A 57,671-nucleotide genomic window follows, 5' to 3' on the forward strand; every position below is an offset into this window, starting at 1 on the left:
TGCCCATGGCGTCGAAGACGATCTCGTCCAGCAGGGGCTCGGTACCCCACCAGTCCTCGTTCCTCCTGACCGTGATGCGCTCGGTGACGTCGTCGAACTCCACGTCGCCGAAGGGGCCCGCGGTGACGGGGTAGTCCTTGACGTAGCCCTCCTCGAAGAGCTCCTCGTCCTCCATGTACTCCTTGGGGTACAGCGGGGAGAACAGGGAGGGCCACTCGGCGTAGGGCTCCTCGAACCTCAGGGTGAAGGAGTACTCGTCGTCTCCGGGGACGAACTCGGAGACCTGGTCGTACCCGGCGGTGCCGCCGAGCTCCCACTCGCCCTCGCGCGAGCCGCCGACCGTCTCGACCTGGGCCTCGTAGTCCTCGGAGGTGACGGGCTCGCCGTCGGACCACACCGCGTCGGGGTTCAGCTCGTAGGTGACCTCGAGGCCGTCCTCGCTGACCCCGTGGTCGAGCACGAAGTCGGTGTTGGGGGAGGCCGTGCCCTCGGCGTCGTACCGTGTCGGGCTGGGCAGCACCGCGTCGGCCACACGGCGCACGTTGGCCATGTTGCCCTGGGTGTGCCACATGTTGTGCTGCTCGTCGTAGGTGCTGAGGGCCCACACGAAGGTGCCGCCCCTTTCGAGGTCCTCGCGGGGAGCGGGGTTCAGGTCCTCGGCGGGGAGGGGCGCCGGCTGCGTCTGGGCGTCCTCCCGGCCGCCCCCGCCGCAGGCGCTGGTCAGCACGGCCAGGGCAACGGCGGGGGCGAGACGGCGCGCCTTCCCGGTTCGCATGGGGATCTTCCTCCTGTGGGGATGGTTTCGGCCATCGCGCGGGGCGGTGGCGGCCGTGCCTGCCGGGCCGCCGGGTCAGGAGCCCGCCCGCCGCCGCGCGAAGTGGCAGGCGACCGCGTGGTCGCCGCCCGTGGGCTCGACCCGCGGCTCGGTGCTCACGCACCGCTCCCGGTCGGGCTCGGAGAGGGTCGCGAACTTCTGGCACCTGGTCCGGAACCTGCAGCCCGAGGGGGGATCGGCCGGGCTGGGCGGGTCCCCCTCCAGGACGACGTGCGTGCGCGCGCGTTCCCTCTCCGGGTCGGGGATCGGGACCGCCGACAGCAGCGCACGGGTGTAGGGGTGGGCGGGCCGGGCGTGGACGGAGGCGGTGTCGCCGATCTCCACGATCCGTCCCAGGTACATGACCGCGACCCTGTCGGCGATGTACCGGACCACGGACAGGTCGTGGGACACGAACAGGTAGGACAGTCCGAGGCGCGCCTGGAGTCCCTTCAGCAGGTTGACCACGCCCGCCTGGACGGACACGTCCAGGGCCGACACCGGCTCGTCGAGCACCAGCAGCCCGGGTTCCGGGGCCAGGGCCCGGGCGATGCCGATGCGCTGGCGCTGGCCGCCGGAGAACTCGGCGGGGAACCGGGTGGCGTGCTCGGTGCCGAGGCCGACCAGGCCGAGCAGCCCGTACACCCGGCGGGTGACGTCGGCCGGGGGTGCTCCGTGGGTGCGCAGGGGTTCGGCGATGATGTCGAACACCGTCATGCGCGGGTCGAGCGAGCTCATCGGGTCCTGGAACACGATCTGCACGTCGCGCCGCAGCCGGAACCGGCCGGCCCTGCCCAGGACCGCGGTGTCCCGGCCCATGACGGAGACGCTGCCGCGCTGGGGCCTGCCCAGCTCCATGATCTCCATGAGGGTGGAGGACTTGCCGCAGCCGGACTCGCCGACCAGGGCGAGCGTCTCGCCCTCGCGGATGTCGAAGTCGATGCCGTCGACCGCGTACACGGTCCCCACGCGCCGCTTGAGCACCGCGCCCCTCATCAGGGGGTGGTGCTTGACGAGGTCCGTGACCCGCAGCACCTCCGGACGGTCCTCCCGGCGCACGGCGGAAAGCGAGCGCTCCGGGATGTCCGGCACCGGATAGATGTCCTGTGCGGTCCACCCCTGCTCGGCGATCTCACCGGAGCGGATGCACGCCGCCCGCTGCGTGCCGGTGCCGCCGTCGCGCACCCCGGAGGGCGCCGCCCCCGCCCCCCGGGCGCGGATCTCCTCCCGGCGGGGTTGGGAGCCGACCGCCAGGAGTCCGGGCTCGACCATGTCGCACTCGGGCAGCGCGATGGGGCAGCGCGGCGCGAAGGGGCAGCCGGGCGGCGGGGCCGACAGGGACGGCGGCGTGCCCTCGATGGGCACCAGCGCGCCCTGGTGCTCCGGGTCCATGCGGGGCACGGCGCCGAGCAGGCCCATGGTGTAGGGCATGCGGCTGCGATGGTAGACGTCGTCGACGCCGCCGGTCTCCACCGGGCGGCCCGCGTACATGACCAGGACCCGGTCGGCGAACCCGGCCACGACGCCGAGGTCGTGGGTGATCAGCACGATGGCGGCGCCGGTCTCGCGCCGGGCGGTGCGCAGCAGGTCGAGGATCTGCGCCTGGATGGTGACGTCCAGGGCCGTGGTGGGCTCGTCGCAGATGATGACGTCGGGGCGGTTGGCCATCGCCATGGCGATCATGACGCGCTGGCGCATACCGCCGGAGAACTCGTGCGGGAAGGAGCGGTACCGCTGTTCGGCGTTGGGGATGCCGACCAGTTCGAGCAGCTCGACCGCGCGTGCCCGCGCCCCGGCCTTGGGAGCCGTGGGGTCGTGGACCAGGACGGCCTCGGCGAGCTGGTCGCCGACGGTGTACACGGGGGTGAGCCCGGACAGCGGGTCCTGGAAGACCATGGAGATAACCCTGCCGCGCTTGCGCGCCATGGCGCGGTCGTCCAGGCCCAGGATCTCCTCGCCGTGCAGGCGCACCGATCCGGTGATCCTCGTGTGCTCGGGCAGCAGCCCCATGGCGGCCATCGAGGAGACGGACTTGCCCGAACCGGACTCGCCGACGATGCCCAGCACCTCGCCGCGTCCGACGGTGTAGCCGACGCCGCGTACGGCGTGGACGTCGGGGCCGCCGCGGCGCCCGGGAAAGGTGACGGCGAGGTCGGTGACCTCCAGGACTGGGGGGCGGCCGGTGCTGTCGGCGTGCGCGGCCCCGGTGGTCTCGGCGGTGTCGGTGCTCATGGCGGGCCCTCCCCTAGGAGCGGTGTGACGTGGAGTGGGGGTCGAGGGCGTCGCGCAGGCCGTCCCCGACCATGTTCACGGCGAGCACCATCACGATCAGCAGGGCCGTGGGGAGGGCGAACACCCACGGCGCCGTGGTGGCGAACGGGGCGCCGTCGGCGATGACCACGCCGAGGCTGATGTCGGGCGACCGCACGCCCAGGCCGAAGTAGCTGAGCGCGGTCTCGCCGATGACCGCTGTGCTGACCATGATCGTGGCGTCCGCGATGAGCAGCGACGACATGTTCGGCAGGACGTGGCGCAGGATGATCCTGTGCGGGGGGACGCCCATGAAGCGGGCGGCCTGGACGTACTCGCGCTCGCGCAGCGAGACGGTCAGGCCGCGCACCATCTTGGAGGTGACCATCCAGCTGAACGCGGCCAGCAGGACGACCAGGACCAGCCAGCCGCCCCGGCCGGCGAAGTGCTCGGACAGGATCGCCAGGATGACGAAACCGGGCAGTACCAGCGCCAGGTCCGCGATCCACGTCAGGGCGCGGTCGGTCACCCCGCCGAGGTAGCCCGCGAAGGCGCCGACGACGGCGGCGGCCCCGGTGGAGAGGAGCGCGACCAGCAGGCCGATCAGCAGGGATCTCCGCAGGCCCGCGGTCGTCTGGGTGAGGATGTCCTGGCCGGTGCGGTTGGTGCCCATCCAGTGCTCGGGGGAGGGCCCCTCCAGCATGGCCGAGAAGTCGCGCTCGCCCACGCCCCAGCCCGTCAGGAGCGGGCCGGCGAGGGCGAGGGCGGTGAGGAGGAGCAGCAGGGCGAGGCCGACGAGGACGCGCCGGGTCCCCAGCAGTCGGCGTGTGATGTCCCCGGTCCGGCTCGGTGCCCGGGGCACGGCCGGTGCCTGTGCCGGTGCCGTGCTCTCCTCGGTCGTGCTCGTCGTGCTCATGGCCTGCTCTCCAGCGGGACGGCCGCGGCTGCGCGCGGAAGGGGTGGGACATGGCGGCGGAACGCGCCGGAGGCGGCGCGGGGGGCGGGCGCGGTCACACCCGCACCCGGGGGTCGAGCCAGGCGTGGAGGATGTCCGAGAGGAAGGACGCCGCCATGATCGTGACCGCCATGAACCAGGAGACGGCCGCGACCACGTGCACGTCCTGGCGGAAGATGGAGTCGATCAGCCACGCGCCCATGCCGTGCCAGCCGTAGATCTTCTCGGTGAACGTCGCGCCGGACACCAGCGCGCCGAAGGTGAAGGTGAAGTAGGTGGTGGTGGGGATCAGCGCGGTGCGCAGGGCGTGCCTGAACAGCGCCCGGCGTCGGGTGAGCCCCTTGGCCATGGCGGTGCGCACGAAGTCGGCGCCGAGCACGTCCAGCATCATGTTGCGCTGGTAGCGGGCGAAGGAGGCGAACAGCGCGACGGCCAGGACGAGCGTGGGCAGGACCGCGTGGTGGATCCGGTTGCCCAGGAGCTCCCACCACGTCCCGTCGAAGCCCGCCGAGTACTCACCGGAGTAGCGCAGCAGCTGGAGGCCGAGCCCGTCGTTGACGGTGACGGCCAGGACCTGGACGACGATCGCGATGACGACCGTGGGCACCGACAGCACGAGGAACGACACGGCGGTGGCCGCCTTGTCGAAGCGGCCGTACTGGCGCACGGCGGCGTAGGCGCCCACCGCGACACCCAGGGCACTGCCGAGGAGGGTGGCGACCGTGATCAGGCGCAGGGTGACGCCGGCCTTCAACCACATCTGCGAGGCGACGTCGCCGCCCTGGATGGTCCTGCCGAAGTCCCCGGTCACCACGCCGCCGAGCCAGGTGGCGTAGCGCTGGGCCAGGGGCGTCCGGTCGTTGAGGTTCAGCGCGTCCAGCCGGGAGTCGACCGCCTCGGGCGGGGGCGGTGGCTGCATCTGCTCGAAGTAGCCGCGCGGGTCCAGGTTGGTCGCGGCGAGCAGGTAGGCGAAGCTCGTCGCGAGGAGGACCAGCACGAGGTGGTTCAGCAGCCGCCTGGCCAGGAACTTGCCCACAACTACCTCCGATCACAGCCGGGCCGGCGCCCGGCCCCGTTCGCGCGCGGTCGCTTCCGGATGGCGCCTGCGGGCCGTGGTTCGGAGTGCTCCACGGACTGCCGACGGTGGTCGGCGAAGTCGGCTTCGCGACCCAGCGGCCACCGGCGGGGGTGATTCCCGGTGGTACCACAACACCATTGTGCCCGTTTCATGATCGTTGACCGGCAATACCGAGATTCCGAGGGAGCATTGGACACTAGACGGTAACCAGTCCGCCAAGAAAAAACAATGGCACACATTCAACCATCGAACATCAGCCGATTTGTCAAGATTTGTACACATGGCAACGGCGCCGGAGCACGCGACGACCGCAGGCGGCATGACCTGACCGAAGGAGGCCCGCGCACAGAAAAAGCCTTATATCCCTCATGTCAGGGCATGAGACCTCACGGACGCCGCCAGCCGGAAGCGGTCCCGTACTGACGCGGAACTTTTCACACGAAACCCCATTTACCGGCCACGAAATCATTCTTCGGGCGGGTATCGATGGGCCGGTGCGGTGAATCCGCCCCGTGCGGGCCCCTCCTCGCCACGGCGGCGACGGTTCCGCCCGGTACGCCCGTTGTTCCGTGGACGCCGCTCGTCGCGCAGCGGAGCATGTGTCCGCGGAACATGCCCTAGGAGGCGCTCACGACCCCCTGCGGCCTCGCCTCGCCCGTAGGGCGCCCCCACGCCCGCGCGGGCCGGTCCCTCCCCCGCACGACCGGGACCGGGCCGGCCACCGCCGTCGGCCTGATCCGGGGAACCAGCGGCGCCGGGGACCCCGAACCCGCCACCCCCCACCAGGCGCCCAGGGAGCGGGCGGCGTCGCCCGCCATCCCCAGGACGGTCCAGGTCACGGGACCGGTCAGGGCCGCTCCCCTGCCCCGGTGCCAGGAGGCCACGTGCGGCAGGACCAGGGCCGCGCCCGCGACCGCCGCGATCCGGCCCGCGCGGACCGGCGACCGGCCCGAGCGGCCCGAGCGCGTCCCCCGGGACCGGACGGCCGCGCCGCCCACCGCCGCCGCGGCGGCCAGCGGCCACCACGCCGTGCGGGCCGCGTGCGCCCCCGTCCGCACGGTGTGCGCCAGGTCCAGACCGGCCAGCCGTACCGCCTCCGGCAGCGGGGTCCGCGCACCGGCCCTGAGCTCTCCCACCACCGACGCACCGCCCAGCGCACCGGCCAGCAGGGCAGCTCCGGGACGGCCCGAGGCCGCCAGGGCGAGTCCGACCGCGCCGGCAAGGGAGAGTTCGGGACCGACCGCACGACGGCCGTGGCGCCGGGCCAGCGGACCGGCGACCGCGCCCGAGGTGAAGCAGGCACGCAGGTAGCCGCCCAGGCCGGTGGTCGGTGGAGCCCACATCCGGGAACGGGGTTCGTAGCGCACCGACCAGCCGCCACCGGCCAGACGCCACAGCAGGTCGAGCTCGGCGGCGGCGCCCAGACCGGGATCGAGGTCGGAGGCGGCGCGGCGCAGCACCAGGGCGGGCACCGGCCGCAGGGGGTCGGTGTGCTCGTTGGCCGGCCCCGGTCGGCCCTGTTCCGGCGTCCCGTGTCCCCAGGGCAGGACGGGCGCGGGATCGGCACCGCGGTCCGCGCCCGCCCGGCTCTCGGCGACCGCGGCCACGGTCATCCGCATGTGGCCCAGGCAGTGGGAGCGGTCGGCCAGGACGCGGGGCACCACGGCCGCGACGAGGGGATCGCGGAAGTGGCCCAGAGCGGTGTCCAGCCACCCGGCGGCTGGACGCGTGCCCGCCTCGACCAGGGCGACCAGGTCGGCCGAGCACAGGCGCAGCGCCGCCGCGCGGGCTCCGGCTCCCCCCGCCGGCCCCGGAACCACCCGGGCTCCGCGGTCGCGGGCCGCCCGGGCGTCGGGGCCGGTGGCGCCGACCACCACGGGCCGCAGGTTCGGGTGGTGCCGGGCGAGGTGGTCCAGGGTGGCGCCCAGCGCGGTGGGGCCCGCCTGCCCGACGACGGCCACATCGACGGTGTCGGCGGGGCCCGGGGACAGGGGCCGCGGGTGGGCGAGTCCGGCCCGGACCAGGCCGCGGGCGAGCAGGCCCTCGTCCGCTCCCCCGGGCACGGACCCGCTCAGCCAGCGGATCAGGGTGCTGACCTGTTCCGGGGAGAGGCGCACGGCCCGTGGCGGGCATCCGCCCAGGAGGACGTGCCCCTCGTCGGCGAGGCGCACCGCGCGGTCGATCTCGATGCCGGGGCCGGGAGACAGGGGCGAGCGGGAGACCATGCCCACACCCTGTCGCCTGCCGCAGGGCGGCGCAAGGCCGCGGGAGGTACGAAATCCCCAGTGAGTTTACCTAATCGTTATTCAACCTCACAGGCCCCACCAGTTCCCGAACACGGGCGTTATGCGTCCCTGACCGACCGCATAACCAGACCGGGGGCCCTCTTTACCCAGTTCAGAGAGGGTTATCCTGGCCAAGCCAGGTCGACTGGGTTCCCGGGGAGGCACGGAGCGTATGCTAAGCGCCAATACGCCCTTCAGTGTCGTAGGGCACATCCACCACCAGACATGACCGACCGCTTCGGCCCGCTCCCAGGTCCCACCGCCATCCAGGGTGAAGCCCCGCGGCTTCTCCCCATCCCCCTGTCGCCGCTCTCGGACCGCGCACCTCGCGGTACGGGCCGCCTCCCTCCCTGTTCCCGGGGGCTCCGACCTGTGTGGCCGCCGCGCGCCGTGACCCGCTCACACGGGCACGGACGCCTTGCCGAGGGCCCGGCGCCCTCGTTGCCATGCCCGCCGCGAACACACGTCCTCGGGGAGTGAACCCAATGTGTGAGACCGCAGCATCCCGCAGTCGCCCCATCACGTGTCATGCGCACGACCCCACCCCCGGGGACGGACCCCCGCCGCCGGACGCGCTCCGGAACCCGGCCCCCTCGTCCAGTCCGCTCCAACGTCCGGCGAATCCCATGGAAGAGCGACCTCACAGCAAAGACACCGCCTCCGAGCAGGCGCGGCGGCGGTTCCCGGGCCTGCCGAGCCAGATCGCCTACGCGAGGAGGTTCGTCGCCCGCCAGCTGGCCGCGTCGCCGGAGCTGACCACGGCGACACTGCTGACCAGCGAGCTGGCCACGAACGCCATCACGCACAGCGCGTCGGGCATGGCCACCGGCAAGTTCGAGGTGTGCGTCCACCTGGCGCCCGGATGGGCGCGGGTGGAGGTGCGGGACCTGGGCAACGTGGAGGAGGCGCCGCAGCCCCAGCACCGGGGCCCCTACGACACCGACGAGCACGGCCGCGGCCTGGATCTGGTCGAGGCCCTCTCCAGCAAGTGGGGAACCGAGCCGCGCGGCGACGGGATGGGCCGCAGGGTCTGGTTCGAGTTGGTGTGGGACTGCGACGGCGACCCGGTGGCCGCGGACCCGGACTGACCGGCTCCGGGCCTGCACCCGGGACCGCTCCGGTACGCCGCCGCGTCCGGGATGGGCGTTCCCCTCACTCCTCGGCGGCGGCCGAGGGGGTCGCGCCGTCACCGTCGTCGACCGGCGTGTGCAGCCGGTAGCGCTCGTAGAGTTCGCGCGCGTAGTCCTTGGCCTCCTGTGACGGTTCCTCGCCCAGCTCGTCGCGGACCAGGTCGTCAAGGCTCTTGTTCGTTTCGTCCATGTCCCGAAGCCTGCCTGGAGTGCGCGGATAGCACAAATCGACTCTCCGGTAACGGAGAGGTATCAGCGCGGCCGTCGCGGCGGCGGACCCCTCCCCGTACCGGGGGACGGCTCCCACGGCGTCCCCCGGCACGGGTTTCGAAGGCTCTAGCGACGGGAGGAGTCGTCCGTCCCCACTTCCTCGCGCAGCTGCTCCAGGATCCCGGCCAGGAGCCGGGACACGTGCATCTGGGAGTAGCCCAGGCGGTCGGCGATCTCGGACTGGGTGTGGTCGCCGAAGAACCTCAGCATGAGGATCTTGCGCTCCCGCTCGGGCAGGCGCGCCAGGGCGGGCTTGATCGACTCGCGCTCGACCACCCGCTCCAGGGCCTTGTCCTCGCTGCCCAGGTGGTCCTCCAGACGGGCGCCCTCCTGGCCCTCGGAGTCGGAGGAGTCCGGCGCGTCCAGCGACAGGGAGCGGTAGGACTCCGAGACCTGGGCCAGCTCGCTGACCTCGGCCTCGGAGATCCCCATCTCCTCGGCGAGTTCGGCGATGGTGGGAGTGCGTGCGTGGTTCTGCTGGAACTCTCCGGTGATGCGTCGCAGCTTGACCCTGTTCTCCTGGTGCCGCCGGGGAACCCGGATCGCCCACGTGTGGTCGCGGAAGTGGCGCTTGATCTCCCCGGTGACCGTGGGCAGCAGGTAGGAGATGAACGGCTTCCCGCGGTCGGGGTCGTAGCCGTGCACGGCCTTGACGAGCCCGACCATGGCGGTCTGCTTCAGGTCCTCCAGCGGTTCGCCGCGCCCCCCGTAGCGGCGTGCGATCTTGTTGATCAAGGGCTGGTAGAGGATCACGACACGCTCACGCAGCCTGCTCGCCCGAGGGTCCCCCTCACTCAGGTTCCGGAGTTCGGACAGGAGTTCCTCGGCGGAGACGTCCTCGGACGCCCTACGCGGCCTGGGGATCGTGGGCATGTACTCCGTTGTTGTGTTCTGGGACACGTTGGAAGCGGTAGCGGACAAGAGAAAACCCCCCGGTGCTCTGTCCTGATGTGTTCCTGGTGTTACTGCTTGAACAGCAGGTCCCAGCGGCGCGCCCCGCTCTCGGCGGTTGTCGGTAACCCTCCGGTTCGGCGGTGACGACCGTGGTCCGCAGAGTACGTTCCCTCAGAAACGGCTTCAAAAGCCGCAGAGCAAAATTTTGTTGTCGCGCGACAACTATCTGCCCCGCTTACCTACTCTGACCTGCACGGACGCGGTAAAAAAATCCGCGGCCGCCGCACCCGGACCCCTCCCCCGAAGGCCCGTGTGGCGCAACGGCCGCACCCTCCCGCCTGGCGTGTCACATGCCAGCACTACCCCCATACCGCCCGAATCGGCGATAAAACATATCTGTCGCATAATTCACATATCGAACTCTTGTTCGGCTTATATCGGCTGAGTAAAGCTCTGCCGCCCCCACGGAAAGCCCAGCCCGGATCCCGGCGGCACGGCCGCCCCTGCCCACGAAGGGGGCGCCCCGCGCGCTACGCGGGACGCCCCCTCGCCGTCGGTGGACCGCCGGCGTCAGCCGACCGGCTGCTTGACGCGCTCGGTGCCGGGGCCGCCCTCTCCGGCGGCGCCCCTCCCCCGCGCCCGGCGCTCGCGGCGGCGCTCGTCGCGAGCGTGCCTGCGGGCCGCGCGGCGCTGCCTGACCCACTCCACCAGCTGGTAGAGGACCGGGACCAGGATCAGCGTGAGCAGGGTGGAGGTCACCAGGCCGCCGATCACCACGATCGCGACCGGGCCGGAGACGAAGGCCCCGCCGCCCGCCAGGCCGGTGGCCATCGGAACGAGGGCGGCGATGGTGCCCGCGGCCGTCATGAGGATGGGCCGCAGGCGGTGCCGGGCGCCCTCCACGATCGCCTCGCCGAGCGGCATGCCCCTGTTCTGGTTCTGGTTGATCAGGTCCATCAGCACGATGGCGTTGGTGATCACGATGCCGATCAGCATCAGCATGCCGATCAGGGCCGCGGAGCCGACCGGGGTGCCCGTCAGCATGAGCAGGCCCAGCGAGCCGGTCGCGGCGAACGGGATCGAGATCAGCAGCATGAGCGGCTGGACCAGGCTCTTGAACGTCGCCACCATGATCAGGTAGCAGATGACGATCGCGACGAGCATCGCCAGGCCGATCTGGGCGAAGCCCTCGGCCTGGTCCTGGCTCACCCCGCCCAGGCTGGCGGCGGCGCCCTCGGGCAGGTCCATCGTGTCCAGGGACTCGCTGATCCGGGCGCTGACACCGCCCAGGTCGGAGGCGGTCGCGGTGGCCGACACCGTGGTGCTGGTGATCCCGTCGATGCGGGTGAGCTCCGGCGGCCGGCGCACCTCCTCGACCTCGGCCACGTCGGCCAGGTCGAGGGTCTGCCCGCCGGGGGTCACCAGCGGCAGTTCCTCCAGCTCGGCGACCGTCTGCGGAGCCTCCTCCACGCGGATGACCACGTCGCGGCGGATGTCGTCGATGGTGGCGGTGCCCGCGTCGCGGCCGTTGAAGGCGGCCGAGACCGCCTGGCCGACCATGGCCTCGCTCATACCGTGCTCGGCGGCCTCCTCGCCGTCCACGCGCACCTCCAGCGAGGCCTGCGACTCGGTGATGCCGCTGGCCACGTCGTCGGCGCCGTCGATGCCCCTCAGCTCCTCCTCGACCATCCGCGCGGCCTCGGCCAGGGTGTCCTGGTCCTCGGCGGTGACCCGCACCTCGATGTCGGAGCCGCCCATGCCCCCGCTGGAGTCCAGGCGCGGATCGTACTCGGTGTCCAGGTCGGCGAACTCCTCGCGCAGCACGTCGCGGTTGCGCAGCTGGTCGGTCTCCGGGTCGGCGGTGATGGTGTAGTCGATCTGGTCGGATCCGCCGCCCATCATCGGGTTGCCGCCGATGTTGGTCTGGTAGGTCTCGATCCAGGCCATCCCGCCCAGGAGCTCCTCGACCTTGGCGGCCTCGGCGTCGGCGGCCTCCAGGGAGGTGCCGGGCTCCAGCTCCTGCACGACCGTGTAGGTGTTCTGCTCGGCCTCGCCCATCCAGTCGGTCTCGGAGTTGAGGGCCATGGCGATCGTCCCGCCGAAGACGGCGACGGTCGCGGCGAGCGTCACCACCGTGGCGGTCCTGCGCTTGGTGGTGATCCAGCGGATGACCGGCAGGTAGGCGCGCTGCAGCGGGGAGTGCCGCTCGCGCTCGTTCTGCTCGCGTTCGATGTCCTCCTGCGTGGAGTCGCCGACGTCCTTCGGGCGCATGAACCAGTAGCACAGCACCGGGGTGATGGTCAGCGCGACCAGCAGCGAACCGCCCAGGGCGAGCGCACTGGTGACGGCGAACGGCATGAAGATCTCGCCGACCATACCGCCGACGAAGGCCAGCGGCAGGAAGACGGCGATGGTGGCGAAGGAGGACGAGGCCACGGCGACGGCGACCTCGCGCACACCGTCCCTGACCGCACTCATGCGTTCCTTGCCGTAGTCCATGTGCCGCCGGACGTTCTCCAGCACCACGATGGAGTCGTCCACCACGCGGCCGATCGAGATCGTGATGGCCGCCAGGGTCAGCATGTTCAGGGTGAACCCGAAGATCTGCATGCCCACGAAGGCGATGAGGATCGACACCGGGATGGAGACGGCGACGACCAGCGTGGAGCGGATGGACAGCAGGAAGACGAGGATCACGATGACCGAGGCGACCAGGCCGTAGGCGCCCGCCTCGAACATGTCCGTGATGGAGTCGTTGATGAAGGGCGCCTGGTCGAAGACCACGGCGACGTCGGTGTCGGAACCGAGCAGGTCGGCCTGCTCCTCCAGGACGGACTGGACGCCCTCGGAGATGTCGACGGTGTTGCCGTCGGGGGTGGCCATGACCATCAGGGCGATGCTGGGGTCGCCGTCCAGGCGGGTGATGGTGCTGGACTCGTCGGTGACGAGCTCGACGTCGGCGACCTCGGAGATCCGCACGGGCTCGGGCGGGGCGGCCGGAGGCGCTCCGGGCACCGCGGCGGACGCGTCGACGCCCTGGGAGGGCCGGACCCACAGGTCCTCGACCTCCTCCAGGGAGGTGAGCCGTTCACCGGTGGTGACGCTCAGGGTCCGACCGTCCTCGTCGATGGAGCCTCCGGCCATGAGCGTGCCGCTGCCCTCCAGGGCCTGCACGATGTCCTCGGAGGTGATCCCGGCGGAGGCGAGCTCGTCCTCGTCCGGGACGATCTCGACGCTCTGCTCGGGCACTCCGGAGAGGTTGGCCGAACGCACGCCGTCGACGGACTCCAGCTCCGGGACGAGGACGTTCTCGACGGTGGAGGCCATGGCCTGCTCGTCGCCCTCCTCGGAGCTGACGGCCAGGAGCATGGCGGGCATCATGTCCGAGCTCATGGACATGACGGAGGTGTCGACGCCCTCGGGGAGCATGCCCGAGATCTGGTCGACGGCGACCTGAGCCTCGCGGACCAGGGCGTCCTGGTCGCGGCCGTAGTCGAACTCCGCCATGATCTGGGCGGAGCCGGTGCTGGAGGTGGAGGTGACGGTGTCGACGCCCTCCACGCCCTGGAGCGCCTGCTCCAGGGGTTCGGTGACCTGGCCCTCCACCACCTGGGGGGTGGCGCCGGCGTAGTTGCCCATGACCATCACCATCGGAAGCGAGACCTCGGGGAAGAGCTCGCGCTTGGCCGTCACGGCGGCGATGGCTCCGAACGAGAGGACCGCCAGGGTGATGAGCAGGACCAGCGCCCGGTTGCCGAGCGACATGACCGAGAGGCGGCTCACGTGTTCGCCCCTTCCGCTCCTGTGACGGCGGTCCCCGGCTGGGGGAGGCCCGCGGCGCGGGCCCTTGCGGCCGATCTGGACATGAGAGGTTCTCGCTCCTAGTTCACTGCGACCACGGGGGCGTGCCGTGGCGTGCGGGTCGTCCAGCGCTTGTCGGCGCCCGTCCGAGCACACACGTCGTCCGCCGGTTCTGCCGACGGTCGCCGGAACTGCTTCCTGGAACGTGTGGTGGTGGGGATGCCGGTGTTCGTCCGCGGGGTGCGGGACACCCGCGTCGGCCGTGGTGGCCGTGCTTCGCGCATCCGTCGGGCGCTCCACTCACCATACGTCGCGTTATATCTGGAGTTGGGCCGCCCCGGCATGATTCGGGGAACTCTCAGGGGCGCGTCAGCCTTCCGTCAGGGACCTCCCCGACCAAAGTCGGAGCACCCGTCCGGAAGTCGGAGCCCGGAGGCGGCGCGAGGCGACGAAGTGCGCACTCCCCTGCGCCATGGGTGATCACGGCGGCAACAGATGTCACAGCAGAGATTTCCGGTCCGCCGGACAAGGCGATCCGACGCCCTCCGCGGGCTCGTCCGGCCGGTCCACGGGCTCGTGCGGCTGGGCGGTGCCCCACACCACGCGCAGAAGGTCCTCCAGGGCGTGGGTCAGGGACGGGTCCACGAGCTCGTAGCTGACCTGCCTGCCCCGGGCGGAGGTGCGCACCAGGCCGCAGTCACGCAGGCAGGCGAGGTGGTTGGAGACGTTCTGACGGGTGAGGCCCAGTTGCTCGGCGAGGCCGGCGGGGTAGTGGGGACCGTCGAGGAGCGCCAGCAGGAGGCGGCACCGGGTGGGGTCGGCCAGTGCGCGGCCGAGTCGGTGGATGGCGGACAGGCGCTGCTCGGAGGTCAACATGAAAACCATTGTACACAGCTTGCTGTATAGACATTCCAAGCTGTATAAACAGTGATGGCTGAACCATGGGCGCCGCCATCCGCGGCGCCCGCGGACCGGACGGCAGGTCAGGGGGCACCGATGGGTGTGGGACACGGGCACGGGCACGCGGTCACCGCGGGGGCGGCCAACAGCAGACGGCTGGCGGTGGTCCTCGGGATGATGCTCGCCGTCGCCGTGGTCCAGGTGGCCGGCGCCGCGTTCAGCGGCAGCCTGGCCCTGCTCGCCGACGCCGGGCACACCGTCACCGACTCCCTCGGAGTGGCCCTGGCCCTGGCCGCCGTGTGGATCGCCGCGCGGCCCGCCACCAACAGGCGCACCTTCGGCTACCAGCGCGCGGAGATCCTCGCCGCCGCCGTCAACGCGCTGGTGCTGTTCGTCCTGTGCGGGTTCATCGTGGTGGAGGCGGTCGAGCGGCTCCAGAGGCCCGCCGAGGTGTCCGGCCCCGGCATGGTCGTCGTCGCCGCGTTCGGCCTGGCCATGAACGTCGGCGCGCTGTTCGTCCTGCGCTCGGGCGCCCGGTCGAGCCTCAACGTCAAGGGCGCCTACCTGGAGGTCATGGGCGACGCCCTGGCCTCGATCGGCGTCATCGCGGGCGGAGCCGTGGTCTGGGCGACCGGGTGGACGCGGGTGGACACCCTCGTGTCGCTGGGTATCGCCGTGATCATCGTGCCCCGCGCCTGGGCCCTGCTGCGCGAGGCCGTGCACATCCTGTTGGAGGCCACGCCCAGGGACATGGACCTGGGCGAGGTGCGCGACCACCTGCTCGGACACCACGCCGTGCTCGACGTCCACGACCTGCACGCCTGGACCATCACCTCCGGGGTGCCCGTGATGTCGGCGCACGTGGTGGTCGCCGAGGAGTACCTCGGCGACAGCGGCCGGATGCTGGACGAGCTCCACGCGTGCCTGACGGGCCACTTCGACGTCGAGCACTCCACCCTGCAGCTGGAGCCGCCCGGCCACGCCGACCACGAGGGTCCCTGCCACGCCTGACCCGCCGCCCCCGGCCGGGGCGGCCCCTCCGGCCACCCTTACCACCTCCCACCGGGGTTTACGATGCTGGCGGGCCGTCGACGTGCCACGATCGAAGCGTTCTGGCACAATTCCTCGCGGCCATGCAAAAGGAGGAACCGTGGCACCCTTCCCGACCCCTGGCCGGCAATGAGCTCGAAACCGCCCAGAACAGGCATGCGCTCCCTTCTCAGGCCGGTCCGCAGGTCGTCGTTCCTCCCCCGGAGAGCGTCCCTGCTGAAGCGCCGGATGCGCCTGGACTCGGGCTCGACCCGTGAGCCCCGCGGCTGGCGCAAGCCCGCACGGGTCTTCCTCATGGTGTTCGTGGCCGTGGACCTGGTGGGCACGGGCCTGCTGATGACCCCGCTGGCCACGCCCGACGGCGAGGGGCTGACGTTCGTCGAGGCCTTCTTCACCGCGACGACGTCGCTGGCGGTGTGCGGGCTGAGCGTGATCAGCATCGGCGGCGACCTCAACGCCTTCGGCCACGCGATCATCCTGGTCCTCATGCAGGCCGGCGGGATGGGGATCATGACCGTGGCCTCCCTGCTGGGCAGCGCGATGATCCACCGGTTCGGGCTGCGCATGCAGCTCAACGTGCAGGCGGAGACCCGGAGCCTGTGGGTGGGGGACGTGCGCGGCGTGGTCAGCCGGGTGGCGGTGATCTTCGCCGTGCTCCAGGTGTGCACGTTCCTGCTGATCACCCCGAGGATGTGGCTGGGCTACGACATGCCCTTCGGAACGGCCGTCTACTCGGGCTTCTTCCACTCGGTCTCGGCCTTCAACAACGCGGGCCTGTCGCTCTACGACGACAGCATGACCCGCTTCTCCGGCGACGCGCTCATCCTGGTTCCCCTGGCCGTCGCGGTCGTCCTCGGCGGTATCGGCTTCCCGGTCCTGATGGAACTGCGGCGGGCACTGCGCACGCCCCGCCTGTGGAGCCTGCACACCAAGCTCACCGTCACCACCACCATGATCCTCTTCGCGGTCGGGGCGCTGCTGGTGATCGTGATGGAGTGGAACAACCCCGCGACCCTGGGTCGGCTGGACTGGTGGGCCCGGCTCACCGACGGCTTCTTCCACGGTGTGATGCCCCGCAGCGGCGGCCTCAACGTCGTCGACACCGGCCAGATGGAGGACGCCACGCTGCTGATGACCATCATGCTCATGTTCGTCGGCAACGGCAGCGCCGGAACGGCCGGGGGCATCAAGGTCGCCACCCTCGCGGTGATCTTCCTGGTGGTGCTGGCCGAGGTCCGCGCCCAGGACAAGGTGCACGTGTTCGACCGCCAGCTCTCGCCCGAGGTCATCCGGCAGTCGCTGAGCCTGGTGTTCCTGTCCGCGACGGTCGCGGCGTTCACCACCATCCTGCTGGTGCGCACCACCCCCTACGACACGCTGCCCGTGATGTTCGAGGTGGTGTCCGCCGTCGGCGTGGTCGGCCTGTCCACCGGTATCACCGCGGACCTGGCCCCCTGGGTGCAGTGCCTGCTGGCCGTGCTCATGGTGGCCGGGCGGATCGGTCCCATCACTTTCGTGACGGCGCTCGCGTTCCGCGACCGCCTCCGTCGCTACGATCTCGCCAAGGCGCGGCCGATCATCGGCTGAGGCCCCCGGCACAGAAGGAGAGACCCGTGCAGCAGCACAGGAGACCCACCGACAGGCGCGTCCTGGTCATCGGCCTGGGCCGGTTCGGCAGTTCGCTGGCGCTGGAACTGGTCAGCCGGGGATGGGAGGTGCTGGGGGTCGACTCCAGCCCGCGCATGGTGCAGACCTACGCCGACGCCCTCACGCACACGGTGATCGCCGACGCCACCGACGAGGAGGCGCTGCACCAGGTGGGCGCGTCCCAGTTCAACCGGGCGGTGGTGGCCATAGGCACCCACCTGGAGGAGAGCATCCTGGCCACCTCCCAACTGGTGGACATGGGGGTGTCCAACATCTGGGCGAAGGCGACGAGCCGTCGGCACGGGCGGATCCTGGAGCAGGTGGGCGCCCACCACGTGGTGCTGCCCGAGCACGACATGGGCGAGCGCGTGGCGCACCTGCTGTCGGGCCGGATGCTCGACTACGTGGAGCTGGAGGAGGGCTTCTCCCTCGGCAAGACCAAGGCCCCCCGGGCGCTGATCGGCAAGACCCTGCGGGAGACGGGGGTCCGCCAGCAGTACGGGATCACCGTGGTCTCGGTGAAGCGGTTGAATGAGGAGTTCACCTACGCCACCCAGGAGACGGTGCTGAACAAGGGGGACGTGATCGTGGTGGCGGGCAGGACCGACGACGTGGAGCGCTTCTCCGAGTCCACCTGAGCCGGCGCGGCCCCGGGTCCCTCGACCCCCGCCAAACGGACAAATTGACAACCGTTTTCATTTTCCTGAGAATTGACCCATGCGAACTGGGACAACCCTGCGGGCCGCCGCCCTCGGCGCCGCGACACTCATGACGATCACCGCCTGCGGAAGCGGCGGCGAGGGGGCGGACGACTCGGGTGTCTCCCCGGCCGAGGCCGACCTCACCGTGGTCACCGGGGTCTACCCCCTGGAGTGGCTGGCCCGGGAGATCGGCGGTGAGCGGGTGGCGGTCGTCCAGCTCACCGAACCAGGTACCGAGCCCCACGACCTGGAGCTCACCGGCCGCCAGGTAGCCGAGGTCAGCGAGGCCGACATCGCCCTCCACGTGAGCGGCCTCCAGCCCGCCGTGGACGAGGCGGTCGGGCAGGAGGCCTCCGGGAGCGCGCTCGACGTCGCCGACGTCGTGGAGCTGCACCCCGTCGGAGAGGGGGGCCACGAGCACTCCGAGGAGGAGGCGCACGCCGAGGAGGGCCACGACCACGGCGAGTACGACCCCCACTTCTGGCTGGACGTGGACCTGATGGCGCAGACCGCCCAGGCGCTCGGCGACCGCATGGCCGAGGCCCACCCCGAGGGCGCCGACGACTACGCGCAGGGCGTGGCGGACGTGACCGCCGAACTGGAGGCGATCGGCCAGGAGTACGAGGAGGGGCTGTCCTCCTGCGAGCACGACGAGGTCGTCGTCGGGCACACCGCCTTCACCTACCTCACCGAGGACTACGGCCTGGAGCAGATCGGAGTCAGCGGGGTGGACCCCGACACCGAGCCCTCGCCCTCGCAGATCGCCGAGATCACCGACATCGTCCGCGAACACGACATCAGCACCGTCTTCACCGAGCCGCTGATGCCCGCGGCGACCGCGGAGACCATCGCCTCCGAGACGGGCGCGCGGGTGGATGTGCTCGATCCCCTGGAGGGCGTCACCGAGGACTCCCCCGGCGACGACTACCCCTCGATCATGCGCGGCAACCTGGACGCGCTGACCGCCGCGCTGGCCTGCTCCTGACCGACCCCGTCCTCCCCGAGCCCCGCCGGGCCCGCGGCACCCGCCGTGCGCCCGGCGGGGCTCTCGTTCTTCCGTCGGCGAGCCCCGGTCGGGCCCCGGCCGGGCCGCCACCGGTCCGTGGCACGCAGTACCCGGACGCACCCCATCCACCCTTGGGTTACATCGCGCTTACATACCGCCAAACCCTCGGACAAGTGGCGGGGGTCACGCTATGCTTGTGAATATGTCAGTGCCAATGCACGTGCATCTGGCGGTGCATAAGCACGGACACTCCCCTCAAGGAACGAAGGAGCAGCATGACCGCACGCAACGGCATCCCCGCGACCGACCTCACCGGCGCCGCCTGGCAGAAGGCCAAGCGCAGCAATTCCCAGGGAGCATGCGTCGAGATGGCCCGCCTCAACGACGGTTCCATCGCCGTACGCAACTCCCGTTTCCCGTCGGGGCCGGCCCTGGTCTACACCCAGGAGGAGATCGACTGCATGATCCTGGGTGCCAAGGACGGGGACTTCGACAACCTCCTCAGCTAGGGAGGTCCTCCCCAGGCACGTCGGTGCCCTCGGAAAGAGGGAGGGGTTGTCGCCATGCGGTGATCCCTCCTCCGCACGCCGACCCGGTTGCCACGCCCTCGTCCGGGTCGGCCGGAGGCGGAGCGCGTGGGGTCCCCGCCGGGGACCCCACGGTGGGCGCCGGGTGGCGGACCCCCGAGGCGGCCGGTGCCGGAAGGGCCGCGCCGGAAAACCAGAAAGGCCCGCCTCGGCGAGCCTGTCTCGATCTGCGGCTCCTCGTCCCGGGCCCCTCCCGGACGCGGAGCGCGTGCCCTCACTCCTTGTCCAGGTCCTCCAGCATCCCCTTGAGCATGTCCAGTGTCTCGTCGGGCGTGGCCGCCGCGACGCTCAGCCGGGTCATGGCCTTGGTGTAGGCCTCCACCACGGGGCGGCGGTCGATGATCTCGGCGTCGGTGAGCTGCTCCAGGTAGACCATGTCCGCCAGTTCGAACTCCGAGTAGCGCAGGAGCGTGAACGAACCGGCCTCGGCGGCGTGCGCGCCCACCGCGAAGGGGACGATCTGGAGGGTGATGTTGTCGTACTCCTCGCTGAGCTGGATGAGCCACTCCAGCTGACCGCGCATGATCTCGCGCCCCTCCTCGGGGCCGCCGATCGGCCGGCGCACCGCGGCCTCGTCGAGGATGACCCACATGCGCATGTTCTTGTCCGTGCGCAGACGCCGCTGTCTCTTGAGTCTGGCCTCCACGCGCTGCTCGGTGACCTGGTCGGTCTCCACGCCGCCGGAGATGATCGGCCCGCGCGTACTCCTCGGTCTGCAGCAGACCGGGGACGAACTGGGACTCGTAGATACGGATGTGGTCGGCGGCCTCCTCAAAGCCGACATAACGGATGAACCACTTGTGTAGTGACTCCCCGTACTCCTTCCACCATCCGGGCTTGTTGGATTCACGCGCGACTTCGAGGATTTCCTTGATCCTCTTGCGGTCGGTGACCCCGTACATCTTGAGGAGGTCCTCGATATCGCGCAGCTTGAAACCGACCCTGCCGAGTTCCATACGGCTGATCTTGGACGCCGACGCCCGAATCTTGTTCCCGGCGTCCTCACGGCTGATACCACGAGCCTCGCGGAGTTGGCGCAGCTCGTGTCCGATCAGCATGCGGCGCACGGTGGGGCCGCTCCCCTGGCGCAACCGAGCGATATCCACGTTCGCCGCCTCTCCGTCATTCCTCGAACAAGGGTATCCGGGCCGTCGGGACACCTTTGCCATGCGGTCAAGACACTACATGTACACGATAGAGCCCCAGCGCCCGCACGTCCCAGGGCCCTGGTCGAACGATCCTCCAAAGGCTCCGGGAAGGGTCCGCGGCCGCGCCTGGGAGAGTCGGCCGGCCGCCCTGCCGGGAGATCCTTCGGCCGACTCACACGAATTGCGCCCAAACGAACTTGCCGCCGGGCGGTGTGGGAATCACACCCCACTCTTGCGCGAAAGCACTCACCAGGGCAAGCCCCCGGCCGCCCTCCCGGTCGAGATCGGCCGCCCTTCGCTGGGGGAGCTGATCTCCGCCGTCGCGGACCGCGCAGATGAATTCACCGCCGCTGCGCATCAGCGACAGCTGAATACCTCCTTCGCCGCGCCTGGTCAAGGGCAGAGGGCCGCCGTGCCTGACCGCATTGGTGACCAATTCGGAAACGACCACCGCGACATCGCTGGACAAGTACCGCATCTCCCATTCGTGGAGAAGGGCCTCGGAAATCTCACGTGCGGCGCCCACCGCGTGGGGCCGGGGTTCGAAGCTCCACGTGACGGCGTCGTGCCTGTCTCCGCAGACGGGGGTGTTCCAGCGGCGGGAACCGTGCGTCAGGACCTTGAGCCACCAACCACCGGTCGGTTCCGCCACCGCCTCCGCACACTCCATGCCTTCCACTCCTCCCTGACGCACCGCGGCGTGAGCGGCAGTGGCACGCTTTCGAGGATACGCGGTGTCCGCGTACGGGTCCGGCGCGTGCCGCTGCACGGCTCGAATGCACGTGCATCTTGGTCTTGCAGGCAATCGTAGGCCAAGCCCCGACGATGTGCAGGCAAACAGGGAGACCAACTTCGGCCGGTCCGTAAAGCGCGGTGGATACGGGACAATCCCGCCGTCGGACCGCTTCTCCGAACACCCCCCGGCCACCTACCGACCGGTTGGCATGCAGATAGGATTCCCTCGCGCCCACCACGTTAATTCTGGAGGTAACACCATGTCCCCAACGCCCCGTGTGGCCATCGTGACCGGTGCGGCCCGTGGGATCGGTGCCGCCACGGCTGAGCGCCTGGCGCGCGAGGGTCGGGCCGTCGCCGTGCTGGACCTGAGGGAGTCCGACGCCCAGGAGGTCGTGGACCGCATCACCGCCGCGGGCGGCACGGCCCTGGCCGTGGGCTGCGACGTGTCCGACCCCGACCAGGTGACCGCCGCGGTCGACACCGTCGCCGAGCGCCTCGGTCCGCCCGCGATCCTGGTGAACAACGCCGGCGTCCTGCGCGACAACCTGCTGTTCAAGATGTCCGTGGAGGACTGGGACACCGTGATGAACGTGCACCTGCGGGGCACGTTCCTCATGAGCAAGGCCGCCCAGGCCCACATGACCAAGAACGGCTGGGGCCGGATCGTCAACCTGTCCAGCTCCTCGGCGCTGGGCAACCGCGGCCAGGCCAACTACTCCGCGGCCAAGGCCGGGCTCCAGGGGTTCACCAAGACCCTCGCCATCGAGCTGGGCAAGTTCGGCGTGACCTGCAACGCCGTCGCGCCCGGGTTCATCGAGACCGCCATGACCCAGGCGACCGCCGAGCGCATCGGCGTCAAGTACGAGGAGATGAAGGCCTTCAAGGAGGCCGAGATCCCGGTGCGCCGGGTGGGTGTTCCCGAGGACATCGCCAACACGGTCGCCTTCCTCACCGGTGAGGACTCCGGCTTCGTGTCCGGCCAGGTCATCTACGTCGCCGGCGGCCCGCTGGACTAGCGTCGCCCCGCCCCGCCGTGCCCCGTCCGGCTCCCGCCGGGCGGGGCTCTCCGTGTTCCGGGAAGGTCAGCGGCCGGACTCCTCGGCGGGCCGCGGCGCCTCCAGGGCTTCGGTGACCGTGGAAGCCAGCTCCTCCACCAGGGAGACGCCGGCGGCGTAGTCGCTGCTGCCGTCGGTGAGGACCGCGATCAGGTACTCGTGTCCGGATCCGGCCACGTAGCCGACGCTGTTGACGTTCCACAGGCCCGCGTTGCTCTCCCGGGGGGTCCAGCCGTTCTTGAGGCCCACGGTGTCCTCGGGGTCGGCGCCGGCCGAGACGCCCCAGGCCTGCTCGGCGGCGACGGACTCCATCAGCCCGCGCGCGTAGGCGCGGTCCTCCTCCGACAGCGGGCCCCCGTCGCAGTAGAGCGCCCGCAGCAGCCGCACCTGGTCGGCGGCGGTGGTCCTGGTGGCGCCCCACACTCCCCGGGGATCGGGGTCGGTGCCGGTGAAGCCCAGGGTCTCGGCGCCGTGCACGAAGCCGTCGGTGAAGCCGATCCGCGAGTACAGGCCGTTGGTGACCTCGTTGTCGCTGTAGCGGATCATCATGGCGGCCTGGGCCCGCTCGGTCCCGGTGAGGTCGCGCCCCTCCTCCTCCGCGCGCAGGAGCAGCATGGTCAGGATGGTCAGCTTGACCACGCTCGCCGTGGGGAACCGCCGGTGCGCGTCGTGGCTGAAGGTGGTGCCGGTGCGCAGGTCCTGCACGGCGACGCCGAAGTCGGCGTCATGCTCCTCGGCGAGCGCCTCGATCCGGTCGGTGAGCTCCTGGCGCTGGTCCGGGGTGAGGCCCCGCCCGCCGGTGGCGGGACCGGTGCGGGGTGCGAAGGGCACCAGGGGGAGGGCGTCCTCGGAGAGCAGGGCGCGGACCAGGGCCGGATCCGGTCCGGGCGGGACGCTCTCGGCGACCGAGGTGGCGCCGGGCAGGGCGAAGGCCATCAGGACGGTGAGGACGACCGCCGTGGTGAGGGCGGACCAGGTCCTGATCTCGGCGGGGGGACGACGCCGGGGCACGCTGATCACCGGTTCGTTGGAGCGCGGTACTTTCGAGTGGACTGGGGCTCATTATCCACCGAAATGCAGGCGAAGCCGACTATCCGATACTCAATCGGTACCGTTTTCCGTCGTTTCGTTCCCGGGAGCGCGACCCGGCGGACACATCAGGACCGGGTGTCCTCGTCGATCCCCCTGGCCACGAGAGCCTCCCCCGTCGCGTCGGCCATCCGCAGCAGCTGGACGATCACCGGAACCACCAGCAGGTGGGGGCGGCCGGACAGGCCCCGTGCCCGGTAGCCCTCCCGGGCCGCCTGCCAGGCGGCGGCGGCCATCGGGATGGAGCGGATGGTGAGCGCCAGGACGAGGGCGATCCTGTCGGGGTCGGCGCCCACGTGGCGCAGCGGCCGGACCATCCGCTCGAAGAGGTCGAGCATCTCGCGTACGCGGGTGGTGAGGGTGACGAGGTTGGCGAGCAGGACGAGCGCGGCCAGCTGCGCGCACAGGCGCAGGGCCGTCTGCCAGTCGGCGAACAGGACCTGGAACAGGCCGATGGCCAGCAGGAACGGCCACAGCGCCCGCAGCGCGGACCAGGCCCGCCCCAGGGGCAGTCCCACTGCCGGGTAGAGCGCGAGCGCGACGGCCAGGGCGCCGACCGCGACGCGGTGGTCGGCCCAGACGACGAGGCCGACACCGGCCAGCAGCAGCACGAGGAGTTTGGCCCCGGCCGGTGCCCTGTGGAGGGGGCTGTGGCCGGGGACGTACAGGCCGACGGTGTTCACCGCTCGTCCATGAGCTTGGTGTAGTGGGACACGGCGTCCTCGGGCACGCCGTCGAAGACCACGCGCCCGGCGTCCATGACCAGGACCCGGTCGAAGCCGTCGAGCAGGTCCAGGTCGTGTGTGAACAGCACGACCTGCTGTTCGAGCCCTTCGAGGGTGCGGTGCACCATGCGGGTGTTGCGCAGGTCGAGCAGCGTGGTGGGCTCGTCGCAGACCAGTACCTCGGGTTCGGTGACCAGCACCGAGGCCAGGGCGAGGAGCTGCTTCTGCCCGCCGGAGAGCAGGTGCCCGGGGTGGTCGCGGTGACCGTCGAGACCGTAGCGGACCAGGGCGTCCTCGACCCGGCGGTCGGTCTCCTCGCGGCCGAGCTTGAGGGAGCGCAGGCCGATCTCCACGTCCTCGGCGACGGTGGGCATGATGATCTGGTTGGCGGCGTCGGAGAAGACGAAGCCGACCCTGCGCCGGATGTGTCTGGCGTGACGCCGGGTGTCCCACTCCCCCAGCGTCACCCGGCCCTCGTCGGGGACGACGAGGCCGTTGAGGGTGCGGGCGAGCGTGGACTTGCCCGATCCGTTGGCCCCGATCACGCCGACGCGGTGCTCGGCGAGGTCGAGGGTGACGTCGCGCAGCACGGCGCGGTCGTCGTAGGAGTGGGAGACCCCCTCGAGGCGGAGCATCAGGCGGCTCCGCCGTCGTCGCCCACCTCGACGACCGGGCGCCCGGCGGGCGGGATGGGGTAGGCGCGAAAGACCGTGCCGGCGATGAGGGCGGTGGCGACGGCCTTGACGAGGTCGCCCGGCAGGAAGGCCAGCATGGAGTAGGTGGTGGCCAGGACCCCGCTGCCCGCGACGGCGGACATCCAGGGGACGCCGATCGCGTAGACGACGAGGATGCCGCCGACGACGTTGACGCCCAGGCCCGCCCAGAAGCGGTAGCGGCCATGGTTGGCGCGGAGCATGAGGTCGGTGAGCACGCCGATGACCAGGGCGGCGAAGACCCAGCTGACGATGAACCCGGCCGAGGGCCTGGCCAGGACCCCGACACCGCCCATACCGCCCGCGAAGAGCGGAAGCCCGGCCAGGCCGAGGGCGAGGAAGGCGGCGACGGCGAGGGTGCCGCGCTTCCAGCCCAGGAGGCTGGGGGCGAGCATGACGCCGAGGGTCTGGAGGGTGATCGGCACCGGGGAGAACGGCAGCGGGATGGCGACGGTGACGCTGAGCGCGGCGATGAGGCCGGCGAACACGGCGATGAGCGCGAGGTCGCGGGCGGTCAGGCCCTTGTAGCGGACGGCGTTCCTGGTCGTGGGCATGGATGGATTCCCTCAGGGGTGTGGGAGTGGATCACTCCCCATTGTCCGTGATGCCGGTGACCGGAGAAGAGGTCGGGGCGCACAGTTCCGTGCGCCCGGTCGTTGTGGGGTTCGTCCTGAGACACAGGTCACACGCCCGCGGGGCCGCCACGCGGACTCACGCCGCCGTCGACCGCCTTCCCCGGCTCTTCGGACGGTGCGTGGTCCCCGCGATGACGAGTGCGGCGAGCGCGGGGACGTAGAACGCCCCGACCGACAGGATGCCGAGGACGGTCGCGGCGGCAAGAAGGGCGGCGCACACCCGGATCGCGGTGCGCCGGTGCGGCGGCGGGACGACGATCGGAGCCGCGGCGACCAGGGTCATGAGAGCGCCCCACGTGAGCACCTGGGGGATCTGCCCGGTGAGCGCCGTCAGCAGCAGTGTCGCGGCGACGGCGGCCACCGGAGCCGCGAAGAGCACGATGTCCTCTCTCGGGGTCGGGTGGAGACGTACCGGCGCAAACCCTAGTACGGCGGAGCCCCGAACCCCGGGGATGCGGCGGAACGCTCTCCTCCCGGGGCCGCCACGGGCCGGCCCCGTCCTTCCCATGCGGCACGGGACGTGTCACGTCCTCGGAGCCCGTCTCGTCCATGGAGCGCACCCGACCGCCGTCCCCACGAAGAAGGGGCCCTCCGTGTTCGCCGCCCACACCGTGGTCGTCCTGCTCGCCTCGGCCGTCAGCGGCCTGGCCGCCACCGCCAACCTCGCCGGCCACCACCATCCCAGGAACGAGGCGGACAGGCTGGGCGTGCCCCGGTCCTGGATACGCCCGCTGGGCGTCCTGTTGGCGGCGGGATCGCTGGGGCTGCTGGCCGGGTTCACCGTGCCGGTGCTGGGCACGCTCGCCGCCGGCGGCCTCGTGCTGTACTTCCTCGGTGCGCTCTGGGCCCACCTGCGGGTCCGTGACCACCGGTTGGGCCCCTGGGCCGTGTTCTTCTGCCTGTCGGCGGGCGCCCTGGCCGTGAGCCTGGCCCGCCACGGCCCCTGGTGAGTCGGCGGCGTGGTCGGTCCCGCCCGGCGACGGCGTCACCGCCCGTACAGGCAAGGACTCCCGTGCGCCCCCGGCCCTGTGGGCGGTGTGCGACTGCCCGTGTGGAGCGTTCGACGGGCGCGGGAACGAAATAGGCGCAGACGGACCGGACACCGGAGACGGTCACCGGAGGTGGTTCCGGACAGGGAGGACCGGGGGCCGGGCACACCGTGGCACGGAAGCACCGTCCCGGGTGAGCGTCCTCGCGGACCTTCAGGAACGGTCTAGCCTGGTGGACATGCCCGCGACCGTGGCAGACCGACTCCCCGACCAGCTCGTTCTCGACGAACGCGCCGAGAGGATCAGGGACTCACACAGGGCGAGAGTGCGCATCCCGTCCACACCGTCGATCTCGGGTTCACGTACACCCGCGACGGCGTGCGCGAACTCGTGGACGGCGGACGCGACCCCGCTGCGCGCGACGTCATCCCTGGCGAAGAGCGGCCGGACCGGTTCGTGCCTGAGCGCGGGGTCGGACGATCCCCTACCGTTTCCCACTTCGCCCGTGTGGGCGGCGAGGGCGGTGAGGGCCTCGTCCGTCGTGGTACGCGCACCGCCGCGGCCCTGGTGCCAGCCGTCCCACACCTCCCACGCCTGGCTGAGGACGTGGCCGCCGTCCTCCAGGACGATCCTCCTGGACCCGCCCGGCGGCTCGTGGTCGGAAGACCGCAGGCTCATCTGCGCGACCGCGCCGGACGCGCACGTCAACGTCGCGAACAGTCCGGTGGCCCGTCGCGGGTCCCGTGAGGGCTCGTGCGCGGAGAAGCGGGGAACGCAGTGGACGGACTCGACCTCCCCCAGGAGGAAGCGGACGAGGTCCATCTCGTGCGCGCCCATCTCGTGGGCGAGGTAGGACCCGGCGGTGTCGGGGTCGGCGTACCAGTCCGCGGCGTTGTGCCGAGCGTCGTGGAGCGGCGAGCAGACGATGTCGGTGGTCATGGAGACGACGCCGTCCGACCGGTCCAGCAGGGCACGAAGGGCGCGGTTGGCTCCCACACGCCGGTAGTTCTCCGCCACGGACAGCACCCGGTCGTTCGCCGCGGCCGCACCGACCATCGACGCGGCCTGTTCCACGTCGAGTGCCAGGGGTTTCTCCACCAGGACGTGCTTTCCGGCCCGCAACGCCTGGACACAGACGCCGTGGTGTGCCGATGTCGGCAGTACGACGTCGACGGAGTCGAGGCCCCCGTCGGCGAACAGGTCCTCGGCCCGCACGGTGACCGAGGGGCGCGGGAGACCGGCCTGGGTGAACAGGTCGGCGACCCGGTGCGCTCGCGCGCTGTCCCGGTCACAAAGGTGCGTGACGCGCAGACACGGTTCCAGGCGGCCGGTCGCGATGAACGCCCTGGCGTGGCGCTCCCCCATGCTGCCGCACCCGATGATCCCGACCGTGCGCTCGGCCTTGGAACCGTGCTGAGTCCCCTGCTCCCGTTGCCCCACTGTTCGTCGTCCTCCTTCGCGACGGGCGAGCCGGTCTCCCGGCTTCCCTACCCAGGCCCCGGCCAGCAATGGAACCGCATCGGGGCACCCGGCCGCTTCCAGTGCTCCCTGCGACCTGGTCCGTCCGCACTCGCAGATCCGCTCCGGCCGAAAGCCTCTGCCTGGGCCCCAGGCCGATAAGGCTGTGACCGCTTCCTCGCAGGTGAGGGCGCGGTGAGGAGCGCAGCCATCGCCTCGCCGCCGAACGGAACACGGGTAGTCGGTGCCTTCCCCGGATCAGGGTCGGACCGAAGGGTTAGGCTGATCGCACCTCAGGTCCATAGACCCCCGCGAAACACCACACGTATGATCGAAAAGAGCCGTTGACGTGCAAGAAGACCGCGTTCTCGGCCCACACGAGGGCAGGGAGGGAGTGGCATGGCCAACGTGACCGACGTCGCCCGGTACATCCTCGACCGCCTGGGCACCATGAGCGCGATGAAGCTCCAGAAGCTGTGCTACTACTCCTACGGCTACCACCTGGCCTGGGAGGAGCGCCCGCTGTTCCCCGAGCACTTCGAGGCCTGGGCCAACGGCCCGGTCGCCCCTGCCTTGTACGCGTGTCACCGCGGCCTGTTCTCCGTGGCACCGAAAGACATCAAGGGCAACCCCGAGGCCCTGGACCCGGGTGAGCGGGAGTCCGTCGACCTGGTCCTGGGCTCACTCCAGGGCTTCAGCGCGCACCAACTGTCGGCGATGACCCACCGTGAGCCGCCCTGGCTGCGCGCACGCCAGCGGGCTGGTGCCGAGGGGCTCGAACGGAGCATCGAACCTCTGGCGGAGGACGACCTGCACGAGTACTTCGACGCGCTCACGGCGGCCGACAGTGCCCAAGGGTAGGGGCGGGAAGAAGAAGGCTCCCGCGCCTACCCCGCCTCCGGGCAAGAGCCCGCCCAACCCCCACCGGCTCCCCCAGGCCGACAGCTCCCATGAGCGCATGTGCTGGCGTTTCGAACACGTCGACCACGAGGGGCCGTGGGGGTTCTCGGAGGTCGCGGGTGAGGACCTCTGCGACCTGCTGAGGAAACTGCGGGACTTCGAGCGGATGAGCGTCCGCGAACTCTTCCACCAGAGCGGCGGCCTCGCGAAGAGCTACGACCTGGAGGGGCTGCCGAACAAGCAGGCCAAGGAACGCCTGGAGCACCTGCGGCTGGCGGACCAGACCCAGATCTCCCGGCTGAGGATGAACGGGCCCGGCAGGCTGTACGGCTTCGTCGACGGCAACATCTTCCACGTCGTGTTCTGGGACCCCGAACACGCCATCTGGCCGAGCACGAAGAAGCACACCTGAACGGAGCGAACGCCCTTGGCCCCGGTGCGACCAGCGGAAGGGCCTCGGGGCCGAGCCCCGGAGCCGGAGGCGGTGTGCCCGGAAGAGCTGGAGGACACCGCTGACAGCGCTGTGATCGACGCTCGTGCCGACGAGGAGACGATCCCCTTCCGGTCCGAGGACTACGTGTGAGCCGTCAGGCAGTCGCGGCCCCGGCGCGGCGGATGCGGGTGATCGGGACCGGGAGCACGCACACGGGGACGGGCAGGCGCAGCCGGTGGCCGGTGTCGGCGGGGACGCCCGTGTCGGGGTCGATGAGCAGGGAGGCCAGCGAGTCCCCGTTCTGGGCGGCCACGACCAGGTGGTCGGGCTCCTCGCGGTGGCCGCGCACCACGGTGAAGTTGCGCGGCCACGGCCCTCCGGCCGGGGCGCTGGCCACGTGCTCCAGGCGCGCGCCGCCGCCGCGGACGGCGAAGGTGGAGACCGTGTCGGCTCCCCGGTTGGACACGTACACGTGGTCGCCGTTCGTGAGGATCTCGGCGGGGAAGTTGTCGCCCGCGGCCTCCTCGCCGGTGGCGTGGACGGAGCCGAGGTGCTCACCGGTGCCGGTGCCCGGGTCCCAGCGCACGACGTGCACCCGCGAGTCCAGCTCGCCTGCGACGTAGAGGTACTCCCCCGACACCGCCGCGTGGCGGGGACCGGTGCCCGGGGGCAGCGCGACCGTGCCGACCTGCTCGCCGTCGCGGACGACGCGCAGCTCGTCGGTGCCCAGGTCGGCCACGAGCACGTGACGGTCGTCGGGGGCGGCGGCACTGTGCGCGTGCGGCCCCTCCTGGCGGTCGGTGACCGGCCCGCTCCCGGTGTTGGCCAGCTCCACCGCTCCGGCCGTGAACGCGCCGCCCCTCTCCAGTCCGTACACGGTCGCCACGCCGTTGGCGTAGTTGGTGACCACCAGCTCGGAGCCCGTCGCGAGCACGTGGCAGGGCGATCCGCCGCCGGTGGGGGCCTGCGCCAGCTCGGTGAGCCGGGCGCCCCCGTCGATCCGGAAGGCGGTGACGGTGCCCTCGGCTCGCTCGTTGACGGCGTAGACCGTGGCCGGGTCCTCGTGGAAGGCCAGGAAGGAGGGACCCGGGGTGCGAGCGGCCACGCCGCCGTCGGCCATCTCCCCCGTCATGGGGTCGAACCAGACGCGGTGGATACCGGCGCCCTCCCCCGGCGGGTCGGAGTCGGGAGTGTAGGTGCCCACCAGCAGGAGCCGCTTTCCGTCCACCGCTTCGCCCACCAGGAGCCTCGTTTCCCTCGCGCCTGCATCTCGTACCGTCAGTGGTCTAAACCACAGAGCGCATGCTACAGGCGGAGCAACCCCTCAACCGTCGCAGGGCTCCTACTTGTGGCCGGTCGCCCACACCTTGCTGCTCACCGTTTCCCGCCCGCCGCCTCGACGGCCTTCATGACACGCCGGTCCGAGACCGGGTAGGCCGTGCGCAGCTCCAGCCCGGACACGGCCGCGCCACCCGACCGGTTCCCACCCACTGTCACCAACCGTTGCCCGGAATGTTCAACGCGGTTGGTGGTGGGGAGGCCGGGTAGTGGCGCTCGCATGCTGCTAGTGAGGCCGCCGGGCGTTTACCGGGCACAGGAGGACACCTCGTTGCTCCGTGCCGTACTGCGTCAGCGCGGCCAGGTCGCCGGCCGCTCAGTCCTCGACGTCGGTTCGGGCACCGGGGCGCTGGGCATCGAGGCCTTCCGCGCCGGCGCGGCCAGCCTCACCGCGATCGACCTGTCGCGACGCTCAGTACTGGCGAGCTGGCTCAACAGCCGGTTGCACGGGGTCCCGGCGACGGTCCGGCGCGGTGACCTGTTCGCTCCCGTGGCCCCGCACCGCTTCGACCTCGTGCTCGCCAACCCGCCCTACATGCCCGCTCCCGGTCTGCTGCCGCCCCGCCACCGGATGGCGAGGTGCTGGGACGCGGGAACGGACGGGCGGCTCCTGCTGGACCGCATCTGCGCAGGGGTCTCCTCGGTGCTCAACGAAGACGGCGCGCTGCTGCTCGTGCAGTCCGAGCTCGCCGACGAGCAGATCACGTTGGACCAGCTCAAGGAGACCGGCCTGGCTCCTGAGGTCCTCGCACGAGCCCGCGTTCCGTTCGGGCCGGTCCTGCGGGCGCGCGCTCCGGCACTGCGCGCCCGCGGGCTGCTCGGCCCCGACCAGGTGGAGGAGGAACTCGTGGTCATCGAGGCGCACCATGGCTGAGGCCCGTCGCCGGGTCCTCGTCACCGACGAGGGCCCGATCCTCGTCTACGGCCCGATCGACGTGGAGATGCCCGACGGAACGCGCGTGCACAGCGACCGGGCGGTCACCGCGCTGTGTGCGTGCGGCCGCAGCCGGCGCCGCCCGTTCTGCGATACCAGCCACCGCCGCCGCGTACGCGGCGGGGAGGAGAAGGAGCACGACCCATGACCGCGACGATGCCGAGAACACCGACGCTTCCCGCCCCTCGCGGCCCGGTCTCCGAGGCGGTTCTGTCCGCACTGCGCGGAAACCGGCCCGTGCCTCCCGCCGTGGACGGGTCCCCGCCCTACGGCGAGGACCTCCAACTGGCGCTCTACTGCTGCTACGAACTCCACTACCGCGGTTTCCGGGGAGTCGACGCCGACCGCGAATGGGACCCGGTCCTGCTGACGATCCGCGCCGAGTTGGAACGGGCCTTCCTCGGCGCGCTCAGAGACGACGTGCCCGCTGGCGCGGACGTCGAGAGCGAGCTCGGGGAACTCCTCATCGAACACGTCGACGCGTTCGGCGTCTCCCATCACCTACGCCGCCACGGGGAACTGTGGCAGCTGCGCGAGTACGTCGCTCACCGCTCGCTCTACCACCTGAAGGAGGCCGACCCGCAGACCTTCGTCATCCCCCGCCTGGACGGTCCGTCCAAGGCCGCCCTCGTGACGGTGCAGCACGACGAGTACGGCGCGGGAGACCCCGAGCGGGCGCACTCCAAGCTCTTCGCCGACATGATGACCGAGCTCGGCCTCTCCGCGGACTATGGCGCCTATCTCGACTCCGCCCCCGCCGAAATGCTGGCCGAGGTCAACTTCATGTCGCTGTGCGGGCTGCACCGCGGGTTGCGCGCGGCGCTGATCGGGCAGTTCGCCACCGTCGAGCTCACCTCCTCCCCCGGCGCGGACCGGCTGGTCAAAGCCATGCGGAGGCTGGGGTGCGGTCCGGCCGCCGTTCGGTTCTATGCCGAGCACGTCGAGGCCGACGCGGTGCACGAGCAGCTCGTCCGGCGCGAGGTGATCGCACCGCTGCTGAACGCCGAACCCGAACTGGCCTCCGACGTCGTGTTCGGGATCCGCGGCAGCACGTTCCTGGCCGAACGAATGGAGGATCACCTGTTGCGCCATTGGAACCGCGGCGAGTCGAGCTTTCGCGACGGGGTGGACGGGAGGAGACCATGAGACCACCTGGACCAGCGGCGCGGGCCGGCGTCCTGCCGGTCGCCGGCAGGGGCGACGCGGTGCCGGAGGACACGGTCGTGCGCGACTGCCTCCAGCAGACGCCGCCCCGGCTGCCGCCCTGGCTCGGCTACGACGCGGTCGGTTCCGAACTGTTCGAGCAGATCACCGAGCTGCCCACGTACTACCTGACCCGCGTGGAACGCGCCCTGCTGGAGCACCACTCCCCGGAGATAGCCGAGCTGCTCGCCTGCGGGCGGATCGCGGAACTGGGTAGCGGGAGTGCGAAGAAGACACGGCTGCTGTTGGAAAGCTGCGTGCGCCTGCGTGAGACCACCTACCTTCCGATCGACGTCGACCAGAGCATGCTGCGGTCCAGCGGCGCCGCGTTGTGCTCGGAACTGGACCGTCTGGAGGTCACGGGCCTGTGGGGACGCTACGAAGCCGGTCTCGACTGGCTGAGCACCCACCCCGGTGAGCCGCTCGCGGTCGTCTTCCTCGGTAGCAGCTTCGGCAACGCCACGCGCGAGGAACGTGACAGCCTGCTCGGCGAGATCGCCCGCAGCCTGGACCCGGGCGAGAGCTTCCTGGTCTCCGCAGATCTGGACAAGAGCCGTGAGGTCCTGGAGACCTGTTACAACGACCCCGCCGGGCACTCGGCTTTCGCCGGCTTTCGGCTCAACTACCTCACCCAGCTCAACCGCCGCTACGGCGCCGGCTTCGTGCTCGACGACTTCGTCCCGGAGGCCTGTTACAACGCGGACACCTCCACCGTGGAGGGACGTCTTCGCGCCCAAGCCGACCGGACGGTGCCCGTACCGGGACTCGGACTCACACTGCGCATACCGCGCGGGCAGTTCCTCAACGTCGGCTACTCGGTGAAGTTCGACGGCCGGCAGCTGGCCCGCGAAGTAGGGGCGCACGGCTTCCACCTGCGGGCCCAGTGGCGGGACCCTGAGGCGCAGTACGGGCTCTTCCTCTTCCGCCGCCACGAGACCTGATCTGAACGGACACCGCCGACCGCTCCCCCGAGCGCCTTCGTCAAGCGTCGACCGCACCGGACCCGCGGACAGGTCCCCGGGGACCTACTTCCGGCCCGCCGCCTTGGCTGCCTCGATCGCCTTCATGATGCGCTTGTCCGAGACCGGGTAGGCCGTGCGCAGCTCCTGGGCGAACAGGCTGACCCGGTACTCCTCCAGCATCCAGCGCAGCTCCACCACGTCCGGGTCGGCCGCGCGCCCCGCCGGCAGGCTCCCGCGCAGCTTGGCCACGGCCTGGCGCATCTGCTCGACCTTGGCCATGTTCACCTGGTCGCGGCGCGGGTTCTCCGGCAGCTTGTCCAGCCGGTACTCCACCCCGCGCAGGTAGCGGTGGAGGTCGTCCAGGCGCGACAGGCCGGTCCGGGTGACGAACCCGTCCCCGACCAGGTCGCCGAGCTGTCCCTGCACGTCGTTGAGCGAGGGCAGCACGGCCAGGGACGTGGTGCCCTTGACCTTCTTGGACACCTTGCGCCACAGCACCAGCACGCGCGCACTCTTGTCGAGGATCTCGGCGAGGGTGTCGCCGAGGTCGGCGCGCACCCGCTCGGAGAGCTTGTGGAAGTCCTCGCCGTTCCACACCGGGCCGCCCTCGCGGGCGAGCAGGTGGTCGACCGCGGCCGCCTCGGCGTCGGCCAGCATCTTGCCGACCGAGCCGTGCGGGTTGTCGGCCAGGGCGAGCTTGTCGGGGTTGTTCAGCCCCTTGCTGACCGCGTGCGCCACCGAGGGCACGGTGAGCAGCAGCAGGCGCCGGGTGCCCGCCCACATGGCGGCGCGCTGCTCGGCCCGGGTGTCGAAGATGCGGATCGCGACGCTGTCGCCCTCGTCCACCAGCGCCGGGTAGCCCTTCACCTTGGGGCCGAGCGCCTTGCGCTCCAGGGTCTGCTCCAGCGGGCCGAAGTCCCAGGAGGTCAGCCCCTTGCGCTCCACGCCCTTGGCCTCGGCGGAGATCGCCTCGCGCAGACGCGGCTTGAGCTTGGCGCGCAGCTTCTCCAGGTCCTTGGACTCGGCCAGGGTGCGGCCCCGGTCGTCCACCGCGCGGAAGGTGATGCGCAGGTGGTCGGGGACCCGGTCCAGCTGGAAGTCGGAGGGGCTGATCCGCTCCCCCGCCATCTGGGTGAGCTCGGCGGCCAGCGCCTCGGTGAGCGGTCCCGCGTAGGGGTCCAGGCCGCCCCGCGCCCGGGCCGCGTGGTCCGGAACGGGGACGAAGTTGCGCCGCAGCGGCTTGGGCAGGGACCGGATCATCGCGGTGACGAGTTCGTCGCGCAGCCCCGGGATCTGCCAGTCGAACCCGGTGTTCTCCACCTGGTTGAGGAACTTCACCGGGATGTGCGCGGTGACGCCGTCGGAGTCGCTGCCGGGCTCGAACTGGTAGGTCAGCGGGAAGGTGAACTCGCCCTGGCGCCACACGTCCGGGTAGTCGTCCTCGCTGACGGCGTCGACGCCCTCGTTGATGAGCTCCTCGCGGGTGAAGTCCAAGAGCGTGGGATCGGTGCGGCGGGCCTTCTTCCACCAGGAGTCGAAGTGGGCGGCCGAGACCACCGAGTCCGGCACGCGCGCGTCGTAGAAGGCGAACAGCGTCTCGTCGTCCACGACGATGTCGCGGCGGCGGGCGCGGTGTTCGAGGTCCTCCACCTCGTCCAGGAGCTTGCGGTTGTCGTGGAAGAAGTGGTGGCGGGTCTCCCAGTCGCCCTCGACCAGGGCGCGGCGGATGAACAGCTCCCGGGACAGCCCGGGGTCGATCTTGCCGTAGGACACCTTGCGCTGCACGACGATGGGCACGCCGTAGAGGGTGACGCGCTCGAAGGCCATGACGGCGCCGCGCTTGCGCTCCCAGTGCGGCTCGCTGTAGTGGCGCTTGACGATGTCCCCGGCCAGCTCCTCGGCCCACTCCGGTTCGATCTTCGCGACCATGCGGCCCCAGAGCTTGGAGGTCTCCACCAGCTCCGCGGCCATCACGAAGCGGGGCTGCTTCTTGAACAGGGCCGATCCGGGGAAGATCGCGAAGCGGGCGCCGCGCCCGCCCAGGTACTCGTGCTTCTCGGGGTCCTTGAGCCCCACGTGCGAGAGCAGCCCGGCCAGCAGCGACATGTGCACGCCGCGGGGGTCGGCGGCCTCCTCGCGCGGACGCGGGGCCTCGATGTCCATGGAGCGCAGCACCTGCCGGAGCTGGCTGTGGATGTCCTGCCACTCGCGTACGCGCAGGTAGTTGAGGTACTCCTCGCGGCACAGCCGGCGGAACTGGTTGCCCGACAGCTCCCGCTGCTTCTCGCGCAGGTGGTTCCACAGGTTGAGGAAGGCCAGGAAGTCCGACTCCTTGTCGGCGAACCTGGCGTGCGCCTGCTGGGCCTGCTGCTGTTTGTCGGCGGGGCGCTCGCGCGGGTCCTGGATGGACAGGGCGGCGGTGATGACCAGCACCTCGCCCAGGCAGTCGCGCTCGTGCGCCTCCAGGACCATCCGGCCCAGGCGCGGGTCGACGGGCAGCTGGGCCAGGCGCCGGCCCGTCTGTGTGAGCCTGCGCTTGGGGCCGGAGGTGTCGGGGTGCAGGGCGCCCAGCTCGGTGAGGAGGTTGACGCCGTCCTTGATCTGGCGGTGGTCGGGGCCGTCCACGAACGGGAAGGCGGCGACGTCGCCCAGGCCCAGGGAGGCCATCTGGAGGATGACCGAGGCCAGGTTGGTGCGCAGGATCTCGGGGTCGGTGTACTCGGGGCGCGAGAGGAAGTCCTCCTCCGAGTACAGCCGGATGCAGATGCCCTCGGAGACGCGGCCGCAGCGGCCCTTGCGCTGGTTGGCGGAGGCCTGGGAGATCGCCTCGATGGGCAGGCGCTGCACCTTGGTGCGGTGGGAGTAGCGGGAGATGCGCGCGGTGCCCGGGTCGATGACGTACTTGATGCCGGGGACGGTCAGGGAGGTCTCGGCGACGTTGGTGGCCAGGACGACGCGGCGCCCGCTGTGGGAGGACCACACGCGTCTTTGCTCGGCGACCGACAGCCGCGCGTAGAGCGGCAGGATCTCCGTGTTCGGGAGCTTCTTCTTCTCCAGTGCCTCGGCGGTGTCGCGGATCTCGCGCTCACCGCTGAGGAAGACCAGCACGTCGCCGGGGGCCTCGCGGCCGAGCTCGTCGACGGCGTCCAGGATGGCCTGGGTCTGGTCGCGGTCGGTGCCGCCTCCCGGGTTCTTCTCCTCCGGGTCGAGGATCTCCTCGGAGATGGGCCGGTAGCGGACCTCGACCGGGTAGGTGCGGCCCGAGACCTCGACGATGGGGGCGTCGTCGAAGTGGCGGGAGAAGCGCTCGGGGTCGATGGTGGCCGAGGTGATGACGACCTTGAGGTCGGGGCGCTTGGGCAGCAGCTGCTTGAGGTAGCCGAGCAGGAAGTCGATGTTGAGGCTGCGCTCGTGGGCCTCGTCGATGATGAGCGTGTCGTACTGGCGCAGCATGCGGTCGTGCTGGATCTCGGCGAGCAGGATGCCGTCGGTCATCAGCTTGACCAGCGTGCTGTCGCTGGAGGAGTCGGTGAAGCGGACCTTGTAGCCGACGGTCTCGCCCAGCGGGGTACCGATCTCCTCGGCGATGCGCTCGGCGACCGTACGGGCGGCCAGGCGCCGGGGCTGGGTGTGGCCGACGGTGCCCATGACGCCGCGCCCCAGCTCCAGGCAGATCTTGGGCAGCTGGGTGGTCTTGCCGGAACCGGTCTCACCGGCGACGATGACGACCTGGTTGTCGCGGATGGCCTCGGCGATGTCCTCGCGGCGGGCGCTGACCGGGAGCGACTCGGGGTAGGTGAGCTCCGGGACCGCCTCGCGGCGCACGGCCACGCGCAGGGCGGCCTCGTCGATGTCCCCGGCGATCTGGGCGGTGACCGAGGCGCGGCGGCGCTCGTCGCGGATCTTGGCCAGACCGTCGATACGCCGACGCAGCCGGTGGCGGTCCGAGGGCATGAGGTCGCGCAGCCGGGAGCGGAGTGTGTCCGCGGCGGGCGCGGGCGTGGTGGTGCTCATCAGTAGTCAAGGGTAGAAGGGGCGGCAACCGGTTTTCGCCGCCGGTACCGCGCCGACGCGGTGCGGCGCTCCGGCGCGTGCGGGGCCTGGGGCACGTACGGGCCAACGTCCGGCGGGCCCGGGTTGTTCCGGACACGGGCGCCCCGCGCGTTCTCCGCGGCCGCTCCCGGCGCCGCCCCTCCTGGGGGACAGCGGGCTCCCCGGAACGGAGCAGCGCGCTGCTGCCGGCCGCCGTGCACGAAGCGGTGAGCCCGGCTGAGCGGCCACCCGGGTCCGGACAGGGGCGGCACCGGCCCCGAGGGCGTCGTCGACGACCTGCTGGAGCCGCCGGCGGGCGCCGACGGGAAGCGGTGGGCGGGCGGGTCGGCGCCCCCGCCCGCCGCACGGCGGGGGCGCCTACGCGGAAACACCGCCCGATCCCTAACCCACGTACTTCTCCAGCCAGGCATGCACGGCCAGGGCCGTGTCCACGCCGTGCTCCTCCAACATGGTGATGTGGTCGCCTCCCACGTCCACCGCGTCGTGCGGCAACGGCCAGTCGAACCGCCAGTCCTCGCCTCCGATCGGCTCGCCCCTGCCGTCGACCATCTGCTTCTGCGGGCGCACCGTCAGGGTCGGCACGGCGGTGGGAGAGGGCGTCCAGCGCTCGTACAGCTGGATGTAGCGTCCCATCGCGGTGACCCGTGTGCCGTCCATCAGCCCGAACCGGGTCTCCCGTTCCAGTACGCCGGCCTGGATGATGGGGAAGGCCGTGTGGTCGTTCGGCAGGGGCGTGTCCATCAGGACCACCGCTTCGGGCGCGTGCCCACGGGCTTCCATCAGGACGGCGACGTCATGCGTCACCCACCCGCCGGAGGAGCGGCTGACCAGCACGTAGGGTTCGTCGCCGACGGCCTCGCGTACGGCCAGGGCCTGGACGGCCACGGCCGCCTCCGGAGTCCGCGGCAGCGGGTCGCCCGCGGTGAACCCGGGCTGGGGCAGGACCACCACCTCCCTCCGGTCCTGCAGGCCCGCGCCGAAGCGCGCGTACTCCTGGAGGCCCGAGACCATGACCAGGGACGGCAGGCACACAAGACGGGGGCGCGCCGGTCCACGCGCGACGGTGATCGGGCGCGCCCGGGCACCGAAGTCCTCCGGTCCGCCGAAGAGGGGACGCAGGTGGGCCGCGGCCTGGACCATGCGGATTCCGTCGCCGATCCGGCCCTGGCGGCACGACTCGCGAAACAGCGGCACCGCGCCCTCCAGCGGATCGGTTCCGGACGGGGCCGCGACGGCGGCCGGGGAGGAGCCGTGCGCGGGCAGTTCGTCGAGCAGGTGGCGTGCCAGGCCGACCGGTGTGGGATGGGCCAGCACCACGGACGGGGACAGCCGCAGCCCCGTGGCCGCGCGCAGCTCGTTGCGCAGCTCGACGGCGGTGAGGGAGTCCAGGCCGATCTCCAGGAAGTTCTGGTCGGGGTCGAGCCGTTCGCCCCCGGGCCTGCCCAGCACCTCCGCGGTGCGTGTGCTCACCAGCTCCAGCAGCATGCTCTCCCGTTCCTCGGCGCCGGCGGCCGCCAGTGCGTCGGCCAACCCCGGACCGGCGGCCGCGCCCGTGGCCGAGGCGCGGCGCCGGGGCGGCCGGACCAACGACCGGAACAGCGGCGGCAGTTGACCGGTGCGGGCGGCGCGGGAGCGCATGCCCTCCAGGTCCAGCGGCAGCGGTACCAGGTGGGGTTCCTCACAGGCCAGGGCGGCGTCCAGCAGGTCCAGACCCTCCTCCTCGGTCAGCGTCCTGGCCATGCCCAGGCGGCGCAGCCGTGAGATGTCGGCCTCCTCCAAGTGGGAGGCCATCTCTCCGAGGGTTCCCCACAGGCCCCACGACAGCGAGTGGGCCGCCAGGCCGCGGGAGCGCCGGTGGTGGGCCAGGGCGTCGAGGAAGGCGTTGGCCGCCGCGTAGTTGGCCTGGCCGGGGCTGCCCAGTACGCCCGCCGCCGAGGAGAAGAGCACGAACGCGGACAGGTCCAGGTGCTCGGTCAACCGGTGCAGGTGGTGGGCGGCGTCGACCTTGGGCCGCAGGACACCGTCCATGCGCTCGGGTGTGAGTGCGGTGAGTACGCCGTCGTCGAGGGTTCCGGCGATGTGCACCACGGCGCGCAGGGGCCGTTCGGCGGGTACGGCGTCGATGACGGCGGCCAGAGCGTCGGCGTCGGCCGCGTCGCAGGCCGCGAAGGAGACCCGCGCACCGAGGGCCGCCAGTTCCCCGGCGAGCTCGCCGGCTCCGGGTGCCTCCCCTCCCCGGCGGCTGAGCAGCAGCAGGTCGCGGGCGCCGTGGCGCTCGACCACGCGGCGGGCGACCGCGGAGCCGAGCACGCCTGTCGCACCGGTGATCAGCACCGTACCGTCGCCGATGTCGGCGGAGGCGGGCTCCTCCGGCACCGCGGCGCGTGTGAGGCGGGGTGCGTGCGCGGTGGCCCCACGCAGCGCGACCTGCGGCTCACCGGAGGCCAGGGCCCGGGTGAGCACGGCGGCGGCGGTGTCGGAGCCGTCCAGGTCCACCAGTCCGAACCGTTCGGGCTGCTCGGTCTGGGCGGTGCGCAGCATGCCCCACAGCGGGGCGTGGACCAGGTCGGTGACGTCCTCACCGGGGCTCACCGCGACCGCTCCCCGGGTGACGACGACGAGCCGGTGGTCGTCCGTGGCATCGTCGTCGATCCACTCCTGGAGCAGGGCCAGAGCCCGGTGCAGCCCTGCGGAGGCGGCCTCGGGGATGTCCGGGCCCGGGTCCGCGGGCCCCTCCCCGCCCGCCTCCGCCCGTGGCGTATCCGCTCCGGGGACCGGCGGGGCGAAGGGCGCCAGGACCGTGACCTCCCCGGGCAGCTCGCGGAGCTGTTCCAGACCGGTGAGGGGGTGCACCACGGTGCCGGCACGGGCGAGCGCCTCGGTCATGCCGGTGGTGTCCGGCCCCAGGACGGCGAGGGCGGGGGCCGCGGCGGCCTCGGGAAGGTCCAGGGCGGACCAGCCCAGGGCGTACAGCTCACGGGTCCGGGACCGGCTCGCCTCGGCCTCCACGCGCGCGACGTCGACGGGGCGCACGGCCAGAGCCTCGGCGGTCAGGACGGGATGCCCGGCCGGGTCGGTCATGGTCAGCGCGTACTCGTCGGGTCCGACGGGGCGGGCGTGCACGCGCAGGGCGCCGGCTCCGGCGGCGTGCAGGCGCACCCCGGTCCATGCGAAGGGCAGCCGCACCCGGCCGCCGCCCCGGGGACCGGTCAGGGCGATGGCGTGCTGGGCGGCGTCCAGCAGCGCGGGGTGCAGACCGAAGGCGTCGGCTTCCTCGCGGCGGCCCCGGGGCAGGCGCACGTCGGCCCACACCTCGTCTCCGTGGCTCCAGGCGGCCTGCAGCCCCTGGAAGGCGGGCCCGTAGCCGTAGCCGTCCCGGGCCAGGTCGGGGTAGAGGCCGTCGACGGGGAGCGCCTCGGCGCCCGGTGGGGGTTCGGTCGCGGCGGTGACGGGGGGAGCGGCGTCGGCGGTGAGCACGCCCTCGGCGTGCAGGGTCCACTCGCCGGGCTGGTCGGCGGGGCGCGCGTACACGCGGACGGTGCGCCGTCCGGACTCGCCGGTTCCGGACAGCCGCACCTGGATCCGTGTGTCGGTGCCGGGTCGCAGGACCAGCGGGGCGTGCAGGGTCAGCTCGGACACCGACGGCCGGCCCGCGTACTCGGCGGCGTGCAGGACCAGGTCCAGGTGGGCGGCACCGGGCAGGAGCACCGTGCCGCCCACCGCGTGGTCGGCGAGCCAGGGGAAGGCGCGCAGGGACAGCTGCCCGGTGAACAGGTGGCCGCCTCCGTCGGGCAGGTCCACGGCCGCGCCCAGGAACGGGTGTCCGGACGTGTCGGCCCCGGCACCCGACACGTCGGTGGTACGGCCGGGGGCCTGCCAGTACCGGTCCCGCTGGAAGGCGTAGGTGGGCAGGTCCACGGTCCTCGGCGTGTGGGGGGCGTGGGCGCGCGTCCAGTCCACGGCCACGCCGCTCACGTGGGCCCTGGCCAGCGCGGTGAGGAAGTGCCCGTAGTCGCCCTCCTCCCTGCGCAGGGTGTGCAGGACCGCACTGGCCTCGTCCCCCTCCGCCTCCAGGGTCTGCTGTATGCCGTAAGCGGTCACCGGATGGCTGCTGACCTCGACGAACGCGGAGAACCCGGCGTCGTGCAGGGCACGCACGGCCGGCTCGAAGAGCACGGTCTGACGCAGATTGCGGTACCAGTAGCCGGCGTCCAGGGCGGTGCCGTCGATGCGCCCGCCGGTGACGGTGGAGTAGAGCGGGACGCGGGCGGGGCGGGGGCGGATGCCGGCGAGCGCGGCGAGCAGGTCCTCGCGCAGCTCCTCCACCTGTGACGTGTGCCCGGCGACGCCGTCGACGACGCGGTGCGTCCTGATCCCCTCGGCCTCGCAGGCGTCGGCCGCCTCGGCGACGGCTTCGCGGTCGCCGGCCACGACCACGCTCTCGGGGCCGTTGACGACGGCGATGGACACCCGGCCCTTCCAGGGTTCGATGCGTGCGGCCGCCTTGTCGGGGGACAGTGCCATGGTGGCCATGGCCCCCCGGCCGACCAGCGAGGTGAACAGGCGGCTGCGGGTGGTGATGATGAGCGCGGCGTCCTCCAGGCTGAGGGCGCCGGCCACGTACGCGGCGGCGATCTCCCCCTGGGAGTGGCCGACGAGCGCGGAGGGGCGCAGCCCGTGCGCCTGCCACAGGTCGGCGAGGGCGACCATCACGGCGAACAGCACCGGCTGGACCACGTCGATGCGGTCCAGGCCGGGGGACCCGGGCTCGCCGCGCAGTACCGACGACAGCGTCCAGTCCACATGGGGAGCGAACGCCTTCTCGCACTGGTCGATGCATTCGGCGAACTCCGGAACGGTGTCCATCAGGGACACGGCCATACCGGCCCACTGCGACCCCTGCCCGGGGAAGACCAGGGCGGTCTTGGCCTGTTCGCGCACGCGCCCGCGCACGACGGCGTCGGTGTCACGGCCCTCGGCCAGTGCCCGCAGGGCGTCGCGGAAACCGTCGTTGTCGGAGGCCAGGACCACCGCGCGGTCGGACAGGACGGCGCGTGCGGTGGCCAGTGTGTGCCCCACGTCGGCGGGCGCCAGGTCGGGGTGGGCCTCCAGGTGGTCGGCGAGCCGGCCGGCCTGGGCCGCCAGCGCCGCGGTGCCGCGCGCCGAGACGGGCCAGGGCACCAGGGCGCCGGCCGCGGGCGGTGCCGCGGCGTCCGGATCGGGGAGCGGTTCCCTCGGGGGCGCCTCCTCCAGCACGGCGTGGGCGTTGGTGCCGCTCATCCCGAAGGAGGAGACGGCGCCCCGCCTCGGGCGGTCCTGCCTGCGCGGCCAGGCCAGGGCCTCGGTGAGTGGGGCCACGGTCCCGGACGACCAGTCCACCCGGGGCGTGGGCTCCCTCAGGTGCAGGGTGCGGGGCAGCCTCTCGTTGCGCAGTGACAGCACCATCTTGATGACGCCGGAGACTCCGGCCGCGGCGACGGTGTGACCGATGTTGGACTTGAGCGAGCCCAGCCGCAGCGGGTCGTCGGGGGTGCGCGCCCGCCCGTAGGTGGCGATGAGCGCCTCGGCCTCGATGGGATCTCCCAGGGCCGTGCCGGTGCCGTGGGCCTCGACGGCGTCGACCTGGTCGGCGGTGATCCCGGCGGCTTCCAGGGCCTGCTGGATGACCCTGCGCTGGGCCGAGCCGTTGGGCGCGGTGAGCCCGCTGCTGGCACCGTCCTGGTTGACGGCCACGCCGCGTACCAGTGCCAGGACGGGGCGTCCGTGGCGCCTGGCGTCGGAGAGGCGCTCCACCAGCAGCACGCCGCAGCCCTCGCTCCAGCCGGTACCGTCGGCGCCGGCGTCGAAGGCCTTGCTGCGCCCGTCCGGCGACAGCGCGCGCTGCCCGCTGAGGCCGGCGAACACGGCGGGGTCGGTGACCACGCTGACACCGCCGACCACGGCTCGGTCGCACTCGCGGGCGCGCAGTGCGGCCACGGCCCCGTGCAGCGCGGTCAGGGAGGAGGAGCACGCGGTGTCGTAGCTGACCGCCGGACCCTCCAGCCCGAGGGTGTAGGAGATCCGGCCCGCGGCGACGCTGGGGGCCGTGCCCGTGACCAGGTGGCCCTCGCTGCCGTCGGTGGCGTCCACGGCGCGTGGGCCGTAGGGGACGGCGACCACGCCGACGAACACGCCGGTGCGGGTGCCGCGCAGGGTGGTGGGGTCGGTGCCGGAGCGTTCGACCGCCTCCCATGAGCACTCCAGCAGCAGCCGCTGCTGGGGGTCCATGGCCTGCGCCTCCTTGGGGGAGATCCCGAAGAAGGCGGCGTCGAAGCCGGCCGGGTCGTCGAGGAAGGAGGCCTTGCGCGTGTAGCTGCGGCCGGGCTGGTCGGGATCGTCGTCGAACAGTCCGTCCAGGTCCCACCCCCGGTCCTCGGGGAAGGCCGACGCGGTGTCGCGTTCGGCGAGCAGCAGCTCCCACAGGTCTTCGGGGGACTGGACGCCGCCGGGATAGCGGCAGCTCATGGCGGTGATCGCGATTGGTTCGGTGGCGGCCTCGGCCAAACGCCGGTTCTGCTCGCGCAGGCGCTCGTTGTCCTTGATGGAGTCACGCAGCGCCCGGACCACCCGTTCGTCCGGGCGGCCTTGTTCCGTGTTGTGCATCAGTGTCCTTCGATCGCTCTAGTCTCGGCCGTACACCATGCGCATGAGGTCGTCGACGCCCATGGCGTCCACGTCTTCGGCGGTGGAGGCTTCGCCGGGACCGGTGTCGGCCGCCTCGGCCGTGTCCAGAGCGAGCAGGGCCTCCAGCAGTCCGGCCTCACGGAGCCGGTCGACGGGGATCCGGGCCAGCGTGGCGCGGACACGCTCGTCGTCGGCCGCTCCCGCCTCCGGTCCGGGATTCCCGGGGGCCAGTTCCACGCTCAGGTGGGCGGCCAGGGTCCGCGGGTCGGGGTGGTCGAACACGGTCGTGGCCGATACCTCCAGGCCGGTCGCTCCACTGAGCCGGGTACCCAGGCGGACCGCGCCGAGCGAGTCCAGGCCCATCTCCAGGAAGCCCTGGTCGGCGGGTACGTCACGGAGCGAGGCGTGGCCGAGCAGGACGGCGGCCTCCCCGCGCACCAGGTCCAGCAGGACCTCGGCGCGCTCGCGGTCCTCCAGCGCGGCCAGGTCGGCGCGTGAGACGGAGGCGGCGGGTGGTGCGTCCGCCGCCGCCACGGCTCCGGTCTCGACCACGACGCGGCGCCCGTCCCCGGCCGGGGGGCTCATCCAGTAGCGCTCTCGCTGGAAGGCGTAGGTGGGCAGCGCGATCGTCTCCGAGGGAGGCAGGTAAGCCTCCCAGGCCACGTGCGTGCCCCGGACGTGCAGGGCGGCCAGCCCCGCGGCGAACTCGTGGGACTCGGCGCGGCCGCCGCCGAGCAGGGCGGTGGCTTCCGCTCCGCGGTCACCGGCCAGGCAGGTGTCGATCATGGAGCTGAGCACGCCGCCGGGCCCGACCTCCACGAACTCGGTGACCCCGACCTGGCGCAGGTGGGCGACGCCGTCCGCGAAGCGGACCGCCTCGCGCGCGTGCCGCACCCAGTAGCCGGGCTCACGAATCTCCTCCCCGGCGCGGGTACCGGTCAGGTTGGACACCAGGGCTCTGGTGGGCCGGTGGTAGGAGACCCGCCCGGCCGCCTCGGCGAAGGCGTCGAGCATGGGGTCCATGAGCGGGGAGTGGAAGGCCCGGGAGACCGCCAGGCGCTTGGTGCGGCGCCCCCGCCGGGCGAAGCGTGCGGCCAGCCCGGTCACGGTCTCCTCGTCCCCGGACAGCACGACGCCGTCGGGTGCGTTGACCGCCGCGAGCGAGGCCCGGCCACCGGAGTCGGCGACCGCTTGGCGCGCCTCCTCCTCGGAGGCCTGCACCGCGACCATCGCTCCCCCTTCGGGCAGGTCCTGCATGAGCGCACCCCGCGCGGCGACCAGGGCCGCGGCGTCCTCCAGCGTGAACACGCCCGCCACGTGCGCGGCGGCCAGTTCGCCAACGGAGTGGCCGATGAGGTGGTCGGGCACCACCCCCAGGGACTCGAGCAGCCGCACCACGGCCACCTCGACCGCGAACACCCCGGCCTGGGTGTAGAGGGTCTGGTCGAGCAGAGCCGCCTGGTCGGTGCCCTCCTCCGCCCACATCACCGAACGCAGCGGGTGCGGCAGGTGACGGTCGAGCACGCCGGTCACCTCGTCGAGGGCGCGGGCGAAGACCGGGTGGGTCTCGTACAGGTCGCGACCCATGCCCGGGCGCTGGGAGCCCTGGCCGGAGAAGACGAACGCGACGGAGCCGCCCGGTTCCGCGCGCCCGCGCACCAGGGCGGGGTCGGACCGCCCCTCGGCCAGAGCGCCCAGAGCGAGGGTGAGGCCGTCGGCGTCCGAGGCCAGCACGACGGCACGGTCCTCCAGGCGGGTCCGGGTGGTGGCCAGGGACCGGGCCGCGGCGGTCAGGACGCGGCGGTCCTCGGAGGCGCCGGCCGCGGGTCCACCGGGTGACAGGTGCTCGCGCAGGCGGGCGGCCTGGCTCCGCAGGGCCGCATCGCCGCGCGCGGAGACCACGAACGGCAGTGTCCGGGGACTCGGCGCGGGAACCGCCTCGTCCCCCTCCGGAGGCTCGGTGTGCCCGACCGTTCCGGTCGACGGTGCCTCAAGGACGACGTGGGCGTTGGTTCCGCTGATCCCGAAGGAGGACACCGCCATCCGGCCGGGGCGCTCCGCAGCGGGCAGGGCGGTGGCCCTGGAGACGACGCGGACGGCGTCGTCGTCCCACTCCACGTGCGGGGAGGGCCGGTCCGCGTGCAGGGTGGGCGCGACGGTCCCGTGTTCCAGGGACTGCACCGCCTTGATGATCCCGGCCACCCCGGCGGCGGCCTGGGTGTGGCCGATGTTGGACTTGAGCGAACCCAGCAGCAGCGGGTGTTTGCGCGCGCTGCCGTAGGCCTCGATGAGCGCCTGGGCCTCGATGGGGTCGCCCAGGCTGGTACCGGTGCCGTGCGCCTCCACCGCGTCGACTCCGTCCGGGGAGATCCCGGCGTCGTGCAGCGCGGACCGGATCACCCTGACCTGGGACGGGCCGTTGGGCGCGGTGAGTCCGTTGGAGGCGCCGTCCTGGTTGACCGCGCTGCCCCGGACCACGGCGAGCACCCGGTGCCCCTTGCGGCGTGCGTCGGACAGGCGCTCCAGGACCAGGGCGCCCGCGCCCTCGGAGAACCCCGTGCCGTCGGCGCCCGCTCCGAAGGCGCGGCAGCGGCCGTCGGAGGACAGCCCCTGTTTGCGGGTGAACTCGGCGAGCACGCCGGGGGTCCCCATGACGGTGGCGCCACCGACCAGCGCCAGGGAGCACTCCCGTTCGCGCAGGGCGCGCACCGCCAGGTGCAGGGCGACCAGAGAGGAGGAGCAGGCGGTGTCGACGGTCAGGGCAGGGCCCGAGAGCCCCAGGGTGTAGGCGATACGGCCGGAGGCCACACTGGGCATGGTCCCGGTCAGCAGGTGCCCCTCCTCGGGCGCCTCGGACAGACGGGGACCGTACTCGGTGGGCATCAGCCCCACGTAGACGCCGGTGGACGTCCCCGCCAGGGCCGAGGGGTCGATCCCCGCGCGTTCGAGGGCCTCCCAGGTGACCTCCAGCAGCAGCCGCTGCTGGGGGTCCATGGCGGCGGCCTCCTTCGGGGAGATCCCGAAGAACACGGCGTCGAAGTCGGCGGCGCCCTCCAGGAAGCCGCCCTGGGACATGGCGGACAAGGGGTCGGAACCGCCGAGGACGGTGTCCAGGTCCCAGCCCCGGTCCTCGGGGAAGGGGCCGACGGCGTCGGTCCCCTCCATCACCAGGTTCCACAGCGCTTCCGGGGAGTCCGCTCCTCCGGGCAGCCTGCACCCCATCCCCACGATGGCGACGGGGTCGGACCTGTGGTCCAGTTCCCGGTTGCGGCCGCGCAGGCGCTCGTTCTCCTTGAGCGCGGAGCGCAGGGCCGCGACGAGTTTGGCGTTCTGGGGGTCCTGGGAATTAGCGGTAGCCATCAGCCGTCTCCTGTTCACCATCGGACACGGATTCCTCCTGGCTCAGGGCCACGTTCAGAAGGTCCTCCACGTCCATGTCATCAATGTCGCTGAGGGTGTCCTCGGCGGACGCGGGGGCCCCGGTTCCCGCCGTGGGCCCCGCATGCTCCGGAGCGGAGGCCGACGGCGGGAACAGCAGGTCCTCCAGGAGCCGGGCCAAGGCACGTGGGGTCGGGTGGTCGAACACCGCGGTCGCGGGCAGGCGCAGGCCGCAGGCGGCGCCCAGGCGGTTGCGCAGCTCGACCCCGGTCAGAGAGTCCATCCCCAGCTCGCGGAAGGGCCGGTCGACGGGAACTCCCGATCCCGTACCGTCCCGGGACAGCACGAGCGCGGTGCTCTCGCGCACCTCGCTCAGGAGCAGGCGCTCGCGCTCGACCGGTGTCAGCTCGGACAGGCGACGGACCGACAGCGGCGGCTCCGTGTCCTCGCCCGCTCCCCGCGGGCCGCCGGCGGCGCCCCCTTCCGCGAGCCCGCGAAGGATCGGCAGCGCGGAGGCCTCCTCCAGGTTGAGCAGAGCGGGGACCAAGGCCTCCTCCCCCAGGTAGAGGGCGGTGTCGAACGCGGCCAGTGCACGGTCGGCGGGCATCGGCAGCAGCCCGGCGCGGCCCAGTGCGCCCAGGTCGCCCCCGTCCAGGTGCGAGGTCATACCGGAGGCCTCGCCCCACAGGCCCCAGGCCAGGGACAGGGCGGGCAGTCCGCGTTCGTGGCGCAGGCGGGCCAGCACGTCGCAGTAGGCGTTGGCCGCGGCGTAGTTGGCCTGCCCGGGGCTGCCCAGGGTTCCGGTGACCGAGGAGAACAGGACGAACGCGCCCAGGTCCAGGTCGGCGGTCAGCTCGTGCAGGTTCCACGCGCCGTCCACCTTGGGCCGCAGGACCTCGTCCAACCGCTCGGTGTCCAGGGACAGCACGGTGGCGTCGTCGAGCACCCCGGCGGTGTGGACGACGGCGCGCAGGGGCCGATCGAGCGAGCCGAGCAGCCGTGACAGGGCATCGCGGTCAGCGGCGTCGCAGGCGTGGACCTCCACGGTCGCGCCCAGCCGCCGCAGCTCGGCGGTGCGCTCGTCCTGGCCCCGGGCGGCGGCGCCGCTGCGGCTGAGCAGGGCCAGGTGGCGCACCCCGTAACCGGTGACCAGGTGGCGGGCCAGTTGGTGGCCCAGGGTTCCGGTGCCCCCGGTGATCAGGACGGTTCCGTCCTGCGGGAAGGGAGCGGGAACGGTCAGGACGGTGGCCGCGTCCGCGCGGGGGGCGGCCGGCGCCCGCCCCGCCTCACGGAGGTCGTGGACGTCCAGCGGCGGCGGGCTGAGCGTGCCGGACACCGACAGCTCCATCACCCGGGCGAGCATCTGGCCGATACGCTCGGGATCCAGGTCGAGCAGCCGGAAGGACTCGTAGCCGCGCCCGGGGTGGCCGGCCGCGGGGTCGCCCGCTTCCTCGCACGAGCCGGTCCCGGTCATCTCCACGTAGCGTCCGCCCGCGCCACCGCTCTCAGAGGGTGAGACGAGCAGGTCCAGAAGGGTTTCCCGATCGGTTCCGACGAGGGGGTCGAGGACCGCGTCCACCCCCCTGCCGCCGTTGGCCTCACGCAGGGCGGTGGCGAACCCCCGGTCCCGTATCGAGAACAGGGACTCCTCGGCGACTCCCAGCCGGACCAGGTCCGGCCACTGGTCCGGGTCTGCGGTGGCGAGCACCCGGGCGCCCATGTGGCGGGCGAGCTGGACCGCCGTCGGCCCCGCCCCGTGGGCGGCCGCGTGTACCAGGACGCTCTCGCCGGGCCGTACCGCGGCCAGGTCGACCAGGGCGTGGTAGGCCGTCAAGGCATCGAAGGGGACCACGGCGGCCTCCTCGAAGCTCCACCCGTCGGGCATGCGGGTGATTCTGCGCCGGTCGGCGACGGCCATCGTCCCGAAGGCGTCGTCGAACAGGCCGGTGACGCGGTCTCCGGGGGCCAGGTCGTCCACCTCGGCGCCCGTCTCCAGGACGATGCCCGCACCCTGCACGCCCAGGTGTCCGGCGACGGGCTTTCGCGAGTCCGCGTCCCCCTCACCGGTCCCCGCGGCGCGCCCGTCCGGATCCGCGGAGGCGGACGGGCCCGCCGTGTCCTTGGGGGCCGGCCCCGCGGCCCGCACGGCGATCCGCACCTCGTGCGCGCCCAGCGGGGAGGAGGCCGCCGGAGCGGCTGACAGCACCGGCCCCCCGTCCCCGCGGGCGTCCAGCCTCCAGGCGGGGGCGGGCGGCACGGGGGCGTCCTCGCCGTGCGCCGGAACCAGGCGGGGCACCAGGACACGGCCCGAGCGCAGCGCCAGTTGGGGTTCGTCCAGCTCCACGGCCGCGGGCAGTATCCGGTGGGAGTCCTCCGTTCCGTCGGAGTCCACCAGTACGAACCGGTCTGGGTGCTCGCGCTGGGCCGATCGCAACAGGCCCCACACCGGCGAGGCGGCCGGGCCGCCGAGCCGGTCCTCGGACGAGGTCGCCATGGACCGCCACGTCACCAGGACCAGGCGCGCATGTGCGAACCGCTCCTCGGACAACCACGTGTGCACCGTGTCCAGGACCGCGTGCAGGCCCCCGTACACCGCTGAGGGGACCGGTTCGTGATCGGCGTAGACCGCACGCGGGGGCAGTTCGGCGTAGACGGTGTCGGGGACGGGATCGTCGGGGCCGAGCGAGTCCAGCGAGGCCAGGTCTTGGGGGACCTCCGCGGCCGGGGCCGGGGTGTCCACGGTCTCCCAGCACACCCGGTAGAGCCCGGGCTCCCCGTCGGGTGAGTGCGGGAGGGACTCGACGTCGACGGCCCGCAGGACCAGCTCGTCCGCGGAGACCACCAGGCGCCCGTGCTCGTCGGAGGCGGTGAGGCGGTGGCGGTCGGCACCCAGCGGTTCCAGGGTCACCCGCAGCTCGGCGGGCGGCGGGGCGTCGCGTACGGGCACCCGCACCCCGCTCCAGGCGAACGGAACCAGGGGCGTGTCGCCGTCTTGGGCGCCGAACAGCAGGACGGCGTGCAAAGCGGCGTCCAGCAGTGCCGGGTGCGGCCCCTGAAAGGCGCCCGGACCGGCGCCCTCGGGCAGGGCGACCGTGGCCAGCAGGGTGTCGTCTCCGTGCCGCCACACCGAGCGCAGGCCCCGGAAGGTCGGTCCGTAGGAATAGCCGCGCCGCGCCAACCGCGCGTAGTCCGAGTCGGGGTCGAAGGACACCGTGACGGCCTCCGGCGGCGGCCAGGCCTCGCCCGCAGCGGTGGTGTCCTGGCCCGTGTCGGGCTCCAGCACACCGGAGGCATGCCGGATCCACTCCCCCGCGTCCGGACCGCGTGAGTGCACGCCCACCGCCCGGCGCCCGCTCGCGTCGGGAGCGGCGACGCTCACCTGCAGGGAGGTCTCGGCGCCCCGCGCCACCACCAGGGGCCGCTCCAGGGCCAGGTCGGCCACGGTCCCGACACCCGTGCGCGTCCCGGCGTGCAGCACCAGTTCGAGCAGCGCCGTCCCGGGCACCACGGCCCTCCCCAACAGTCCGTGATCGAGTACCCACGGATGGTCGGTGCCGCGGATCCGGCCGCTGAAGACCGTGCTGCCGTCGACCAGGTCGAGTCCCTGCTCGTCCAGCAGCGCCGTGGCGCGGGCCGCGCTCCCGGCCGTGACCGGCTCCACCCAGTGCCTGCGGCGGTTGAAGGGCGGATCGACCATGTTGACGGGGGCGCCCTCGTCGACCACGCCCTCCAGCACCAGGTGGGCGTTGGTCCCGCTGATACCGAAGGAGGACACCGCGGCCCGCCGCGGACGGCCGGTGTCGGGCCAGGGCTCGCCCTCGGTGAGCAGGCGCACGCCCGCGCCCTCCCAGTCCACCTGTGAGGTGGGGGTGTCGGCGTGCAGGGTCCGGGGCAGGCGACCGTGGCGCAGGGCCTGCACGGTCTTGATCACCCCGGCCACGCCGGCCGCGGCCTGGGCGTGGCCGATGTTGGACTTGAGCGAACCCAGGCGCAGGGGCTCATCGCCCTCCCCCCGCCCCCTTCCGTAGACGTCGATGAGCGCCTTGGCCTCGATCGGGTCGCCCAGGCGCGTACCGGTTCCGTGCGCCTCCACCGCGTCGATCTCGTCCGGGCCCAGTCCGGCGTCGGCCAGGGCCCTCTCGATCAACCGCTTCTGTGCCTGCGGGTTGGGCGCGGTGAGGCCGTTGCTGGCCCCGTCGGAGTTGACCGCACCGCCCCGGACCAGGGCCAGGACCGGGCGCCCGGCCCGCCGGGCCTGGGAGGCGCGCTCCAGGAGCAGGATTCCGGCACCCTCCGCCCAGGCGGTGCCGTCGGCGCCCTCCCCGAAGGCCTTGCAGCGCCCGTCGGGGGACAGGCCGCGCTGGGCGGCGAACTCCAGCAGCATGCCGGGCGAGGCCATGACGGTCGCGCCCCCGGCCAGCGCCATGGCGCACTCGCCCCGGCGGATCGCCTCCGCCGCCTGGAGGAGGGCCACCAGCGAGGAGGAGCAGGCGGTGTCGATGGTCAGGGCCGGACCGCTCAGTCCCAGTACGTAGGCGATGCGGCCCGAGGCCACGCTGAGTGTGGAGCCGGTGAGCCGGTAGCCGCCGTCGTCGCCGTGCACCGGATCGGCCAGACGTGGGCCGTAGTCGCTGGGCATGGCCCCGACGAAGACTCCCACGCTCTCGTCGCGCAGGTCCTCGACGGACAGCCCGGCGCGCCGGACCGCCTCCCAGGACGTCTCCAGCAGCAGCCGCTGCTGGGGGTCCATGGCGTCGGCCTCACGCGGGGAGATCCCGAAGAACTCGGCGTCGAAGAGGTCGGCGTCGTACAGAAAGCCGCCCCTGCGCGTGTAGGTGCGCCCCGGAGTGCCAGGCCGGGGGTCGTAGAGCGCGTCCAGGTCCCAGAACCGGTTCTCGGGCAGGTCGCCCGTGGCGTCCACGCCCTCCTCGACCAGGCGCCACAGCTGTTCGGGCGATGAGGCACCACCGGGCAGCCGGCAGGCCATGGCGGTGATGGCGACAGGGTCGTCCTCGACGGCGGAGCGCGCCGGTGCCGCCACGGCGGCGGGCCGCCTGGTGGATGCGGGCCGGGAGGGCGCCCGGGCCGTGATCTCGTCCCGGCCCAGCTCCGAGGCCAGGTAGGCGGCCACACCTGCGGGGGTGGGCACCTCGAACAGGACCGTGCCCTCCAGATGGACCCCTGTCGCCTTCCTCAGCTGGTCGCGCAGTTCGAGCATCATGATGGAGTCGAAGCCCAGGTCGCGCAGAGCACGGTCCTCGTCGCCGGGGTCCAGTGCCGTGCGGTCCAGGACACGCGCGGTGCGCTCGTACACCAGTTCCCGGACCGACGTCCTGCGCTCGTCGGTGTCGGGGGCCTCCGTCTCCCCGGGCGCCCGCACCGGAACCTCGGCCCCGGCCGCGACCGCACGGCGTCCCACCAGGAAGTCGGGCCAGTAGCGCTCGCGCTGGAACTGGTAGGTCGGCAGGTCGGTGCGGCGCGCCCCCGTGCCCTCGAAGAGCACGGACCAGTTGACGTCCACGCCGACGGCGAAGGCCTGGGCCGCCGCCGTGAGCAGCTGGGCCTGATCGCCCTCCCCGCGTCGCAGGGTCTTGAGCGCGTGTCCGGACACACCCGCCGCCTCCAGCGAGCGCCGCACCCCGTAGGAGAGCACCGGGTGCGGGCCCACCTCGATGAAGACACGCCGTCCGTCGGCGATGAGCGCGTCGACGGCGGGAGCGAAGAGGACCGGGCTGCGCAGCGCCGTGTACCAGTACCCGGCGTCCAGGGCCGGCCCGTTCCCGTCCAGCCGCGTACCGGTGAGGGTGGAGTAGAACGGGATCCGGGGTTCCTGCCAGTCCACCTGCCCCAGGGACTCGACGACGAGGTCGCGGATGCGCTCCACGTGCGCCGAGTGCGAGGCGTAGTCCACGTCCACCAGGGCCCCGTGCACGCCCCGGTCCACACAGCGCTCCACGGCCTCACGTACCGCCCGGGGACCGCCGGAGACCACCACGGCCTCGGGACCGTTGACGGCGGCCACGTGCAGGTCGGGGATGTCGGCCGCGAGTTCCTCGGCCTCCCCGGCCGCGATTCCCAGTGAGGCCATACCGCCGCTGCCCGCCAGTGCGGTCAGCGCCCGGCTGCGCAGCGCTATGACGCGGGCGGCCTCCTCCAGGGTCAGTGCCCCGGCCACGCAGGCCGCCGCCAGCTCTCCCTGCGAGTGCCCGACGACCGCCGAGGGCCGCACGCCCAGTACCTCCCACACGCTCGCCAGGGAGACCATGACCGCCCACAGCACCGGCTGCACGACGTCCACCCGGGTGCCCTCACCGGTCAGCGTGGGCGCCTGCGGATCACCGCGCAGCACGGCCGCCACCGACCAGTCCGTGTAGGGGTCCAGTGCCCGCTCGCACTCGCGCAGCCGAGCGGAGAAGGCCTCGGCGAGCAGGCCCTCGCCGTTGAGCAGGTCACGCCCCATTCCGACCCACTGGCCGCCCTGTCCGGGAAAGACCAGGACGGGGCCGGGTCCGCCGGTGCCGGGCCCGGTGTCGGTGCCGCCCTCCAGGTGGACCGAATCCAGTTCGCGCGCGCTGTCGTCGCCGGGGGCGAAGACCACCGCACGGTGCTCCATGACGTCGCGTGTGGTGACCAGGGACAGTCCCACGTCGTGCGCCCTCACGCCGGGGCGCGAGGACACGTAGGCGTGCAGCGCGGAGGCCTGGGCTCGCAGCGCCTCCGGAGTACGGGCGGACAGCACCCAGGGCACCGGGTCGAGGGAGCGCTTGGTCACCGTCTCGGGGGTGGCGCGGTCGGGTACGGGTGCCGGGCCCAGGACCAGGTGGCAGTTGGTGCCGCCCATGCCGAAGGAGGACACCCCCGCCAGCGGAGTATGCGTCGGCCAGGGCTCGCGCCGGGTCTGTACCGACAGCCCCAGCCCGTCGAGGTCGATGCCGGGGCCGGGTTCGTCGAAGTTGCGACTGGGCGGAATCTGCTGGTGGTCCAGGCTGAGCACCGTCTTGACCAGGCCGACGATGCCCGCCGCTCCCTCCAGGTGCCCGATGTTGGTCTTGGCCGAGCCCACGCGCAGCGGCTCGTCGCGGCCCGGGCCGAAGACGCCGCCCAGCGCCGCGGCCTCCACGGGGTCGCCCGTCGGGGTACCGGTACCGTGCAGTTCCACGTAGGCGACCTGACCGGGGTCCTTTCCCGCGTCGGCGTAGGCGGCACGGACCACGGCCTCCTGACCGTCCACGGTGGGACGGGTGAGGAACTCGCCCGCCCCGGAGTTGTTCACGGCGCCGCCGTGGATCACCGCGTGGACCCGGTCGCCGTCGGCCAGGGCCCGGCCGAGCGGTTTGAGGACGACGACGGCGCCGCCCTCCCCCCGGACGTAGCCGTTGGCACGGGAGTCGAAGGTGTAGCAGCGCGCGTCCGGGGAGAGACCGCCGAACTTCGCGACGTTCTCCGTGCTCTCGGGGACCAGGATGAGGTTGACCCCGCCCGCCAGCGCGATGTCCGAGTCTCCCCGGCGCAGACTCTCCACCGCCAACTGGACGCCGACCAGCGAGGAGGACTGTCCGGCGTCGACGGTCATGCTGGGCCCGACCAGCCCCAGGGCGTGGGAGACCCGGTTGGCGATCATGCTCCGGTGTGTGCCCGCGAGCGTGTGATGGGTGGTCGAACCGGGCCCGCCCCGGTCGTACAGGAGCGCGTAGTCGGAACCGATGGCACCGGTGAACACGCCCACGCGCAGACCGCGCAGCGTGCCGGGCGCCGTGCGGGAGCTCTCCACCGCCTCCCAGCTCAGTTCGAGCATCAGGCGCTGCTGGGGGTCCATGGCCAGTGCCTCGCGCGGGGAGATCCCGAAGAAGGCGGCGTCGAAGTCCTCGGCGTTGTCGAGATAGCCCCCCCAGAGGCCGTCCCGTTCCGCGGAGTGCTCTCCCAGGCGGGCCGGCGGCGGGGAGATGGCCTCACGGCCCTCGCACAGCAAGCGCCAGAAGGCTTCGGGGGTGCGTGCTCCGGGGAGTCGACAGGAGAGTCCGACGACGGCGACGGGCTCCCAGGGGCCATGGTCCGGGGCTCCTACTGAACTGCCGCTCACGATCGCTGCCTTTCACTCGCGACTGCCCTGCTCATCCGGGGGCTTCGGACTGTCCGGGTCCTTGCAGCCGAACTCCTCGGTTGCTCGTGCAGGTGCACACGTCTCGGTATTGCCTGGCCACGCCAGGGGCGGTTTTTCGATGTGACAGCCGATCCCCGGGTCCAGGGACGCTCGCCGCGGGGGCAAGAAATGACTTACCTCACTCACAACGAACGAATGGGGACTAACGGGCATCAACCTGAAAGAGCGTAACGGTAGCTCACAAGCACTGACAATAAACTCGTCATTTTCGGTCATGCAATTAGGACAGCCGCATGTGGGATTAATGTGAACGGAACAGTGGCGTGGAACACAAAGGACCCGGCGCCCCAGGGGCACCGGGTCTTGGCCGTGAGGCTCGCACACGACCTCAGTCGCCGTGTCTCGCCTTGACCTCCTCGACGTAGCGCAGAGCGACCTGCGGGTCAAACAGCCAGTTCTTGAAATCGGAGGGGTCGTCCCACGCCTGGACCCACCGGTCGGCGATCTCCGAGTACTGGGCGGCCGCCCCCATCACCGCGCCCACGTGGGGAGGAAGGTCCTGGTCCCACAGCGTGGAGACGAACTCCGCCCACCGCTGGTTGTCCTGACCGAATTCCCAGAACCGGTCGAAGGCCGCGACGAGGAAGTCCTCGTCGAAGGGCTGGTCGCCGTGCTCGATGATCGATTCCAGGTAGGCCTGGGCACACCGGGTCGAGTTGTTCCACGTCTCTCCGGTGTAGGGGTCCATCGTGACGACCACGTCGGCCATGCCCAGGACCCGACCCCCGCTGGGCAGCTTGCCCACGGGGTTGCGGACCTGCGGCGTGAGCTCCTCGACCAGCGTGCTCCTGCCGTCGATGAGGGTGGCGTCCTTGATGCGTTCGAAGGCGTGGGGTGCGTGCTTCCTGAGCAGGTCCTTCATCCGCCGCAGCTGCTCCTCGGGCCTCGGACGGTCCGGCCAGGCGTCCATCGGCCCGCCTTTTCGGTCCACGAGCAGGAGGTTGTGGCAGGGGCCGTCCTGGCCCAGCATCGGCATGAGCATCAGGTTGCCCGCGGTCTGGGCCGTGGCCGCCCAGCTGATGTTCTCGTCTCCGTCGGGGTCGGGCCACACGTCGTAGATGTGCGCCTGGGCCAGCGACCTGGGCCGGGCCCCGCTGAAGCGGCTGGTGTCGTTGTCGAAGAGCTGCCCCAGCTCGCCATGGCCCACCGCGACGATGATGAGCTCGAACATGCGGGAGAAGTAGTCGAGGTCGGTGACCGTGACTCCGTGGATGACGACCTTGCCGCCCCGGTCCTCGAAGAACTCCAGCCAGTCGGCCATCTTCACCCGCCGGTCGACCGAGACCGAGTAGCCGTTGCCCGGGTGCGAACTACCCTTCAGGAAGCTCACACCCCCGTCCGCGGTGTAGACGAAGAGCTTCTGCTCCCGGATCTGCGGAGCCAGCGCGCTCCAGAAGTCGAGATCGAACTCGCGCTCGTGCTCCAGGGCGGTGGGGAAGGTGAACTGCGAGACCGACGGCTTACCCGTACGGATCTCCATCGAGGACTGCCCCGTGATCACCGTGACGTCGTAGCCATGGGTCAGGAGCCCGTGAGCCAGGTGTAGGCCGGCGTGGCCCGCGCCGACGATAAGGATCTTGCGCATTGTCGCTAACTTTCCTGGGGAATCTGCGGGGCAGTGGAGAGGGCTGGGCTCCCCGGCCGTCAGGCGACGGGCGCGCTGGTGCGGTTGTGCTCCAACGCGTACCTGAGCAGCGTCTTGAGCACCTCTCCCCCGGACAACCGGTT

Annotated in this window: 37 protein-coding genes and 1 pseudogene (2 of these 38 cut by a window edge); 14 read left to right on the forward strand and 24 right to left on the reverse strand. The window is 72.0% G+C overall.

The window, feature by feature from the left end; translation table 11 throughout:
- The 5 genes from A6A08_RS12290 to A6A08_RS12310 all read right to left on the reverse strand — a co-directional run.
- Window positions 1-775, reverse strand: the 5' portion of a protein-coding gene (locus A6A08_RS12290; protein ID WP_073702678.1) for an ABC transporter family substrate-binding protein. It extends 920 nt beyond the left edge of the window; only the first 775 of its 1,695 coding nucleotides appear in the window; it begins with the start codon at window positions 773-775; its stop codon lies beyond the left edge, outside the window.
- A 75-nt stretch (window positions 776-850) separates the two neighbouring features.
- A complete protein-coding gene (locus tag A6A08_RS12295) occupies window positions 851-3,046 on the reverse strand; it encodes an ABC transporter ATP-binding protein (protein WP_073702679.1) in 2,196 nt (731 codons plus the stop codon).
- Between the two features lie 13 nt (window positions 3,047-3,059).
- A complete protein-coding gene (locus A6A08_RS12300; protein WP_073702680.1) occupies window positions 3,060-3,980 on the reverse strand; it encodes an ABC transporter permease in 921 nt (306 codons plus the stop codon).
- Window positions 3,981-4,074: 94 nt separating this feature from the next.
- Window positions 4,075-5,055 carry an ABC transporter permease gene (locus tag A6A08_RS12305; RefSeq protein ID WP_073702681.1) on the reverse strand — a complete coding sequence of 327 codons (981 nt, stop codon included), beginning with the start codon at window positions 5,053-5,055 and terminating at the stop codon, window positions 4,075-4,077.
- Window positions 5,056-5,714: 659 nt separating this feature from the next.
- On the reverse strand, window positions 5,715-7,322 hold the full coding sequence (locus A6A08_RS12310; RefSeq protein ID WP_073702818.1) for a family 2 glycosyl transferase: 1,608 nt from the start codon (window positions 7,320-7,322) through the stop codon (window positions 5,715-5,717).
- Window positions 7,323-8,008: 686 nt separating this feature from the next.
- On the opposite strand from A6A08_RS12310, the gene A6A08_RS12315 reads away from it, so the two are divergent.
- Entirely contained in the window at window positions 8,009-8,470 is a 462-nt protein-coding gene (locus A6A08_RS12315) for an ATP-binding protein (RefSeq protein ID WP_073702682.1), read from the forward strand.
- Between the two features lie 64 nt (window positions 8,471-8,534).
- On the opposite strand, the gene A6A08_RS28200 is transcribed toward A6A08_RS12315, so the two are convergent.
- The 4 genes from A6A08_RS28200 to A6A08_RS12330 all read right to left on the reverse strand — a co-directional run bounded on the left by A6A08_RS28200 (window position 8,535) and on the right by A6A08_RS12330 (window position 14,353).
- On the reverse strand, window positions 8,535-8,702 hold the full coding sequence (locus A6A08_RS28200) for a hypothetical protein (protein WP_199866908.1): 168 nt from the start codon (window positions 8,700-8,702) through the stop codon (window positions 8,535-8,537).
- A 146-nt stretch (window positions 8,703-8,848) separates the two neighbouring features.
- A complete protein-coding gene (locus tag A6A08_RS12320) occupies window positions 8,849-9,655 on the reverse strand; it encodes a SigB/SigF/SigG family RNA polymerase sigma factor (protein ID WP_073702683.1) in 807 nt (268 codons plus the stop codon).
- 591 nt (window positions 9,656-10,246) lie between these two features.
- On the reverse strand, window positions 10,247-13,459 hold the full coding sequence (locus A6A08_RS12325) for an efflux RND transporter permease subunit (RefSeq protein WP_073702684.1): 3,213 nt from the start codon (window positions 13,457-13,459) through the stop codon (window positions 10,247-10,249).
- Between the two features lie 516 nt (window positions 13,460-13,975).
- Complete coding sequence (locus A6A08_RS12330) at window positions 13,976-14,353, reverse strand: helix-turn-helix transcriptional regulator (protein ID WP_242422435.1); 378 nt, start codon at window positions 14,351-14,353, stop codon at window positions 13,976-13,978.
- Between the two features lie 120 nt (window positions 14,354-14,473).
- Here A6A08_RS12330 and A6A08_RS12335 point away from each other — a divergent pair, with 120 nt between their 5' ends.
- The 5 genes from A6A08_RS12335 (at window position 14,474) to A6A08_RS12355 (ending at window position 19,290) form a co-directional block, all read left to right on the forward strand.
- Entirely contained in the window at window positions 14,474-15,388 is a 915-nt protein-coding gene (locus A6A08_RS12335) for a cation diffusion facilitator family transporter (protein WP_073702686.1), read from the forward strand.
- A 195-nt stretch (window positions 15,389-15,583) separates the two neighbouring features.
- Complete coding sequence (locus tag A6A08_RS12340) at window positions 15,584-17,014, forward strand: TrkH family potassium uptake protein (RefSeq protein WP_394328477.1); 1,431 nt, start codon at window positions 15,584-15,586, stop codon at window positions 17,012-17,014.
- A 26-nt stretch (window positions 17,015-17,040) separates the two neighbouring features.
- Entirely contained in the window at window positions 17,041-17,712 is a 672-nt protein-coding gene (locus A6A08_RS12345) for a TrkA family potassium uptake protein (protein ID WP_073702688.1), read from the forward strand.
- A gap of 79 nt (window positions 17,713-17,791) precedes the next feature.
- Window positions 17,792-18,760: a metal ABC transporter substrate-binding protein gene (locus A6A08_RS12350; protein WP_073702689.1), complete on the forward strand. Its 969-nt coding sequence runs from the start codon at window positions 17,792-17,794 to the stop codon at window positions 18,758-18,760.
- Between the two features lie 296 nt (window positions 18,761-19,056).
- Complete coding sequence (locus A6A08_RS12355) at window positions 19,057-19,290, forward strand: DUF397 domain-containing protein (protein WP_073702690.1); 234 nt, start codon at window positions 19,057-19,059, stop codon at window positions 19,288-19,290.
- Between the two features lie 292 nt (window positions 19,291-19,582).
- On the opposite strand, the pseudogene A6A08_RS12360 reads toward A6A08_RS12355, so the two are convergent.
- Window positions 19,583-20,537: pseudogene (locus A6A08_RS12360) on the reverse strand (helix-turn-helix domain-containing protein).
- Window positions 20,538-20,688: 151 nt separating this feature from the next.
- A complete protein-coding gene (locus A6A08_RS12365) occupies window positions 20,689-21,186 on the reverse strand; it encodes an ATP-binding protein (RefSeq protein WP_073702691.1) in 498 nt (165 codons plus the stop codon).
- 325 nt (window positions 21,187-21,511) lie between these two features.
- On the opposite strand from A6A08_RS12365, the gene fabG reads away from it, so the two are divergent.
- Entirely contained in the window at window positions 21,512-22,270 is a 759-nt protein-coding gene (gene fabG / locus A6A08_RS12370) for a 3-oxoacyl-ACP reductase FabG (protein ID WP_073702692.1), read from the forward strand.
- Window positions 22,271-22,336: 66 nt separating this feature from the next.
- Here the strand turns inward: fabG and A6A08_RS12375 are convergent, their stop codons facing one another.
- The 5 genes from A6A08_RS12375 to A6A08_RS12395 form a co-directional block, all read right to left on the reverse strand.
- A complete protein-coding gene (locus tag A6A08_RS12375) occupies window positions 22,337-23,329 on the reverse strand; it encodes a serine hydrolase (RefSeq protein ID WP_378698050.1) in 993 nt (330 codons plus the stop codon).
- A gap of 137 nt (window positions 23,330-23,466) precedes the next feature.
- Entirely contained in the window at window positions 23,467-24,081 is a 615-nt protein-coding gene (locus A6A08_RS12380; protein WP_073702693.1) for a CbiQ family ECF transporter T component, read from the reverse strand.
- Window positions 24,078-24,758, reverse strand: a complete 681-nt coding sequence (locus A6A08_RS12385) for an energy-coupling factor ABC transporter ATP-binding protein (protein WP_073702694.1) — start codon at window positions 24,756-24,758, stop codon at window positions 24,078-24,080. The genes A6A08_RS12380 and A6A08_RS12385 overlap by 4 nt, the downstream gene beginning before the upstream one ends.
- The gene (locus A6A08_RS12390; RefSeq protein ID WP_073702695.1) at window positions 24,758-25,390 is read right to left on the reverse strand and encodes a biotin transporter BioY; all 633 of its coding nucleotides are present in this window, start codon (window positions 25,388-25,390) and stop codon (window positions 24,758-24,760) included. Before A6A08_RS12390 ends, A6A08_RS12385 begins: the two co-directional genes overlap by 1 nt.
- Before the next feature lie 157 nt (window positions 25,391-25,547).
- Window positions 25,548-25,850 carry a hypothetical protein gene (locus A6A08_RS12395; RefSeq protein ID WP_073702696.1) on the reverse strand — a complete coding sequence of 101 codons (303 nt, stop codon included), beginning with the start codon at window positions 25,848-25,850 and terminating at the stop codon, window positions 25,548-25,550.
- Window positions 25,851-26,064: 214 nt separating this feature from the next.
- On the opposite strand from A6A08_RS12395, the gene A6A08_RS12400 reads away from it, so the two are divergent.
- Window positions 26,065-26,421 carry a DoxX family protein gene (locus A6A08_RS12400; RefSeq protein ID WP_073702697.1) on the forward strand — a complete coding sequence of 119 codons (357 nt, stop codon included), beginning with the start codon at window positions 26,065-26,067 and terminating at the stop codon, window positions 26,419-26,421.
- A 252-nt stretch (window positions 26,422-26,673) separates the two neighbouring features.
- On the opposite strand, the gene A6A08_RS12405 is transcribed toward A6A08_RS12400, so the two are convergent.
- Window positions 26,674-27,900, reverse strand: a complete 1,227-nt coding sequence (locus A6A08_RS12405) for a Gfo/Idh/MocA family protein (RefSeq protein ID WP_073702698.1) — start codon at window positions 27,898-27,900, stop codon at window positions 26,674-26,676.
- 417 nt (window positions 27,901-28,317) lie between these two features.
- On the opposite strand from A6A08_RS12405, the gene A6A08_RS12410 reads away from it, so the two are divergent.
- Together A6A08_RS12410 and A6A08_RS12415 are read left to right on the forward strand one after the other, a co-directional pair.
- Window positions 28,318-28,779: a Panacea domain-containing protein gene (locus tag A6A08_RS12410; RefSeq protein WP_073702699.1), complete on the forward strand. Its 462-nt coding sequence runs from the start codon at window positions 28,318-28,320 to the stop codon at window positions 28,777-28,779.
- Window positions 28,780-28,876: 97 nt separating this feature from the next.
- Window positions 28,877-29,230: a hypothetical protein gene (locus A6A08_RS12415; protein ID WP_073702700.1), complete on the forward strand. Its 354-nt coding sequence runs from the start codon at window positions 28,877-28,879 to the stop codon at window positions 29,228-29,230.
- 175 nt (window positions 29,231-29,405) lie between these two features.
- Here the strand turns inward: A6A08_RS12415 and A6A08_RS12420 are convergent, their stop codons facing one another.
- Window positions 29,406-30,491 (reverse strand): lactonase family protein, encoded by a 1,086-nt coding sequence (locus tag A6A08_RS12420; protein WP_242422444.1) that lies wholly within the window; start codon window positions 30,489-30,491, stop codon window positions 29,406-29,408.
- Between the two features lie 318 nt (window positions 30,492-30,809).
- Between A6A08_RS12420 and A6A08_RS12425 the strand changes: the two genes are divergently transcribed.
- Genes A6A08_RS12425 through A6A08_RS12440 form a run of 4 tightly spaced genes read left to right on the forward strand, consistent with a single transcriptional unit; the run spans window position 30,810 to window position 33,667 of the window.
- Window positions 30,810-31,463, forward strand: a complete 654-nt coding sequence (locus A6A08_RS12425) for a HemK2/MTQ2 family protein methyltransferase (protein WP_242422454.1) — start codon at window positions 30,810-30,812, stop codon at window positions 31,461-31,463.
- Window positions 31,456-31,671: a CDGSH iron-sulfur domain-containing protein gene (locus A6A08_RS12430; protein WP_073702702.1), complete on the forward strand. Its 216-nt coding sequence runs from the start codon at window positions 31,456-31,458 to the stop codon at window positions 31,669-31,671. The genes A6A08_RS12425 and A6A08_RS12430 overlap by 8 nt, the downstream gene beginning before the upstream one ends.
- Window positions 31,668-32,669 (forward strand): iron-containing redox enzyme family protein, encoded by a 1,002-nt coding sequence (locus A6A08_RS12435; protein ID WP_073702703.1) that lies wholly within the window; start codon window positions 31,668-31,670, stop codon window positions 32,667-32,669. The genes A6A08_RS12430 and A6A08_RS12435 overlap by 4 nt, the downstream gene beginning before the upstream one ends.
- Window positions 32,666-33,667 carry an L-histidine N(alpha)-methyltransferase gene (locus tag A6A08_RS12440; protein ID WP_073702704.1) on the forward strand — a complete coding sequence of 334 codons (1,002 nt, stop codon included), beginning with the start codon at window positions 32,666-32,668 and terminating at the stop codon, window positions 33,665-33,667. Before A6A08_RS12435 ends, A6A08_RS12440 begins: the two co-directional genes overlap by 4 nt.
- Window positions 33,668-33,751: 84 nt before the next feature.
- Here A6A08_RS12440 and hrpA read toward each other — a convergent pair whose 3' ends face one another.
- From hrpA to A6A08_RS12470, 6 genes are all read right to left on the reverse strand, one after another.
- Entirely contained in the window at window positions 33,752-37,702 is a 3,951-nt protein-coding gene (gene hrpA, locus A6A08_RS12445; RefSeq protein ID WP_073702705.1) for an ATP-dependent RNA helicase HrpA, read from the reverse strand.
- Window positions 37,703-38,122: 420 nt separating this feature from the next.
- Window positions 38,123-44,383: a type I polyketide synthase gene (locus A6A08_RS12450; protein WP_073702706.1), complete on the reverse strand. Its 6,261-nt coding sequence runs from the start codon at window positions 44,381-44,383 to the stop codon at window positions 38,123-38,125.
- An 18-nt stretch (window positions 44,384-44,401) separates the two neighbouring features.
- A complete protein-coding gene (locus A6A08_RS12455) occupies window positions 44,402-47,764 on the reverse strand; it encodes a type I polyketide synthase (RefSeq protein WP_073702707.1) in 3,363 nt (1,120 codons plus the stop codon).
- The gene (locus tag A6A08_RS12460) at window positions 47,751-55,862 is read right to left on the reverse strand and encodes a type I polyketide synthase (RefSeq protein WP_073702708.1); all 8,112 of its coding nucleotides are present in this window, start codon (window positions 55,860-55,862) and stop codon (window positions 47,751-47,753) included. The genes A6A08_RS12455 and A6A08_RS12460 overlap by 14 nt, the downstream gene beginning before the upstream one ends.
- 409 nt (window positions 55,863-56,271) lie before the next feature.
- On the reverse strand, window positions 56,272-57,528 hold the full coding sequence (locus A6A08_RS12465) for a styrene monooxygenase/indole monooxygenase family protein (protein ID WP_073702709.1): 1,257 nt from the start codon (window positions 57,526-57,528) through the stop codon (window positions 56,272-56,274).
- 59 nt (window positions 57,529-57,587) lie between these two features.
- Window positions 57,588-57,671, reverse strand: partial view of an ATP/GTP-binding protein gene (locus A6A08_RS12470; RefSeq protein WP_073702710.1) — the final stretch only. It continues 474 nt past the right edge of the window; 84 of the gene's 558 nt are visible here — the last part of the coding sequence; the start codon falls outside the window, past its right edge — the gene reads right to left on this strand; it ends in the stop codon at window positions 57,588-57,590.

The organism is Nocardiopsis sp. TSRI0078, assembly GCF_001905145.1.
GTDB lineage: Bacteria > Actinomycetota > Actinomycetes > Streptosporangiales > Streptosporangiaceae > Nocardiopsis.

What these genes read in the sequence shown, in the direction of transcription:
- A6A08_RS12295 (WP_073702679.1), bottom strand. Translation starts at nt 3,046, where the DNA reads ATGAGCACCGACACCGCCGAGACCACCGGGGCCGCGCACGCCGACAGC.
- A6A08_RS12300 (WP_073702680.1), bottom strand. Translation starts at nt 3,980, where the DNA reads ATGAGCACGACGAGCACGACCGAGGAGAGCACGGCACCGGCACAGGCA.
- A6A08_RS12310 (WP_073702818.1), bottom strand. Translation starts at nt 7,322, where the DNA reads ATGGTCTCCCGCTCGCCCCTGTCTCCCGGCCCCGGCATCGAGATCGAC.
- A6A08_RS12315 (WP_073702682.1), top strand. Translation starts at nt 8,009, where the DNA reads ATGGAAGAGCGACCTCACAGCAAAGACACCGCCTCCGAGCAGGCGCGG.
- A6A08_RS28200 (WP_199866908.1), bottom strand. Translation starts at nt 8,702, where the DNA reads ATGGACGAAACGAACAAGAGCCTTGACGACCTGGTCCGCGACGAGCTG.
- A6A08_RS12320 (WP_073702683.1), bottom strand. Translation starts at nt 9,655, where the DNA reads ATGCCCACGATCCCCAGGCCGCGTAGGGCGTCCGAGGACGTCTCCGCC.
- A6A08_RS12330 (WP_242422435.1), bottom strand. Translation starts at nt 14,353, where the DNA reads ATGTTGACCTCCGAGCAGCGCCTGTCCGCCATCCACCGACTCGGCCGC.
- A6A08_RS12335 (WP_073702686.1), top strand. Translation starts at nt 14,474, where the DNA reads ATGGGTGTGGGACACGGGCACGGGCACGCGGTCACCGCGGGGGCGGCC.
- A6A08_RS12340 (WP_394328477.1), top strand. Translation starts at nt 15,584, where the DNA reads ATGCGCTCCCTTCTCAGGCCGGTCCGCAGGTCGTCGTTCCTCCCCCGG.
- A6A08_RS12350 (WP_073702689.1), top strand. Translation starts at nt 17,792, where the DNA reads ATGCGAACTGGGACAACCCTGCGGGCCGCCGCCCTCGGCGCCGCGACA.
- A6A08_RS12355 (WP_073702690.1), top strand. Translation starts at nt 19,057, where the DNA reads ATGACCGCACGCAACGGCATCCCCGCGACCGACCTCACCGGCGCCGCC.
- A6A08_RS12365 (WP_073702691.1), bottom strand. Translation starts at nt 21,186, where the DNA reads ATGGAGTGTGCGGAGGCGGTGGCGGAACCGACCGGTGGTTGGTGGCTC.
- fabG (WP_073702692.1), top strand. Translation starts at nt 21,512, where the DNA reads ATGTCCCCAACGCCCCGTGTGGCCATCGTGACCGGTGCGGCCCGTGGG.
- A6A08_RS12385 (WP_073702694.1), bottom strand. Translation starts at nt 24,758, where the DNA reads ATGCTCCGCCTCGAGGGGGTCTCCCACTCCTACGACGACCGCGCCGTG.
- A6A08_RS12390 (WP_073702695.1), bottom strand. Translation starts at nt 25,390, where the DNA reads ATGCCCACGACCAGGAACGCCGTCCGCTACAAGGGCCTGACCGCCCGC.
- A6A08_RS12410 (WP_073702699.1), top strand. Translation starts at nt 28,318, where the DNA reads ATGGCCAACGTGACCGACGTCGCCCGGTACATCCTCGACCGCCTGGGC.
- A6A08_RS12415 (WP_073702700.1), top strand. Translation starts at nt 28,877, where the DNA reads ATGTGCTGGCGTTTCGAACACGTCGACCACGAGGGGCCGTGGGGGTTC.
- A6A08_RS12425 (WP_242422454.1), top strand. Translation starts at nt 30,810, where the DNA reads ATGCTGCTAGTGAGGCCGCCGGGCGTTTACCGGGCACAGGAGGACACC.
- A6A08_RS12430 (WP_073702702.1), top strand. Translation starts at nt 31,456, where the DNA reads ATGGCTGAGGCCCGTCGCCGGGTCCTCGTCACCGACGAGGGCCCGATC.
- A6A08_RS12435 (WP_073702703.1), top strand. Translation starts at nt 31,668, where the DNA reads ATGACCGCGACGATGCCGAGAACACCGACGCTTCCCGCCCCTCGCGGC.
- A6A08_RS12440 (WP_073702704.1), top strand. Translation starts at nt 32,666, where the DNA reads ATGAGACCACCTGGACCAGCGGCGCGGGCCGGCGTCCTGCCGGTCGCC.
- hrpA (WP_073702705.1), bottom strand. Translation starts at nt 37,702, where the DNA reads ATGAGCACCACCACGCCCGCGCCCGCCGCGGACACACTCCGCTCCCGG.
- A6A08_RS12450 (WP_073702706.1), bottom strand. Translation starts at nt 44,383, where the DNA reads ATGCACAACACGGAACAAGGCCGCCCGGACGAACGGGTGGTCCGGGCG.
- A6A08_RS12455 (WP_073702707.1), bottom strand. Translation starts at nt 47,764, where the DNA reads ATGGCTACCGCTAATTCCCAGGACCCCCAGAACGCCAAACTCGTCGCG.
- A6A08_RS12465 (WP_073702709.1), bottom strand. Translation starts at nt 57,528, where the DNA reads ATGCGCAAGATCCTTATCGTCGGCGCGGGCCACGCCGGCCTACACCTG.